This is a genomic window from Actinocrispum sp. NPDC049592 (assembly GCF_040675465.1).
Classification (GTDB): Bacteria; Actinomycetota; Actinomycetes; order Mycobacteriales; family Pseudonocardiaceae; genus Kibdelosporangium.
Genome location: NZ_JBFAPA010000032.1, coordinates 1 through 54326, shown reverse-complemented (window position 1 = coordinate 54326; position 54326 = coordinate 1). Strand labels below are relative to the sequence as shown.

General features: G+C 68.6%; 20 protein-coding genes. 8 read left to right on the top strand and 12 right to left on the bottom strand.

The genetic code is table 11. From position 1 onward, the window contains the following. Positions 1-72 precede the first annotated feature (72 nt). Entirely contained in the window at positions 73-204 is a 132-nt protein-coding gene (locus AB0J95_RS49920; protein WP_364773679.1) for a hypothetical protein, read from the bottom strand. After that, positions 201-26351: a type I polyketide synthase gene (locus AB0J95_RS49915; protein ID WP_364773678.1), complete on the bottom strand. Its 26151-nt coding sequence runs from the start codon at positions 26349-26351 to the stop codon at positions 201-203. The genes AB0J95_RS49920 and AB0J95_RS49915 overlap by 4 nt, the downstream gene beginning before the upstream one ends. Positions 26352-26661: 310 nt before the next feature. On the opposite strand from AB0J95_RS49915, the gene AB0J95_RS49910 reads away from it, so the two are divergent. Beyond that, positions 26662-27972 (top strand): nucleotide disphospho-sugar-binding domain-containing protein, encoded by a 1311-nt coding sequence (locus AB0J95_RS49910; protein WP_364773676.1) that lies wholly within the window; start codon positions 26662-26664, stop codon positions 27970-27972. Here the strand turns inward: AB0J95_RS49910 and AB0J95_RS49905 are convergent. Continuing rightward, positions 27969-28565 carry a LuxR C-terminal-related transcriptional regulator gene (locus AB0J95_RS49905; protein ID WP_364773674.1) on the bottom strand — a complete coding sequence of 199 codons (597 nt, stop codon included), beginning with the start codon at positions 28563-28565 and terminating at the stop codon, positions 27969-27971. The genes AB0J95_RS49910 and AB0J95_RS49905 overlap by 4 nt on opposite strands. A 138-nt stretch (positions 28566-28703) precedes the next feature. Here AB0J95_RS49905 and AB0J95_RS49900 point away from each other — a divergent pair, with 138 nt between their 5' ends. Then, positions 28704-30131, top strand: coding sequence for a carboxyl transferase domain-containing protein (locus AB0J95_RS49900; RefSeq protein ID WP_364773673.1), 1428 nt, complete (start codon positions 28704-28706; stop codon positions 30129-30131). 9 nt (positions 30132-30140) lie between these two features. Then, positions 30141-30893: an alpha/beta fold hydrolase gene (locus tag AB0J95_RS49895; protein ID WP_364773672.1), complete on the top strand. Its 753-nt coding sequence runs from the start codon at positions 30141-30143 to the stop codon at positions 30891-30893. Between the two features lie 314 nt (positions 30894-31207). Here the strand turns inward: AB0J95_RS49895 and asnB are convergent, their stop codons facing one another. The 6 genes from asnB to AB0J95_RS49865 form a co-directional block, all read right to left on the bottom strand. Next, positions 31208-33055, bottom strand: a complete 1848-nt coding sequence (asnB, locus tag AB0J95_RS49890; protein WP_364773670.1) for an asparagine synthase (glutamine-hydrolyzing) — start codon at positions 33053-33055, stop codon at positions 31208-31210. 10 nt (positions 33056-33065) lie between these two features. Then, positions 33066-34097: a GDP-mannose 4,6-dehydratase gene (locus tag AB0J95_RS49885; RefSeq protein ID WP_364773668.1), complete on the bottom strand. Its 1032-nt coding sequence runs from the start codon at positions 34095-34097 to the stop codon at positions 33066-33068. Between the two features lie 20 nt (positions 34098-34117). Further along, positions 34118-35629: an efflux RND transporter permease subunit gene (locus tag AB0J95_RS49880; RefSeq protein WP_364773667.1), complete on the bottom strand. Its 1512-nt coding sequence runs from the start codon at positions 35627-35629 to the stop codon at positions 34118-34120. A gap of 30 nt (positions 35630-35659) precedes the next feature. Next, positions 35660-36370: a helix-turn-helix transcriptional regulator gene (locus AB0J95_RS49875; protein WP_364773666.1), complete on the bottom strand. Its 711-nt coding sequence runs from the start codon at positions 36368-36370 to the stop codon at positions 35660-35662. Positions 36371-36631: 261 nt separating this feature from the next. Beyond that, positions 36632-37393 carry a VC0807 family protein gene (locus AB0J95_RS49870; protein ID WP_364773665.1) on the bottom strand — a complete coding sequence of 254 codons (762 nt, stop codon included), beginning with the start codon at positions 37391-37393 and terminating at the stop codon, positions 36632-36634. A 75-nt stretch (positions 37394-37468) separates the two neighbouring features. Continuing rightward, entirely contained in the window at positions 37469-39439 is a 1971-nt protein-coding gene (locus tag AB0J95_RS49865) for an ABC transporter ATP-binding protein (RefSeq protein WP_364773664.1), read from the bottom strand. A 221-nt stretch (positions 39440-39660) separates the two neighbouring features. Between AB0J95_RS49865 and AB0J95_RS49860 the strand changes: the two genes are divergently transcribed. The 5 genes from AB0J95_RS49860 (at position 39661) to AB0J95_RS49840 (ending at position 45375) form a co-directional block, all read left to right on the top strand. Then, entirely contained in the window at positions 39661-40905 is a 1245-nt protein-coding gene (locus AB0J95_RS49860; protein ID WP_364773663.1) for a serine/threonine protein kinase, read from the top strand. Between the two features lie 117 nt (positions 40906-41022). After that, entirely contained in the window at positions 41023-42243 is a 1221-nt protein-coding gene (locus AB0J95_RS49855) for an extracellular solute-binding protein (RefSeq protein ID WP_364773661.1), read from the top strand. Continuing rightward, positions 42244-43152 carry a sugar ABC transporter permease gene (locus AB0J95_RS49850; protein WP_364773659.1) on the top strand — a complete coding sequence of 303 codons (909 nt, stop codon included), beginning with the start codon at positions 42244-42246 and terminating at the stop codon, positions 43150-43152. Beyond that, positions 43149-44120 (top strand): carbohydrate ABC transporter permease, encoded by a 972-nt coding sequence (locus AB0J95_RS49845; protein ID WP_364773657.1) that lies wholly within the window; start codon positions 43149-43151, stop codon positions 44118-44120. The genes AB0J95_RS49850 and AB0J95_RS49845 overlap by 4 nt, the downstream gene beginning before the upstream one ends. Then, positions 44011-45375, top strand: a complete 1365-nt coding sequence (locus AB0J95_RS49840; protein WP_364773681.1) for a GH1 family beta-glucosidase — start codon at positions 44011-44013, stop codon at positions 45373-45375. Before AB0J95_RS49845 ends, AB0J95_RS49840 begins: the two co-directional genes overlap by 110 nt. Positions 45376-45380: 5 nt before the next feature. On the opposite strand, the gene AB0J95_RS49835 is transcribed toward AB0J95_RS49840, so the two are convergent. From AB0J95_RS49835 to AB0J95_RS49825, 3 genes are all read right to left on the bottom strand, one after another. Next, positions 45381-49109 (bottom strand): BTAD domain-containing putative transcriptional regulator, encoded by a 3729-nt coding sequence (locus AB0J95_RS49835; RefSeq protein WP_364773656.1) that lies wholly within the window; start codon positions 49107-49109, stop codon positions 45381-45383. A gap of 119 nt (positions 49110-49228) precedes the next feature. Continuing rightward, complete coding sequence (locus AB0J95_RS49830) at positions 49229-52513, bottom strand: BTAD domain-containing putative transcriptional regulator (protein WP_364773654.1); 3285 nt, start codon at positions 52511-52513, stop codon at positions 49229-49231. A 1205-nt stretch (positions 52514-53718) separates the two neighbouring features. After that, positions 53719-54326 (bottom strand): DUF222 domain-containing protein (locus AB0J95_RS49825; RefSeq protein WP_364773653.1); only part of this gene is annotated, 608 nt, incomplete at its 5' end.

Here is a 54326-nt window from a genome sequence, read left to right as displayed (position 1 = left end):
CCTCACTGTCCTCAGCCAGCAGCCGTACCGCGAGCTTCCTTCCCTTGTGGGCGTTGAGGCCCATGATGGTGTTCATCGTTGTGCCTCTCCTTCCCAGGGGTGTGGGGGTGGGAACTGCGGTACGAACACCTCGGTGCCGAGGGCGCTGATGGATCTCAGCAACTCGCCGGCCAGCAGGGTCCAGCCTGTCTCCTCGTTGTTCATCGGAGTTCACCTTCCAAAGCGGCCTGGACCAGGTCGTCCAGGGCCATCTCATCGACCGAGTCGACCGGGGTGGTGACTTGGTCGTCGGTGGCGGCGGTCCGCAGCCGGCTGGCGAGGTGCAGCAACGGCTCGAGGACGCCGATTTCGCGGAGTTGTCCAATGGAGACGGATGCGAGCAGGTTCCGCAGCGCGGCTTGGTCGATCTCGGTGTCCACAGCGGACGCGGCCGGGACGAGACGGGAGCGAACATGCTCGGCGAGCGAGGAGGGGGTGGGGTGGTCGAAGATCAACGTCGAGGGCAGCTTCAACCCCGTGGCGGCGTTGAGTGTGTTCCGCAGCTCGATCGCGGCCAGGGAGTCGAACCCGAGATCCTTGAACGACGTGGCCGCGTCGACCACACCGGGAAGCCCGAGCACCGAAGCGGAGGTCGACCGGATCAGCTCCAGGATCCGGGTGAACTGCTCCGCCTCGGACAGCTCCAGCAGCTCGGACCGCATCGACGAGTCCGGCTGTGCCGCGATGAGTTCCGTGTACCGCGGCAGGTCGCTCAGCAGCGGGCTCGGCCGGCCCGTGGCGGTGAAGGCCCGCACGAACTGCGCCTGATCGATATCCGCGATCACCGCGGTCGCATCCGAACCCATGACCACTCGCCGAAGCACAGTCAACGCCAGCGCCGGATCCATGGCCCCAACTCCGCTACCGGCACTGTCCACACCGGCCGCCATGCCATCACCGGCCCAAGCGCCCCAGGCAATCGAGGTCGCCGCAAGCCCGGAAGCCCGCCGCTGCTCGGCCAACGCGTCCAGAACCGAGTTCGCAGCCGCGTAGTTGGCCTGACCGGCATTCCCAACCGCACCAGAAGCCGACGAGAACAACGCGAACACCGACAGATCCAGCGACCGCGTCAACGAGTCGAGCACCAGAGCCGAAGTCACCTTCGACCGGTACACCTCAGCAAACCGTTCAGGCGTAAGCGAACCGATCATGCCGTCATCCAGAACACCGGCAGTATGAACAACACCAGTCAACGGATACTCAGCAGGAATCGAATCCAACAGAGCAGCCATGGCATCAGCGTCAGCAGCGTCGCAAGCCGCGACGGTCACCCTGGTATTCAAGGAAGCCACCAACTCCGCCACCCCTGGCGCATCCATCCCCCGCCGACTCACCAGCAACAAGTGCTCAGCACCAGCCGAAGCCAGAGCCGAAGCAACCTGACTGCCCAACGCACCAGTACCACCAGTGATCAACACCGTGCCAGTCGGCGTCCACTCCTCAACAGGCAGCGACTGCGGATGAGTCAGACGACGCCCAAAGACCCCGTCAGCCCGAATCGCGACCTGATCCTCCGACGACGCCGAAGACAACACACCGGCCAGCAACCCAAGCACCCGGTCGTCAACAGACGAAGGCACGTCGACCAAACCGCCCCATCGCTCGGGGTACTCCAGAGCGGCGACCCGCCCCACACCCCAAACCCCCGCCTGCAGAGGATCGTCGGAAGACTGGGTCACGCACCACAGCGGAGCCTCCACACCGGACAGAGCCTGGATCAACGAAGCGACCTCACCAGGGTCGGTCAGCAACGACACAACCCCAGCCACATCCGAGTAAGACCCGATCTCCGAAACCGAGACCGGAGTCATCCCAGCAGTAACCGAAGTCATCCACGACGAGACATCCGAAGGAAGCACCGCCAGCCACGAGCCTTCCAGCGTCGACGGCGACACATCAACGCGCTTCCAGTCCGCCCGGTAGTGCCACCGATCCGTAGTGGACCTCTCCGTCTCCGGCCAGAACCGCGCGTGCTGGAACGCGTAGGTCGGCAGATCCACCTGACGGGCACCCGTCGTGGCGTAGAACTTCTTCCAGTCCACCCGCTCACCAAGAACGTGCAACCGCGCCAACGAGGTCATCAGGGTGAGTTCCTCGTCCCGTCCAGAGCGCAAGGCAGGCAGCAGCACGGCGTCCGTCTGGTCGCCGAGCGTCTCCGCCGCCATCCCGGTCAGGACACCGTCGGGACCGATCTCGACGAAGGTCGTCACGCCCTGCTCAGCCAAGGCCTCGACGCCGTCCGAGAACCGCACGGCCTGTCGAATGTGAGTCACCCAGTAGTCGGGCGAACACACCTGCGCGGCCGTGGCCAGTCCACCGGACACATTGGACACGAAGGGCAGCCGAGGCGCCTGGTAAGTGACCGAACGAGCCACCTGGGCGAAGTCCTCGAGGATCGGGTCCATCAGCGGCGAGTGGAACGCGTGCGAGACCCGCAGCCGCTTGGTCTTCTCAAATTGTGCCGCCACAGCCAAAACGGCCTCTTCCTCACCGGCGATCACGACCGACCGCGGACCATTGACGGCCGCGATGGACATCCCATTGGTGAGCAACGGAACCACTTCATCCTCAGTGGCCTGAACCGCGACCATCGCACCACCAGTGGGCAACGCCTGCATCATGCCGCCGCGAGCCGTGACCAGCCGGCAGGCGTCCGCCAGCGAGAACACCCCAGCGACATGCGCCGCAGCAATCTCACCGACAGAGTGCCCAGCCAGGTAATCCGGCCGCACACCCCACGACTCCACCAACCGGAACAGCGCCACCTCGATAGCGAACAAGGCAGGCTGCGTGAACCCGGTCTGGTTCAACGCTTCCGCGTCCTCGCCCCACATGACGTCCCGCAGAGCCGGGTCAAGCTCGGCCAGAACCGCATCGAGAGCGGAGGCGAAGGCAGGGTATCGCGAGTACAACTCCCGGCCCATCCCGAGCCGCTGCGCGCCCTGGCCGGCGAACAGGAAGGCCAGCTTGCCCGACCGTCCCTCGACCAGCTGCGGCGCGCACGACTCGAGTGCCGCGATCACGGACTCCCGGTCGACGCCGACCACAGCGGCCCGGTGTTCGAAGTTCGACCTCTTGGTAGCCGCCGTGAACCCAGCGTCCACAAGTGACACCGAGGGGTTGACCCGCAGGAACGCGGCCAGCCGCGATGCCTGCGCCTTAGCCGCCTCGGGAGTCCGGCCGGACACCACAACCGGAGCCACCATGTCGGCGGCGGCGGAAGCCGGGATCGCCGGTGGCTGCTCGATGATCATGTGCGCGTTGGTCCCGCTGGCGCCGAAGGAGGAGATACCGGCCCGGCGCGGCCGGCCGGTCTCCGGCCACAGCGTGGTCTCGGCGAGCAGCGAGACCGACCCGGCGGTCCAGTCCACGTGCGTCGTCGGCTCCTCGACGAACAACGTCTTCGGCAACACACCGTGCCGCATGGCCATGACCATCTTGATCACACCCGCCACACCGGCGGCGGACTGGGTGTGCCCGATGTTGGACTTCAGCGAACCCAGCAGAAGCGGAGTCTCGCGGTCCTTGCCATAGGTCGCGATCAGCGCCTGTGCTTCGATCGGGTCACCCAGCGGCGTCCCAGTGCCGTGCGCCTCGACCGCGTCAACGTCCCTTGTGGACAATCCGGCCGAAGCCAGCGCCCGGCGGATCACCCGCTTCTGCGAGGGACCGTTCGGCGCGGTCAGGCCGTTGGAGGCGCCGTCCTGGTTGATCGCCGAACCCCGCACCACGGCAAGGATCTGGTGACCGTTGCGCTCGGCGTCGGACAACCGCTCCAAGACGACCACACCGACACCCTCAGACCACCCGGTCCCGTTCGCGTCCTCGGAGAACGCCTTGCACCGGCCATCCGGCGACAGCGCGCCCATCTCGCCGAACTCGACGAACCCGGTCGCCGTCGACATCACCGTGACACCACCGGCGAGAGCCAGCGAGCACTCTCCCGCCCGCAGAGCCTGCGCGGCCAAGTGCATGGCCACGAGCGAAGAGGAGCACGCAGTGTCCACGGTGACCGCTGGCCCCTCAAGGCCGAACGAGTAGGACACCCGGCCGGACAACAGGTTTCCGGCCTGAGCTGTCAGAACGTGACCGCGGGTCTCGGCGGGCGGCCGGTAGTCCCCAGTGGCGCCACCGATGAACACGCCCGAGTCGGTGCCGCGCAAAGCCCGCGGGTCGATGCCGGACCGCTCCAGGCTCTCCCACGCGACCTCCATCACGAGCCGCTGCTGCGGGTCCATCACGATCGCCTCCCGCGGCGAGATCGTGAAGAAGCCGGGGTCGAAGTCGGCCACGTTCTCCAGGAAGCCGCCGCGCGAGGTGCCATTGTGGTTGAGGGTGGCCAGGTCCCAGCCGCGGTCGGCCGGGAACCCGCTGGTCGCATCTACTCCGTCGACCGCGACCCGCCACAGGTCCTCGGGCGACAGCACGCCGCCCGGGTACCGGCAGGCCATGCCGACGATCACGATCGGGTCGTCGGCCACCGCCATCGGCACCGCCGTGACCTCGTCCTCGGCCCCGCCGAGCAGCTCGGTCTCCAGGAACCGCGCCAACGCCAAGGGGTTCGGGTGGTCGAAGGCCAAAGTCGTAGGCAGCGTCAGGCCGGTCGACGAACCAAGCCGGTCCCGCAGCTCGACCGCGGTCAGCGAGTCGAAGCCCAGGTCGGAGAACGCCCGGTCGGCCGCGACGTCGGCGGCGCCGGAGTGTCCCAGGACCGCCGCGACCTGCGTCCGGACCAGGTCGGTCAGCTCGACCGACCGGTACTCCTCCGGCAGTTCGAGCAACTTCGCGCGCAGCTCGCTGGTCTCAGCCGGGGCTTGGTCGCCGCCCCACGCGATGTCGGCCAGCAGCGGGCTCGGCCGGGCGGCGGTGAACGCGGGCCCGAACCGCTCCCACATCACGTCCGCGACCGTGACAACGGCATCGTCACCCGTCACGACCTGGGCGAACGCGGCCAGCGCCGGTTCCGGCCGGAGCAGCGGCAGCCCGCTGGCGAGCAGGTGCTGTGCCTCGGATTCCTCGACACCCGACTCGGCCCAGGCGCCGAATGCAACCAGGGCCGCGGGTTTGCCGTCCGCCCGGCGCTGCCGGACGATCGTCGCCAGCCGCGTTTCCGCCGCGGCCTCGACGGCCCGGCCGCGAACCCCGAACGTGCCGGCGATCGAGGTGCAGACCACCAATAGCTGAGAGTCCAGCAACTCGCTCAGCATCTGCGTGCTCTCCACCTGTCCGTGGCAGTGGATCACCGCGGTCACGGTGTCCATCGCGGGCAGTTCGTCGCAGGAGTCGCAGGTCAGGACCTGGTCGGCGGTCTCGGCCGCCCACCGGGCGATGTGCTCGCCGACGCCGGTGGCTCCCACCACCAGAACGGTTCCGGTGGGCTGCCAGGGGTTCGAACCGGTCGGAGCCGGGGTCAGCCGGAGGCCAAAGGCCCCGTTGGCCCGGATCGCGACCTGGTCCTCCCGGCGGCCGGCAAGCACACCGGCGAACCGGATCAGCGCCCGGTCGTCGATCTCCAGCGGCAGGTCGATCAGCCCACCCCAGAGTTCGGGGTACTCCAGGGCGGCTACCCGTCCGAAGCCCCAGACACCCGCCTGGGCAAGGTCACCCCTCTCGTCCGGGGTGACCGCGACGGCGCCACGGGTGATGCACCACAGTGGAGCGTTGATCCCGGCAGCGACCATGGCGTCCAACACCATCCGGCTGTCCTCGCCGACCAGCGACAGGATGCCTTCGACGTTCTCGGCCTCGGTCAACAGGTCCAGTTCGGACAGATCGAGCCGGACTGTGCCGTCCCAGATGTCCCCGGTGTGACCGGCCGGGACGATCTGCAGCCAAGTACCGCGGAGTTCACCGGGCGGCACGCTGAGCTGCTTCCAGTCGGTCCGGTAGTACCAGCTGTCCGGAGTGGACTTGACGACGATCTCCGGCCAGAACCTGCGCCGCTGGAACGCGTACGTCGGCAGTTGCACCCGACGGGCGCCGGTCCCGGCGAAGAACGTCTCCCAGTCCACCGAGAGGCCGGCCGCGGCAATCCGGGCCAGGGCACCGATCACGGCCACTTCCTCGCCACGGTCCTTGCGCAGCAGCGGAATGGTCTGCGCGTCGACAATGCCACGGGTCATCGCCGACAGCACGCCGTCCGGCCCGAGCTCGACGAAGGTGCTGACACCCAGTCCGTCCAGAGCCGTAACGCCGTCAGCGAACCGCACGGTCTCCCGGACATTGCGAACCCAGTACTCCGCACTGGTCACCGGGGCGTCAGTAGCCACAGTGGACACAAACTGGATCGCCGGTTCGTTGAGCGTCAGCGATGAGACGACAGCCCGGAATTCGTCCAGCATCGGGTCCATCAGCGGCGAGTGGAACGCGTGCGACACCCGCAGTCGCTTCATCTTGTCGAACCTGCCGGCCACCGCCAGGACGGCGTCCTCTTCACCAGCGATGACCACCGACTGCGGGCCATTCACCGCCGCGATGCCCACCCGCTCGTTCAGCAGCGGCCGGACCTCGTCCTCGGTCGCGACCAGCGAGACCATCGCCCCACCGGCAGGCAGCGCCTGCATCAGACAGGCACGGGCGTTGACCAGCTTGCGCGCGTCTTCCAGCGAGAGCACCCCGGCCACGTGCGCCGCGGCGACCTCACCGATCGAGTGTCCGGCAACGGCAGCGGGCTTGATCCCCCACGATTCCAGCAACCGGAACATGGCGACTTCCACCGCGAACAGCGCGGGCTGCGTGAACCCGGTCTGGTTCAACGCCTCCGCGTCCTCGCCCCACATGACCTCGCGGACCTCAGGGTCGACCGCCGCATCGAAGGCCGCCGCGAAGACCGGGAAGCACGAGTACAGCTCGCAGCCCATACCCAGCCGCTGCGAGCCCTGACCGGCGAACAGGAACGCCGTTTTGCCACCAGCGACCGAGATGCCAACCTCGGCAACACCGTCCGGAGTGGACACCAGAGATGCCCGGTGCTCCAGCAGCGCGCGCCCCGTCGCCAGCGTATAGGCGACGTCCACGGCGTCCGCGTCCGCCGACTTGATCCGTTCCACCTGCACCCGAAGTGCCTCGGGAGTCTTGGCGGAGACGACCAGCGGCAGAACCTCCGGCGCGGTCCGGGGCTCCAGGGCGACAGGTTCGGGCTGTTCGATGATCACGTGCGCGTTGGTGCCGCCGACGCCGAAGGCCGAGATCCCGGCCCGGCGCGGACGACCGGTCTCCGGCCAGGCCACCTCGTCGGCGACCAGCGAGATCGTCCCGGCCGTCCAGTCCACATGGGACGTTGGCTCCGTGACGTGCAGCGTGCGTGGCACGAGCCCGTGCTGCATGGCGAGCGTCATCTTCATCAGGCCCGCCATGCCAGCCGCGGCCTGCGTGTGGCCGAAGTTGGACTTGACCGAGCCGATGAGCAACGGGATCTCACGGTTCTGGCCGTAGGTGGCCATCAGCGCCTGGGCTTCGATCGGGTCACCCAGCGTCGTCCCGGTGCCGTGCGCCTCGATGACGTCGACGTCCAGAGTGGACAAACCGGCGTCCGCGAGCGCGGACCGGATCACACGCTGTTGTGAAGGCCCGTTCGGGGCGGTGATGCCGTTCGAGGCACCGTCGGAGTTGACCGCCGAGCCCCGGACGATCGCCAGGATCTGGTGACCGTTGCGCTGAGCGTCGGAAAGCCTTTCCAGGACCAGGATCCCGGCGCCCTCGGACCAGGCCGTGCCGTCCGCGGACTCCGAGAACGGCTTGCACCGGCCGTCGGCGGCCAGCCCGCCCTGCGCGCTGAACTCGACGAACGCCGCCGGGCTGGACATCACCGACACACCACCGGCCAACGCCAGCGAGCACTCACCGTTGCGGAGTGCCTGCGAGGCAAGGTGCAGGGCGACCAGCGAAGCCGAGCAGGCAGTGTCAACAGTCATCGCGGGACCTTCGAGGCCCAGGGTGTACGACAGCCGGCCGGACATGATGCTCGCGGTGTTGCCGGTGGCCACGTGACCGAGCACGTCCGCGCCGGAGCCGAGCAGGACACTGGTGTAGTCCTGGCCGTTGGTGCCGACGAAGACTCCGGAGTCGCTGCCCCGCAACGAGGCCGGGTCGATCCCGGCCCGCTCCAGGGCCTCCCATGTGGTCTCCAGCAGCAGGCGCTGCTGCGGGTCCATGGCGAGGGCCTCACGCGGGGAGATGCCGAAGAACTCCGCGTCGAACTCGGTGGCCTCGTGCAGGAACCCACCTTCCACAGTGGACGACTTCGCACCACCGAAGGACGTGTCGAGGTCCCAGCCGCGGTCCGACGGGAACTGCGTGATCCCGTCCCGTCCGTCCGCAAGCAACTGCCACAGCTCGTCGGGAGTAGTCACACCACCCGGGAAACGGCAGCTCATGCCGACGATCACGATCGGATCGCCGGTCCGCTCCCGGATCACCTGGACGACCGTGGTCTGCGCCGAACCGTTCAGCTCGGTGAGCAGGAAGTCGTTCAGCACCCGCGGAGTCGGGTAGTCGAAGATCAGGGTGGACGGCAGGTTCAGACCAGTCGCCGTGTTGAGGCCGTTGCGGAGTTCGACGCTGGTCAGCGAGTCGAAGCCGAGATCCTTGAACGCACGGTCCGGGTCGACGCTGCCGGCCCGCCCGAGCACGATGCCGACCTGCGTGCACAGCAGGTTCAACAGGTACTCGGCCCGCTCCCCCGCCGGAACGGCCAGGAGCTGATCCCGCACGCCGCCGGTCTTGGGCTCGTCGAGCACTCGCCGGACCTCCGGCAGGTCGCGGACGAACGGGTTCGGCCGGGCGGAAGCGAAGACCGGCACCCAGCGGGTGAAGTCGATGTCCGCCACGGTCACCGCGGTCTCGTCACGCTCGATGGCCTGGCGCAGCGCCACGATGGCCCGCTCCGGAGGCATCGCCGTGTACCCGCCGCGCCGGACCCGGTCCTCAATGGTCTGGTCGACCATCCCGCCACCGGCCCACGGACCCCACGCGACCGAGGTCGCCACGAGGCCCTGAGCACGCCGGAACGAAGCCAGAGCGTCGAGGTAGGCGTTGGCGGCGGCGTAGCTGGCTTGTCCAGCCGAGCCGAAGGTGCTGGCAGTGGCGGAGAACAGGACGAACGCGGCCAGGTCCTTGTCCCGGGTCAGCTCGTGCAGGTGCTTGGCGGCGACCATCTTCGACCGCACGACCTGGGCGAACTTGGCCGGTGTCAACGAGTCGACCACGCCGTCCTCGACCACCCCGGCCGCGTGGAACACCGCTGTGAGATCCGGAATGCCGTCGATCACGGCGGCCAGAGCGTCCCGATCCGAGACGTCACAGGCCACAGCCCGAACACGGTCGCCCAACTCGGCCTGGAGTTCAGCCACACCAGGAGAGTCGGGGCCGCGGCGGCTGACCAGCAGGATCTGGTCGGCATCGGCGACCATCCGGGCCACGTGAGCGCCGAGAGCACCGGTACCACCGGTGATCAGCACCGTGCCCGTCGGCGTGTACGGCTTGGCGGGCTTGGACTTGGCGCGTTCCAATCGCCGTCCGTACACACCGGACTCACGGATGGTGACCTCATCCTCCTTGCCTCCCAGGACCGCGGCGAGCCGCTGGATGACGGCCGAGTCGATGGTTTCCGGCAGGTCGACGGCACCGCCCCAGCGGTCCGGCTGTTCGAGGGCGACCACCCGGCCGAGGCCCCAGATCGCCGCCTGCCCCGGGTTGGCCGTCTCGTACGCCTGAGTGACACTCCAAAGTGGAGCGCTGACTCCGGCGTCGTTGAGGGCCTGGATCAGCGTGCTCGTCATCGCCAGCCCGGCCGGGACGCCCGGCAGCTCGGGCAGCGAGTCCTCCAGCAGGCCGACCAGCGACAGCACGCCGTCGAGCTGCCCCAGTTCGGACAGCTGAGCGGCGAGAGCATCCCGGTCGGTCCCGTCGATCTCGATCCGGGCGTCGATCCCCAGCTCCGACAGCCACTCCTGGGTGGGCAGGCCGGAAGGTGTGACAGCGAGCCAGGTCCCGGTCAGCGATCCGCCGACCGTGATCGGCCGCCAGACCGGCTGGTAGATCCAGGAGTCGACGGACGGCGTGCCGATCTCCGGCCAGAACCGCTGCCGCTGGAAGGCATAGGTCGGCAGGTCCACACGTTTGGCGTTGGTACCGGCGAAGAACGCTCGCCAGTCGACCGTGACTCCGCGGGTGTGCACGGAGGCCAGGGCCGTCAGCAGGGTCCTTTCCTCGTCACGCTCGCGGCGGAGAGCAGGCACCACGGCCGCGTCGCTCTCGCGGGCCATCGCGGTGAGCACACCGTCCGGTCCCAGCTCGAGGAACGTGCTGGCCCCAGCGGCTTTCAGCGCGGCGAGGCCGTCGGTGAACCGGACTGCTTCGCGAACGTGTCGCACCCAGTACTCGGGCGTCCGCAGCTCGTCGGCCTCGATGGCACCGGTCAGCGTCGAGACAACGGTGATCTCCGGAGCCTGGAGCGAAAGCCCAGTCACAACCGCCCGGAAGTCTTCGACCATCGGGTCCATCAGCGGCGAGTGGAACGCGTGCGACACAGTCAGCCGGCGGGTCTTCTCGAAGCGAGAAGCGACTGCCAGCACCTCGGCCTCGTCGCCCGAGATGACCACCGACTGCGGTCCGTTGATCGCCGCGATGCCCACATTGGCGCTCAGGAGCGGCAGAACCTCGGCTTCGGTGGCCCGCAAGGACACCATCGCGCCACCGGCGGGCAGGGCCTGCATCAACCGGCCGCGCGCGGCGACCAACGTGCAGGCGTCCTCCAGCGAGAACACCCCGGCCACGTGAGCCGCGGCGATCTCGCCGATGGAGTGCCCGGCCACGAAGTCCGGCCGCACCCCCCACGATTCCAGCAGGCGGAACAACGCGACCTCGATGGCGAACAAAGCCGGTTGCGTGTAGGCCGTTTGGTCTAGCAGCTCGGAATCTACGCCGAACATCACGTCCCGCAACGGCCGATCAAGCGCGGCGTCGAACCGGGCCAGGATCGCGTCCAAGGCCTCAGCGAACGCCGGGAACCGCTCGTACAGCTCGCGTCCCATGCCCAGCCGCTGCGAACCCTGTCCAGTAAACAGGAATGCCAGCTGACCAGGGGAAACAGCGCCTGTGACCAAGCCGGTGGTGGGCGAATCCTCAGTGAGAGCCAGCAAAGCGAGCAGCAACTCGTCACGGTCAGCCGTGACAACGGCGGCCCGGTGGTCGAGGGCCGCGCGGCTCGTGGCCAGCGAGAACGCCAGATCGGTGAGGTGATTGCCATCCAGCGCGGTGATCAGCTGCTTCGCCTGGACCCGCAGCGCTTCCGGTGTCTTACCGGACAAAACCACCGGAACCAGCGAGGTCCCGGTCGCCCCTACCGGCTCGTCGGCTTCCGGCGCCTGCTCGATGACGACGTGCGCGTTGGTCCCGCTCAGGCCGAACGAGGAGATCCCCGCGCGACGCGGACGGCCTGTCGACGGCCACTCCGTCGGGGACGTCACCAGCTCGATGGCGCCGGAGTTCCAGTCCACATGCGACGATGGCGAGTCGACATGCAGGGTGTGCGGCACCAGCCTGTGCTGCATGGCCAACACCATCTTGATCACACCGGCCGCGCCCGAGGCCATCTGTGTGTGGCCGATGTTCGACTTCACCGAACCCAGCAGCAGCGGCCGTTCCCGGTCCTGCCCATAGGTCGCGAGCAGGGCCTGGGCCTCGATCGGGTCGCCCAGGGCGGTTCCGGTGCCGTGCCCCTCGACCGCGTCGATCTCAGCGGCGGACAGCTTGGCGTTGGCCAGTGCCTGGCGGATGACTCGTTGCTGCGCTGGGCCATTCGGAGCAGTCAGGCCGTTGGAGGCACCGTCGGAGTTGATCGCCGTTCCGCGAATCACAGCCAGCACAGGGTGTCCGTTGCGCTGGGCGTCGGACAGGCGCTCGACCAGCAGCAGGCCAACACCTTCGGCGAGGCTCATTCCGTCCGCGCCGTCGGCGTAAGCCTTGCAGCGGCCGTCGACAGCCATAGCACGTTGACGGCTGAAGCCCACGAACGCGTCAGGAGTGGCCATCAGCGCAACGCCACCGGCCAGCGCGAGCGAGCTTTCCCCGCTGCGCACGGACTGGCAGGCCAGGTGCAGTGCGACCAAAGAGGACGAACAGGCCGTGTCCAAGGTGACCGCGGGGCCTTCGAGTCCGAACAGGTACGCGACCCGGCCGGACATGATGCTCGCGATCGTGCCGGTCACCGCGTGACCGTCGGTACCGTCCATTGTGTACGCGTTGTAGTCCTGGTAGCTGGCACCGATGAACGTGCCGGTGCGGGACCCACGCATAGCCGACGGGTCGATTCCGGCCCGTTCGAAGGCCTCCCAGGCGGTTTCCAGCACGAGCCGCTGCTGCGGGTCCATCGCGAGGGCTTCCCGCGGGGAGATCCCGAAGAAGTCGGGATCGAACCCGGCCACATTCTCGACGAACCCGCCGTTGGTCGAGTAGGTCTTGCCGGAGACGTCCGGATCGGCTTCGTAGAGCCCCGCCGCGTCCCAGCCACGGTCGCCGGGGAACCCGGAGATGGCGTCCCGGCCCTCCAGCATCAGCTCCCAGAGCTGCTCCGGTGAGGTCACGCCGCCCGGGTACCGGCAGCTCATCGCCACGATCGCGATCGGCTCGTCATCGGCGACCGCCGCTTGGGCAACGACATCGCCGGACCCGCCGCCGGCGATCTGCGTGCGCAGGAACTCGGCCAGCACCAACGGGTTCGGGTAGTCGAAGACCATCGTGGCGGGCAGAGACAGCCCGGTGGCCTGAGCGAGCCGGTTGCGCAGGTCGACCGCGGTGAGCGAGTCGAACCCTGCGTCGCGGAACGCCCGCCGGCCGGGCAGGGCGTCGGCGGAGCCGAACCCGAGGACGGTCGCGGCCTGTCCACGGACCAGGTCGAGCAGGGCCCGCTCTTGCTCCGGCCGGGACAGGCCGCGGATCTTGGTGAGGAACTCGCTGTCGCCGGACGGAGTCTCAGTCCGGTCGATTTCGGCGATCTCATCGAACAAAGTGGTCGGACGGCCGGTGGTGAACACCGGATAGTAACGGTTCCAGTCGAAGTCGGCGAGCGCGAGCACCGGCTCGTCACCCGCGATCGCACGGCCGAGGGCAGTCAGCGCGAGGCCGGGTTCCATGAACTTCAAGCCACTGCGCAGGATCTGCTGCGGGTCGATCCGGCCGAGCTTCTGGTCGTCGGCCCAGATGCCCCACGAGATGGCGGTCGCCTTCAGCCCGCGCGAGCGGCGGTTCTCAGCGAGCGCGGCCAGATAGGCGTTACCGGCGGCATAGGCGGCGTGCTCTCCGGCACCCCACATGCCGACCACTGAGGAGAACAGGACGAACGCGTCCAGCTCCTCGTTGTCCAGCAGGGCATCCAGGTTCTGCGCGCCGACCACCTTGGCGTTGATCACCCTGGCGAAGTTGTCCAAAGTGGTCTCGGCCAGGGACTGCAGTTCAATCACCGCAGCGGTGTGCAGGACCGTGCGGATGGTGTGACCGTCGGCCTTGAGCTGGGCCAGCATGTCCGCGACCGCATCCCGGTCAGCGATGTCACAGGCGACGACCGTCGCAGTCGTGCCTTGCTCGGCCAGTTCGGTGACCAGTTCCGCCGCGCCCGGAGCTGCCATACCGCGGCGGCTGACCAGCACGATCTGCTGAGCGCCTTGTCCGGCAACCCATCGGGCCACGTGCGGGCCGAGTGTGCCGGTGCCGCCAGTGATCAACGTTGTGCCGCGCGGGGTCCAGGCCGACTGGGCGCTTGCGGGAGCGTGCACCACGCGCCGGGCAAGGGCGCCCGACGACCGGATCGCGAGTTGGTCCTCCGAACCGGCACCCGTGAGCACACCGGCCAGGCGGCGGGCGGCGGCTTCATCGATGGCCTCGGGCAGGTCGACCACGCCACCCCAACGCTGTGCGTGCTCCAGGGCGGCCGCCCAGCCCGCGCCCATCACCTGAGCCTGCACCGGGTTGGTCACCGTGTCGGATCGCCCTGTTGAGACGGCGCCACGCGTGACGCTCCACAGTGGAGCACCAATCTCGGCGTCACCCAAAGCCTGAATGAGGGTGACGGTCAAGGCCAGCCCCTGCGCCAGGGCCGGATGGTCGGTGCTGGGCTCCTCGGCGAAGGCCAGGGTCGAGACGATTCCGGTGACATCGCTGAGGTCCGCCAGTTCGGCGGCCACGGCGTCGCGGTCGGTACTGGTGAGCACGATCTGCCGGACCTCAGCGCCCTGTGTCTCCAGAGCGGCTATGACATCCAGATCGTCCGCGTTTTGCGGGGATACGACAAGCCAGGTGCCTGTGAGCGTCGTGGTGGACAGGGTGGTGAGCGGGCGCCAGGTGACCTTGTACCGCCAGGAGTCCACAGTGGAAAGGTCACGGCGGTTGCGACGCCATGAGGACAGCGCGGGCAGGACCACGGCGAGCGAGTCGGGGTCGATGGCGAGGCTGCTGCTGAGCGAGTCGAGGTCGCCCTGCTCGATCGCGGTCCAGAACTCGGCGTCGGCCGGGTCGGCATCGGCGGCCTGCTGCTGGCGCGGCACCCAGAACTTGTCGTGCTGGAAGGCGTACGTGGGCAGGTCGACCCGCCGGCGGCTGGCCAGCGGCCAGTCCACCTCCACGCCACGGACATACAGTTCGGCCAGCGAGGTGACGAACCGCTTCAGGTCACCCTTGTCGCGCCGCAAAGTACCCGTGACAACCGCCGTCGTGGCGGTGTCGTCAACGATCTCCTGAACGCCGACGGTGAGCACCGGATGCGGGCTGACCTCGACGAACACCCGGTGCTGCCGGTCGATCAGCTCACGGATGGCCGGCTCGAACCCGACCCGCTGACGCAGGTTGCGGTACCAGTATCCGGCGTCCATTTCGGACCCGTCGATCCACTCGCCGGTCACGGTGGACAGGAACGGAACGTCGGCGTGCCGGGGCTGGATGCCCGCCAGAGTGCTGAGCAGCTCGTCCTGCAGGAGTTCGACGTGCGCGGAATGTGAGGCGTAGTCCACCTTGATCCGCTTGGCCCGCACGCCTTCGGCTTTGAGCTGCTCACGAAGTTCGCCCAGGGCATCGGGATCACCGGCGACGACGATCAGCCGAGGCCCGTTGACCGCGGCGATCGAGAGACGGGAGTCCAGCCGGGGCTCGACCTCGGCGGCGGACAGCGCCACCGACATCATGCCGCCGAGCCCGGAGAGCGTCCGCGCGATGGCCTGGCTGCGCTGAACCACGACCCGGGCACCGTCCTGAAGTGACAGTGCGCCGGAGACGACCGCGGCCGCGATCTCGCCTTGCGAGTGGCCGACGACCGCGTCCGGCTGCACGCCGTGCGCTCGCCAGACCTCGGCCAGGGACACCATCATCGCCCACGACGCGGGCTGCACGACATCGACCCGGTCCAGATCCTTGCCATCGCGCAGAACGTCCAGCAGCGACCAGTCGGTGTAGGGCGCCAGGGCAGCCGCGCACTCGTTGATGCGCTCGGCGAACACCGGGTGCTCGTCCAGCAGCTGGGCACCCATGCCCACCCACTGAGCACCCTGACCGGGAAACACGAACACCGTCTTGCCGTCGACGTCCGCGACACCCTCGACCACGCTGCCGGTGGAGCCGCTGTCCGCCAACGCTTGCGTTCCGGTGAGAAGGTCCTCTCCAGAGCCGACAACGACAGCGCGGTGGTCGAAGGCCGAACGCGAGGACACCAGCGAGAAGGCGATGTCGTCGGCGCTCTGGTCGACCACGAACGGCGCCAGCCGAGCCGCCTGGCCGCGGACGGCTGCCGGAGACTTGCCAGACAGCACCCAGGGGATGATGCTCGCAGAGCCTGTGGGCTCACTGATGGGCGTTTGAGGGGCTTGTTCGAGCACGGCGTGTGCGTTGGTGCCGCTGATACCGAACGAGGACACCGCTGCCCGGCGCGGCTGTCCGGTCTCCGGCCACGGCGTGGCCTCGGTCAGCAGCTCGATCGCGCCTGAAGTCCAGTCCACACGGGACGATGGTGTACCGGCGTGCAGGGTCTGCGGCAGTGTTCCGTGCTGCATGGCCATGACCATCTTGATGATGCTGGCAACACCGGCCGCGGACTGGGTGTGGCCGATGTTGGACTTGATCGAGCCCAGCAGCAGCGGCCGTTCCCGTTCCTGTCCATAGGTCGCCATCAGCGCTTGGGCCTCGATCGGGTCGCCCAGGGACGTTCCGGTGCCATGCGCCTCGATGACATCGACGTCCGCAGTGGACAGTTGTGCGCTCGCAAGCGCTTGCCGGATCACGCGTTGCTGCGATGGACCGTTCGGCGCGGTGAGACCGTTGGAGGCGCCATCGGAGTTCACGGCCGTGCCGCGGACGACCGCGAGGATCGGGTGCCCGTTGCGTTGCGCGTCCGACAGCCGCTCGACGAGCAGCAGACCCACACCTTCGGACAGGGTCATGCCGTCGGCGTCGTCTGAGAAAGCCTTGCAGCGGCCGTCCTTCGACAACCCGCGCTGACGGCTGAAAGCGACGAACGGGTCCGGCGTCGCCATGATCGTCGCGCCACCGGCCAGGGCCAGCGAGCTTTCGCCGTTGCGCAGCGACTGGCAGGCCAGATGCAGAGCGACCAAAGAGGACGAACAGGCCGTGTCCACGGTCACTGCGGGACCTTCGAGCCCGAGAACGTAGGCAAGGCGTCCGGAGAGGACACTCGGGATGGTTCCGGTGATCAGATGCCCCTCGGAGCCGTCGGCGGCTTCGGAGCCGTAGATCTGGTAGCTGGAACCGACAAACGTGCCGGTCCGCGAACCGCGCAAACCAGCGGGGTCGAGACCGGCCCGCTCGAAGGCCTCCCACGCGGTCTCCAGCAGCAAGCGCTGCTGCGGGTCCATGGTCAGCGCTTCGCGCGGCGAGATCCCGAAGAAGCCCGGGTCGAACTCGGCCGCCTCGGCGACGAACCCGCCCTGCGTCGAGTAGGTCTTGCCAGCCTGGTCGGGATCCGGGTCGTAGAGGTTCGCGATGTCCCAGCCGCGGTCGGCCGGGAACTCACCGATCGCGTCGACACCGTTGATCACCAGGTCCCACAGGTGTTCCGGCGACTGCACGCCGCCCGGGAACCGGCAGCCGATGCCGATGATCGCGATCGGCTCGTTCAACGCGGCTTCCGTAACCACGTCGACCTCGGCCAGAGCGCCGCCAACGAGCTGGGTGCGCAGGTGCTCCGCGAGGGTCGCCGGGGTCGGGTAGTCGAAGACCATCGTGGTCGGCAGCGACGCCAGTCCGGTCACGGCGACCAAACGCTTGCGCAGCTCCACCGCGGCAAGGGAATCGAAGCCCATATCGCGGAATGGTCGTTGCGCACCAACGGAGTCGGCCGCCGCGTGACCGAGGACGGTCGCTGCCTCGGTGCGGATCAGGTCGATCAGGGCTCGAGTCTGGTCCTTTTCGGACAGATCGCGCAAGCGTGCCACGAGGACCGCATCGGCCGTGGTGTTGCTCTGCTGCTTCACATCGGGCAGCTCGGCGAACAGGGCGTTCGGCCGGGCGGCGGTGAAGATCGGGTGGAACCTCGGCCAGTCGACATCGGCGACGGTGATCACCGCGTCCGGCCGCAGGACTGCCTGCCGCAGTTCCTTCATGGCCAGCTCTGGCGCCATCATACCGAGGCCACGGCGCTGCAGGTGCTCGCTCATTACATCGCTGGTGGCCATCCCGGCCTCGGCCCACGGGCCCCACGCGATCGAAGTGGCCTTCAGCCCGCGGGAACGGCGGTTCTCGGCAAGCGCGTCGAGGAACGCGTTGCCTGCGGCGTAAGCGCTCTGGCCGCCACTCCCCCACACACCCGCGATTGACGAGAACAGCACGAACAGGTCGACGTCACCGACGAGTGCGTCGAGGTTCGCGGCACCGGCAGCCTTGGCGGCCAGCACCGACTCGAAGTCCTCGATCGACATCTGGTCCAGACCTGCGCCCGCTTGCCCGACACCGGCCGCGTGCACAACGCCGGTGAGGTCCGGGATAGTGTCCAGCACCGCGGCGAGGGCCTCGCGGGAAGCCACGTCGCAGGCCACGATGTCGACCTGGGCGCCGGTCTGCTCCAGTTCGGTCTTCAGGTCGGCCGCACCAGGGGCATCCGGGCCGCGACGGCTGGTCAGGACGAGCCGCGAGGCCCCAGCCGAGGCCAACCAGCGCGCAACCTCGGCGCCCAGACCGCCCGTACCGCCGGTGATCAGCACCGAACCGCGAGCCGTGAACTCGTCGGCAGCGTCCGAAGCCATGCAGTAGCGCGAGAGCCGACGGGCGAAGACGCCGTCCGGCCGGACCGCGACCTGGTCCTCGGCCCCGCCGAGCACCGAGAGCAGCAGCGCCGGGTTGTCGGCGGGAACGTCGATCAGGCCGCCCCACCGCTGCGGCTGCTCCAGGGCGACGACCCGGCCGAGGCCCCACACCTGCGCCTGAGCCGGATCTTCGGTGATCCCATGGGTGACGGCCCAGACCGGCGCCTCCACCTCGAGGTCGCCCAAGGCCTGAACCAATGCGGCTGTCACCAGGACGTTGTTCGCCGAGATGACGCCGGTGATGTCTGCGGTGTCGCCCAACTGCGACGCGATGGCTGCGCGGTCGGTGCAGGTCGGCTCAACGATGACCGTCCGAACGTCGGCACCGGCCTCGCTCAACGACGTCGCAAGGGTGTTGTCTGGTGCGACCACGAGCCAGGTACCGTCGGCCGGGCCCGTGGTCTGGACCGGCTCCCAGGTGACCCGGTAGCGCCATGAGTCGATCAGCGCCCGCTCCGGGTCGACATGCTCGGCCGCCCAGTAGAACTGGCGCTGGAAGGCGTAAGTGGGCAAGTCGACCACGTGAGCACCGGCATAGAACGCCTTCCAGTCCACCGAAACGCCGTGAATGTGCAGCTGTGCCAGCGCGCTCGCCGCGGTCAGCTCTTCGGGCTGGGTCTTGCGCAGCACCGAGATCGTGGTGAACTCGCCGATCTCGTCGACCAGCGAGGACAACGCGCCGTCAGGCCCCAGTTCCAAGACCGTCCGGACGCCATGCCCGGCCAGTTCCGTAACGGCGTCAGCAAAGCGGACCGACTCACGAACGTGCCGGACCCAGTATTCGGCCGTGGTGATCAGCGACTCGGTGGCGGCGGTCGTGATCATCGGGATGCGTGGCTCGCTGAAGGTCACGTCCGCGATGGCGGCGCCGAACTCCTCCAGCATCGGCTCCATCAACGGCGAGTGGAACGCGTGCGAGACGTTGAGCCGCTTGATCTTCTCGAACTGCTCGGCGATCGCGAGCACTTCGGCCTCGTCACCGGCGATGACCACTGAGTGGGGGCCGTTGACCGCGGCGATGCCGACCTTCTCCGTCAACAGTGGACGGACGTCGTCCTCGGTCGCCCGGATCGAGACCATCGCGCCGACATGCGGCAGGGCCTGCATCAGCCGGGCCCGCTCGGACACCAGCTTGCAGGCGTCCGGCAGGGTGAGGATTCCCGCCACGTGCGCGGCGGCGATCTCGCCGATCGAGTGGCCGACAAGGTAGTCGGGCTGCACGCCCCACGACTCCAGCAGCCGGAACTGCGCCACCTGCAGAGCGAACAGCGCGGGCTGGATGAAGACGGTCTCGCTCAGCACCTCTTCGCTGGTGCCCCACATGACCTCGCGGAACACGGCGTCGAACTCGGCGTGCACGGCGTCGAACGCCTCGGCGAACACCGGGAACCGCTCGTACAGCTCCCGGCCCATGCCGAGCCGCTGCCCACCCTGCCCGGCGAACACGAACGCCGTTTTGCCACCAGCGACCTCGCCCGAGTACACACCGGGTGCGGAAGCACCACGCGCCAAGCACTTCAGCGCGTCCGCAATGGCCTCGCGGTCGGCTGCGACCACGGCTGCGCGGTGATCAAAGGAGGCACGCGCGGTGGCGAGCGAGAAGCCGATGTCGGTCAGGCTCTGGTCCATGCTGTCCACATGACACGCCAGCCGCTCAGCCTGGGCCCGCAGCGCCTGCTCGGTCTTACCCGACAGCACCAGCGGAGTCAGGCCCAGCTCTGGGGTCTCAGGCGTGTCAACATCAGCGGGCGCTTCCAGAATCAGGTGCGCGTTGGTACCGCCGATACCGAACGACGACACACCAGCGCGGCGCGGACGACCGGTCTCCGGCCACGTGACAGCCTCAGTGGCCAGCGACAGCGTGCCCTCGGACCAGTCCACATGGGACGAAGGCTGGTCGACGTGCAGGGTCTTGGGCACGAGCCCGTGCCGCATCGCCATGACCATCTTGATCACACCGGCGACACCGGCTGCCGCCTGGGTATGGCCGATGTTGGACTTGACCGAGCCGAGCAGCAGCGGTTCTTCGCGGTCCCGGCCGTAGGTGGCCAGCAGCGCCTGAGCCTCGATCGGGTCGCCGAGAGTGGTGCCGGTGCCGTGCGCCTCGATCACATCGACGTCCGAAGTGGACAGACCGGCGGCCGAGAGGGCCTGGCGGATCACGCGTTGCTGCGACGGGCCGTTCGGGGCGTTCAGGCCGTTGGAGGCACCGTCGGAGTTGATCGCCGAACCACGCAGGACCGCCAGGATCTTGTGGCCGTTGCGGATCGCATCGGACTGGCGTTCCAGCACCAGCATGCCGACGCCCTCGGCCCAGCCAACCCCGTCCGCGGCCTCGGCGAACGGCTTGGACCGGCCGTCCGGGGCGAGCCCGCGCTGCCGGGAGAACTCGATGAAGGCGTAAGGAGTCGACAGCACTGTGGCGCCGCCGGCCAGGGCCAGCGAGCATTCGCCGTTGCGCAGCGCCTGGGCGGCGAGGTGCATGGCGACCAAAGAGGACGAACAAGCCGTGTCGATGGTGACGGCCGGGCCCTCGAAGCCAAAGGTGTAGGCCACCCGGCCGGAGGCGACGCTGCCGGAGGTTCCGTTGCCGCGGTAGCCCTCGAACTCGTCGCCGGTGACCAACATGGCGTAGTCGTTGTACATCAGGCCCGCGAACACACCGGTCTGGCTGCCGCGCAACGAGTTCGGGTCGATCCCGGCCCGCTCCACAGCCTCCCAGGTGGCCTCCAGCAGCAGCCGGTGCTGGGCGTCGGTCGCCTGGGCGTCCCGCGGGGACATACCGAAGAAGTCGGCGTCGAACTCGGGAGCGTCGTGCACGAACCCGCCGGCGCGCGTGTACGAGGTGCCGATGTGCTCCGGATCGGCGTTGTAGATGTCCGAAGCCCAGCCGCGGTTGGCCGGGAACCCGGACACCGCATCGGTTCCGGACGCGACCAGCTCCCACAGGTCCTCGGGCGAGGTTACCCCGCCGGGGTACCGGCAGCTCATGCCGACGATGACGATCGGGTCGCCGGACACCGCGGCCGACGCGATCGGGGTGACCGTCTCCGCGGCCGTGCCGAGCAGCTCGGTGAGCACGTATTCGGCGATCGCGGCGGGGGTCGGGTAGTCGAACACGGCCGTCGCGGGCAGCCGGAGCCCGGTGGCCTCACCGAGGCGGTTGCGCAGCTCGACGGCGGTCAACGAGGTGAAACCCAGCTCCTGGAAGGCGCGCCTGGGTTCGATGGCGTCCGCGCTGCCGTGGCCGAGAACATGCGCGACCTCCGTGCGCACGATGCCCAGCAGGACTTCCAGCTGCTCCGCGGCCACGAGCTGGGTGAGGCGATCGACCAGGGTGACCGCGGTTGCCGAGCGGACAGCTGTCCGGCGGGAGCGGGTGCGGATCAGGCCGCGCAGCAGGTGCGGGATCTCGCCGCGGGACCGCAGCTGCGGCAGGTCCAGCCGAACCGGGACAACGGTGGACTGGCCGGTGTCCATGGCCGCGTCGAACAGCGCCAGCCCGTCCTCGGGCAGCAGCGGCGGCGTGCCCATCCGGGTCAGCCGCTGGACATCCGCGTCGGACAGCGTCCCGGCCATCCCGGAGACCCAAGGGCCCCAGGCCAGCGACGTGGCAGGGAGGCCATGGGCGCGCCGGTGCTCGGCGAGGGCGTCGAGGAAAGCGTTTGCCGCGGCGTAGTTGGCCTGGCCGGGCGTGCCATAGGTGCCGGCCAGCGAGGAGAAGACCACGAAGGCCGACAGGTGCTGGGTCAGCTCGTGCAGGTTCCAGGCGGCATCCACCTTGGGCTTGAGCACGGCGGACAGTTGTCCGGGGGTCAGCGAGTCGATCATGCCGTCGTCCAGGACACCGGCCGAGTGCACGACCGCCGAGACCGGCGTCGACGCGAGCAGGTCCGCGAGTGCGTCCCAGTCCGCGACGTCACACGCCACGACCTGGGCGTTCGCACCGAGTTCGGCCAGCGAGGCCACGAGCTCGGCCGCACCGGGCGCCTCCGGGCCGCGACGGCTGGTCAGCACCAGGTCGCGCACGCCGTGCTCGGTGACAAGGTGCTTGGCGACCAGGGCTCCCAGGCCACCGGTGCCACCGGTGATCAGGACCGTGCCGTCCCAGGTGAACGGCTCGTGGGAGGTCACGCGGGCCAGGCGACCGGCCCGTACCTCGCCGTCCCGGATCACCAGCTGTGGCTCGCCGGAAGCGACCGCACCAGCGAGAACAGCCCGCGAGGCCTCGACGTCATCGGTGTCCACCAGCACGAACCGGCCCGGCTGCTCGGCCTGCGCCGACCGCACCAGACCCCACACCGCCGCTGCGGCCAGGTCCGTACCGTCGACGGCGCCCTGGGTGACGAAGACCTGCGGACGGTCGTCCGTCCATTCCTGGATGCGGGCCAGGACGGCCGCGGTGGCCGAGTGAGTCGCCTCGACGACCGGCCCGTCGGTGATCACCGGCTCGAACACGGCATCGGTGGTGTCGTCGAGGGCCACACTGAGCGGTGTCCACTCCAGACGGAACAGGTCGCGGTTGGCCGCCGCGCTCAACTGGTCCGCCGACAACGCCCGCACCGACAGCGATTCCACCAACACGACCGGCGAACCGGCGGCGTCGACCACGGCCAGCGAAACCGAAGCCGACCCGGTGGGCGACAACCGCACCCGGACCGAACCGGCACCGGTGGCGTGCAGGGAAACGCCTTCCCACGCGAACGGGACTCCACCCTCGCCCTGCTCCAGCAGCGAAGCGCCGTGCAGAACCGAGTCCAACAAAGCGGGGTGGATGCCGAAAGCGCCCGGTTCCTCGACTGACACCTCGGCATAGACGTCCTCGCCGAGCCGCCAGGCGGCGGTCATGCCTTGGAACAGCGGGCCATACGAGAAGCCAGCGTCCCTGCGGCGACCGTAGAACCCTTCCAGGTCAATGGCAGTGGCGCCCCTGGGTGGCCACTGCGTGGTGTCGAAGCCGGTAACGGGCGCACCAGAGGTCAGCACACCGGTGGCGTGCCGGGTCCAGGCCTGCTCGATGGCCACGTCCGGCCGCGAAGAGACGGTGACTGACCGGCGACCGAGATCGTCAGCCGCGCCAACGTGAACCTGCAGCTGGATCGCGCCCTGCTCGGGCAGGACCAGCGGGGCGTCCAGCAGCAACTCGTCGACCCGGTCGCAGCCGACCTGGTCGGCCGCCCGGATCGTGAGCTCCACGAAGGCGGCCCCCGGCACCATGACTTGACCGTGAACCGTGTGCTCGGCCAGCCATGGGTGTGACTTCAGCGAAAGCCGCCCAGTCAGCAGAACGCCGTTCGCGTCGGCCAGTTCGACCGCAGCGCCTAGCAACGGATGGTCCGCAGTGGACAGACCGGCAGCCCGGACATCGGCGTTGTTCGTGCGAGCCGGGGGCCAGAACCGCTCGTGCTGGAAGACATACGTGGGTAGATCCACCCGCCGGGCGCCGCCCGCGAAGAAAGCCTTCCAGTCCGGCGTGACACCGTTGACATGCAACTGAGTCAGCGCGGTCACGCTGGCGATCTCTTCGCCCGCGCCGGAACGCAGGACAGGCACCAGAGTGCCCGAGTAGGTCTCGCCGGCCATGGCCGACAGCACGCCGTCCGGGCCGATCTCGACACAAGCGGTGACGCCGTCGAGCTTCGCGATGGCATCGGCGAACCGGACCGCCTGGCGGACCTGACGCACCCAGTACTCCGGGCTCGTCATCGGTTCCGAGGTGTCTACTGTAGACACGATCTCAAGAGACGGATCCGCGAACATCAGTTCCGACACCACAGCACGGAACTCGTCGAGCATCGGGTCCATCAACGGCGTGTGGAACGCGTGCGACACGCGCAACCGTTTGGCCTTCTCGAACTGCGCCGCCACAGCGGCAACGGCGTCCTCGTCACCGCCGATGACCACCGACCGTGACCCGTTCACTGCCGCGATAGCAACACCATCGGTCAGCAACGGGAGAACTTCCTCTTCGGTCGCACGCAACGAGACCATCGCGCCACCGGAAGGAAGCGCTTGCATCAAGCGACCACGAGCCGACACAAGCTTGCAAGCATCGGCAAGCGAGAGAATCCCAGCGATGTGCGCGGCCGCGATCTCGCCGACCGAGTGTCCAACCAGGACATCCGGCTTGATCCCCCACGACTCCACCAGCCGGTAGAGCGCGACCTCCAGCGCGAACAGCGCCGGTTGCGTGAACCCGGTCTGGTCCAACGCGTTCGCGTCCTCGCCCCACATGACATCGCGGACCTTGGAACCCAGCTCGGCCAGCACGGCGTCGAATGCCGAGGCGAACACCGGGAACCGCGAGTACAGCTCTCGCCCCATACTGAGCCGCTGCGAACCCTGCCCGGCGAACAGGAACGCCTTCTTCTGCTTGGGCGCCGCCACGCCCTGCTGCAGCCCAGGCACGGACTCCCCCGCAGCCAGCGCGGTCAAGAACGCGACGACCTCGTCCCGCGAGCTGGACACGAAAGCCGCTCGCCGCGGAAAGGCCGCCCGTGAGGTCGCGAGCGAGTACGCCACATCTGCCAGAGGCGAGTCGAGGCGCTCCAGCAGCCGGGATGCCTGCGCCCGCAGAGCTTCCGGCGTCCGAGCGGACACCAGCCAGGGCAGTTCGGCCGGAGCCGCACCGACCTCGACCTCTTCGGCCGCCGGGGCCTGCTCGACGATCAGGTGGGCGTTCGTGCCGCTGATGCCGAACGACGAAATGCCCGCTCGACGCGGTTCCCCGGTCTCAGGCCATGGGGTGTTCTCGGTCAGCAGGTCGACCTTGCCAGCGGACCAGTCCACATGGGACGAACGAGTCTCGGCGTTCAAAGTCTTGGGCAGCATGCCGTGACGCATCGCCATGATCATCTTGATCACGCCGGCGACACCGGCGGCGGCCTGGGTGTGCCCGATGTTGGACTTGATCGACCCCAGTTTCAGCGGGCGCGTCCGGTCCTGGCCGTAGGTGGCCAGCAATGCCTGCGCCTCAACGGGATCACCGAGCGTGGTGCCGGTTCCGTGGGCTTCGACGGCATCGATCTGGTCCGCGGTCAGGCGGCCGTTGGTCAGCGCTTCGCGGATGACGCGCTGCTGGGACGGGCCGTTCGGCGCGGTGAGGCCGTTCGAGGCGCCGTCCTGGTTGATGGCCGAACCGCGCACCACCGCGAGGATCTCGTGGCCGTTGCGGATCGCGTCCGGCAGGAGCTCCAGCAGGACCATGCCGACGCCCTCGGCCCAGCCGGTGCCGTCCGCGGAGTCCGAAAAGGACTTGCAGCGCCCGTCCGAGGCGAGGCCGCCCTGCTTGCTGAACTCGATGAACAGGTCGGGGCTGGACATGACGGTGACGCCACCGGCCAGCGCCAGCGACGACTCGCCGGTGCGCAGCGACTGGATCGCCCAGTGCATAGCAACCAACGACGACGAGCACGCAGTGTCCACAGTGACCGCTGGGCCGACGAAGCCCAACTGGTACGCCAGCCGGCCGGACATGATGCTGTCCGCCCGCCCGGTGAGCAGGAACCCCTCCGCCCCTTCGGCTTGCTTGGCGTCGTAGTCCTGGGCCATCGCGCCGACGAACACGCCGGTGCGCGAGCCGCGCAGCGAGGCCGGGTCGATTCCGGCCTGCTCCAGGGTTTCCCAGGTCACCTCGAGCACGAGCCGCTGCTGCGGGTCCATCGCCATCGCCTCGCGCGGCGAGATCCCGAAGAACTCGGCGTCGAAGTCGGCGGCCTCGTGCAGGAAACCACCGCTGGCGGTGGCCGACGAGTTGGTCTTGGCCGGGTCGAGCAGGTTCTCCAGATCCCAGCCGCGGTCGGCCGGGAACGGGGTGATCCCGTCACCGCCGGACGCGACCAGGCGCCACAGGCCCTCCGGGCTCGCGACACCCCCGGGGTAGCGGCAGGCCATGCCGACGATCGCGATCGGCTGCTGACTCTGCTCCTCCAGATCCCGGACGCGCTGGCGCGTGCGGCGCAGGTCCGCCGTCGCCAGCTTGAGGTAGTCGCGGAGCTTCTGCTCATTGTCCATTTCGTATCAACCCATCTGAAGCACCCAGCGAGACAAACGCCCACGCCCGACCCGGATCGCGGTGCCGGCACGGCGGCTTTTCCCGGAGATCAGTCTGCTGATCCACTGGTTAGTCGAATCGTTAGTAGGGGCGGTGAAACGGCTGCACCAACCGGCTACCCCAGTCGTCCACCCCGGTTCACGTACCTGATCGCCAAGCCATTCCCGGCGCTCGAAGGAGCCGACAGAAGAGGCGTTGTGGCAGGCCAGGCGCACTCCATATCTTCGGTTCACCGCTTAAACCTGATGCGCCCACGTGAGGGAGAGCAGCATGAAGATCTTGGCGACGAGCGCCCCGAGCGAGGAACATCTGTACCCGATGCTGCCGACGCTCTGGGCATTGCGAAATGCCGGCCACGACGTGCTCGTCGCGCTTCCGGCCCAGCTCGCGAAAATAACCGCGGCGACCGGGTTGCCCGCGACCCGAGTCTCCGACGACATCACCATCTGCTTCGGCAGCAGGTCCGGGCAGGACGCCACGGTCGGTGACCTGGTCGGCCACATCGTCGGCCACTACGTGCCGGTGACCGAGCAGACGGTCGACCGCACGGTGGCCATCGCCGAGGTGTGGCAGCCGGATCTGGTGGTGTGCAGTGACTTCGAGTACTCCGGCCCGATCGCGGCGGCCGCCATCGGCGTGCCGACCGTCCTACATGGACGAGGGATGCTGCCGCACCCGGCCATCGCCGCGCCGGTCGCGGAGGCGCTGCTTCCGTTGCACCGCAAGTGGGGCCTGCACGACGGCGCGCCGGATCACTGGAAGATCATCGACAACTGCCCGCCGAGCCTGCAGTGGACGACTCCGCCGACGAACGCCATCGCCGGCCGGTACGTCACCTTCCACAGCCCTGGGGAGCTGCCCTCGTGGATCTTCGACGAGCCGGAGGCGCCGCGGGTCCTGGTGACCATGAGCAACGAGCCGCTCGTGGAGGACCGGGCCAAGCTGCTGCGCCGGATCATGCAGGCCTTGCTGCCACTGGACATCGAGGCGATCGTCGCCACCGGTGACAAGCTGGAGCTCGACCGGCTGACCGAGCTGCCCCGGCGGACTCGTATCACGCACGGGCTTCCGTTGTCGCACCTGGTTCCGACCTGCTCGGTGGTGATCAACGACGGTGCCGCCAGCAGTGTGATGGCCGCGGCCATCGACGGCGTGCCGCAGCTCGGCCTGCCGCAAGTGTCCGGGCAGTACCAGCACGCCGACCGGATCGCCGAGATCGGTGCGGGGATCGCGATCGACCCCGAGCAGGCCACGGTGCCGGCCATCTCGGACGCGACCAGCACCCTGCTCAGCGAGCTGGGTCAGCGGGCGATCGCCCGGCGGCTGCAGGTGGAGAACGGCGGTCAGCCCCGGCTCGACGAGGTCGTGCAGGTGCTGGAGCGGGCGATGGCCAGCCAGGGCCGGCCCGCGTACAGCCCCGGCCGTGGCCGGCACCGCAATCCCCGGCTGGCGCTGGACGTGCCGACCATGCGGGTACCGCAGGCCAAGCGTGGCCAGCAGCCGTCGGCGGAGCAGTCGGCACCCGGCCGTCACTCCATCGGCGGCAACGTGTTCACGACCAACAGGCAGCAAGGAGCCTAAGTGGACACGGGGTTGCCCACACCGTCGCGGAGCGCCTTGGCAACGGCGACCGTGCGGTTGGGGCAGTCCATTTTGGACAATATGTTCGCCACGAGCCGTTTGGCCCCGTGTTCGGAGATGGTCAGCCTGCGCGCGATCTGCTTGTTGCTCAGGCCTTCGACCATCAGGACGAGCGCCTCGTGCTCACGTGGGGTGAGCCGGGGCCTCGGCGTCAGGGTGAGCAGGTCACGGGCCAGGCCGGCGGACATGGGGAGGTCGCCGGCCGCGATGCGCATCAGGGCGTCACGCAGCGCGACACCGTTGAGGTCGCCCAAAGTCAGGAACCCGGCACCGCGGATCCCGGACAGCCGAGACATTCTGGACAGCTCGGCGGCCTCTCTCTCGTCCACCAGCACGAGAATGCGGGTGCCCTGTTCCTCCGCCAGCCGAAGCCGGCGCACAGACTCGTCATCGGACTCGGCCAGCAGCACGATGACGACTTCCACATCCGGCACCGCCGCGGCGATCTCGGCCTCATGCGCCTGCAGCATCCGCTCGATGCCGAACCGCACGACGTCATTGCCGATCGCCACGACCACGTTCATCCCACTCATGGCACGGATGATCCAGCCCGTGGTCTCGCAATTCCCTCAGTCTGTGCACGGAAAGCCCAGCACGGCGGTAACACTGGGCGTTTCCGCACATCAGGTCGGCTTTCCTGGCCGCACAGGAGCAGACCTTCGAGGTGAGCAATGACCCAAGCAGCAGTGGCCGTCGCCGAGCCGGCGGCCCCGGAGCCGGACTACCGGGATCCGATGCACCGGATGTCGCAGCTGCTCGACCCTGGCACGGTCGAGCCGATCCACCTGCGCCCCGGGCTCGGGGTGGCGGTGGCCCGCGGCCGGATCAACGGCTCCGGCGTGATCGTGTACTGCACCGACGGCAGCACCAAGGGCGGGGCGATCGGGGTGGACGAGTGTCCGCTGATCGTCGAGGCCATCGACATCGCCGTGCGGGAACGGTGCCCGGTGATCGGGGTGTGGCACTCCGGCGGCGCCAAGCTCGCCGAGGGCGTCGAGGCCATGCACGGCATCGGACAGATGTTCGCCGCCATGGTCCGCGCATCCGGCCAGATCCTCCAGCTGTCGGTGGTGCTGGGCCCGGCCGCCGGTGGCGCCGCGTACGGGCCCGCGCTGACCGACCTGGTCATCATGTCCGACCAGGGCCGGGTGTTCGTGACCGGGCCGGATGTCGTGCGCACGGTCACCGGTGAGGAGATCGACATGGCCGGCCTCGGCGGGCCGGAGGCGCACGGACGCAAGTCCGGCGTCGTGCACATCACCACCGACTCCGAGACGGCGGCGTACTCCCAGGCCCGGGAGGTGGTGACGCTGTTCACCAAGCCGGGCCTGTACAACCTGGACAGTCTCACGTCCTCTTTGGATCTACGTGACCTGCTGCCGGAGTCGCCCAAGCGGGCCTACGATGTGCGGCCGCTGGTCAGGGAGATCGTCGACCGGGACTCGTTCATCGAGCTGCAGCCCAAGTGGGCGGCCAACATCGTGATCGGCCTCGGCCGGCTCGGTGGGCGCACGGTGGGTGTGATCGCCAACAACCCGTTGCGCAAGGGCGGCTGCCTGGACTCGCTGTCCGCGGAGAAGGCGTCTCGATTCGTGCGGATGTGCGATGAGTTCGGCGTTCCATTGGTCGTTGTGGTCGATGTTCCCGGGTATTTGCCCGGTGTCGGACAGGAATGGGACGGCGTTGTCCGGCGTGGGGCCAAGTTGCTGCACGCGTTCGCCGACGCGGCGGTTCCCCGGATCACTTTGGTGACCCGGAAGTCTTATGGTGGCGCGTACATCGCCATGAACTCGCGGGCACTGGGCGCTACTTCCGTGGTGGCTTGGCCGGATGCCGAGGTGGCCGTGATGGGCGCCAAGGCCGCGGTGGGGATCCTGCACCGCAAGAAGCTGGCCGCCGTCGCCTCCGACTCGGAGCGCGAAGCCTTGCTGGCCCAGTTGGTCGCCGAGCACGAGGTCATCGCGGGCGGTGTCGGCCGCGCCATGAGCATCGGCGTCGTCGACGAGGTCATCGAGCCCTCGCAGACCCGGCGCCGGATCGGTGAGATCCTCGCGTCCGCCCCGGCCGGCCGCGGCCACCACCGCAACATCCCCCTGTAGGAGCCTCCCGTGACCACAACCGTTACCTCGCCGTGGATCCGGCGTTACCACCCGGCCCCCACCGCCGCGGTCCGGCTGGTCTGCCTGCCGCACGCGGGCGGTTCGGCCAGCTACTTCCACCCCGTGTCGGCCCGGTTCTCCCCGCAGACCGAGGTCATCGCGCTGCAGTACCCCGGCCGCCAGGACCGCCGCCACGAACGCACGATCACCGACATGCACACCCTCGCCGACCAGGTCACGGCCGAGCTCCTCGCGCTGGACCCCAAACCCACGGTGTTCTTCGGCCACAGCATGGGCGCGGTGCTCGGTTTCGAGACCATCAAACGCCTCGAAGACGGCGGCGCGACCGGCCCCTACACCCTGATCGCCTCCGGCCGCCGCGGCCCCTCGACCCACCGCGACGAGCAGGTCCACGACCAGACCGACGACTTCCTGATCAAGGAGATCAAGAAGCTCAACGGCACCAGCTCAACCCTCCTGGCCGACGACGAGATCCTCCGCATGGCCCTGCCCTCGCTGCGCGGCGACTACGAAGCGATCGAGACCTACACCTGCCCCGCCGACCGGAAGATCAACGCCCCCATCACCGTCCTCACCGGCGACAACGACCCCAAGACCACAGTGGACGAAGCCACGGTCTGGCAGCACCACACCACCGCCACATACCGCATCAAGGTCTTCCCCGGCGGCCACTTCTTCCTCCAGGAACACCCCACCGACATCAACAACGAGATCGTGAAGGAGGTCCTATCCCTCAGATAAACCTTGTCCACAACCAGAAAGCCCGGTGAGCCACCCCTCACCGGGCTTTCTCACGCCCGGCGACGGGGCGGCGGTCACGCGGATCTCTCGGCGAAGCGATGGATGGGAACGCGAGGTTCGGTGAGGAAGGCGGGCGCCAGGGCGCAGAGGTGGTGGCGGCCAGCGCTTCGGGTGGGAGTGGGCTTCGGGTGGGGGTGGGAGTGGGGGCGCTCTTCTTTTGGCGCGCAGCGCACCACAGTCCGGCTTCGTGTCCTTCTCCCCTCTGGGTGGCGCTGCCTGTCCGGCGAGGACAACGACCCAGCCGAATCATGGGTCTAGGAAAGCGCCAACTGGGGTCGATAGAGGTCAAAGAAGTGGTACAACTCCACGACCTGATCCAGAATCGCCCGTGTGGTGTAAGACACCGCAGCGGGGTCCTGCTCGACAGCGAAGCGCACCCACCCCGGCGAGACCAGCTCGAACAGGGCATTGCCGTTGTCCACCAAAGCCTCCTTCGCCTGCAGCTGAAGACTGCCGACGTACGCAGGATCCTGAATGGACGGATAGGCACTCTTTTCGCGGGCGTGGACGGATGGCGGGATCACGTCCCGAACCGCCGCTCGCAACAGGCTCTTGGGCCGCCCATCGGAGGTCTTCATCGCCCAAGGAACGTTGTAGACGTACTCCACCAGTCTGTGATCACAGAACGGCACCCGAACCTCAAGCCCCACCGACATGGACATCCGGTCCTTGCGGTCCAGCAACAACCGCACCAGCCGAGTCATGTTCAAATAGGACATCGTGCGTGTCTGCCGCTCAATGGTGTCCGCGTCGTCCAGGTGCTCAACGCCGGCCACGGCGAGGTCGTACTGATCCACCAGGTACTGCCCGATGTCGAGCACCGCGTTGAGGGATGGGTGCGTCAGAGGCGGGCCCTCGACGTTCCGCCCCGGCCGCTCATGGTTGCGCAACATCCACGGAAAAACCCGCTTGCCGAGCAACTTTTCGTTGTGAAACCACGTATACCCACCAAAAACCTCGTCCGCGGCGTCACCGGACAAAGCAACAGTGGTCTCGCCGCGGATCGCCTGGAACAGCAGGTACAGCGACCCATCGAGGTCACCGAAACAGCTGGGCATGTCCCGGGCGGTGATGGTCTTCCGCCGCAGCTCCGGATCGTTCAGCAACGCAGGCGACAACACGATATCCCGATGCTCAGAGCCCGCAAAGCGCGCGACATCCGCGATGTAGGGCGCATCGAGATCCACCCGGAGGGCATCCGGCTTGAAATGCTCCGCCTGCCCCGCGAAGTCCACCGCGAAGGTCCGCGGCCGATCCCCATCATCCCGCACCAGCGACGCAAGACCCGTGAGAGCACTGGAGTCCAGCCCACCGGACAACAGAAGACCCTGCGGCACATCGGCAACGAGCTGCCGCCGGATGATATCCGCCAACAGATCCCGCGTCCACGCCACGGTGGTGGGGTAGTCGTCGACGTGCTCCGCGGTCTCCAGCTGCCAGTACGTGTGGGTACGGAGGCCATCCTCGGTGACCGTCACGATCGTGCCCGGTTCGACCTCGTACATGCCCTTCCACAGCGCCCATCCCGGCCGCTTGACCGGCGCCATCAGCTCGCGCACGCCGTCCGCGTCGATCACCTTGGGCACCAACGGATTCGCCAGGATGGCCTTGGGCTCCGAGCCGAACAGGACACCGTCGGCGGTCGGGTAGAAGTACAGCGGCTTGACGCCCATCCGGTCCCGGATCAGCAGCAACCGGGACTCCCGGCCGTCCCAGATCGCCATGGCGGTCATGCCGTTGAGGCGATCCGCGATCGACGCGCCCCACTCCAGGTAGCCCCGCAGCACCACCTCGGTGTCGCTGGAGGTCCGGAACACGTGCCCGCGCTCGGTCAAAGTCCTTCGCAGCTCGCGGAAGTTGTACGTCTCTCCGGTGTAGACGATGACGACCGGCCCGCCGGGTGTGGAGACCATCATCGGCTGAACCCCACCCGCGAGGTCCACGATGGACAGACGGCAGTGGCCCAACCCGGCGTCACCGCAGATCCACGTCCCGGTGTCGTCCGGGCCGCGCAACGCCATGGTCGCGGTCATCGCCTCGATCGTGGGGCGCTGAGTGGTCAGGTCGGTCCCGAACGCCACCCAGCCAGCGATCCCGCACACATCCGCCCCCTCACCAGCTGGTGGACAGGAGCATTTCCTCGTACTGCCGCTCCCGTGAGACGTTCCTGAGGTCCGAGTCCACCATCATCCGCATGAGGTCGGGGAAGTCGATGGTCGGCTCCCAGCCGAGCGCCTTGCGGGCGGAACGGGAGTCCGCGCACAGCGTCTCCACCTCGGCCGGACGCACCAACGCGGGGTCGACCACGACGTAGTCCTCCCAGTTGAGGTCCACGTGGTCGAACGCGATCCTTGCCGCGTCACGGATCGAGTGCATCTGGCCGGTGCCGATGACGTAGTCGCCGCCCTGCTCCTGCTGCAGCATCAGGTGCATCGCGCGCACGTAGTCGCCGGCGAAACCCCAGTCGCGCACGGCGTCCAGGTTGCCCAGCCGCAGCTGGTCCTGGTGGCCCAGTTTGATCCGGGCGACCGCGAGCGAGATCTTGCGGGTGACGAACTCGGCGCCGCGGCGCGGCGACTCGTGGTTGAACAGGATCCCCGAGACACCAAAAAGACCGTAGGACTCGCGATAGTTCTGGGTGATGTAGTGCCCGTATGCCTTGGCCACGCCGTAAGGGCTGCGCGGGTGGAACATCGTGGTCTCGCGCTGCGGGGTCTCGGCGACCTTGCCGAACATCTCCGACGAGGAGGCCTGGTAGAACCGCATCCCGCTGTTGTGCGTGATGCCCGAGATGGACAGCCCGCTGACCATCCGGATCGCCTCCAGCATGCGCAGCACGCCCATGCCGTTGACCTCGGTGACCAGTTCCGGCTGCTGCCAGGACATCGGCACGAACGAGATGGCGCCCAGGTTGTAGACCTCGTCCGGCTGGATCTTGTCCACAGCGGACACCAGGCTGGACTGGTCCATCAGGTCGCCGTCGACGAAGTTCACCTCCGACAGCTGCCGCGACACCCACCAGCGGCGGGGGTTGGCCTGGCCGCGGATCAGGCCCCACACCTGGTAGCCCTGAGCGATCAGGTGCTCGGCGAGGTAAGAGCCGTCCTGACCGGTGATCCCGGTGATCAGCGCTCGCTTGGACATCGGGTACTCCTTCTCATCCTTTATCCGTGTGAGCGCCGTGACGCGGGCAGCGCCATCGGGACGGACCGCACATCCAGATCCCGCTCAGGCCAGTGGACAACGGCGGCGGGACGCCGCCGGGCACGCCGGCGTCGGACGCGCCTTTTCAGCGTCTCGGCCGATGTGTACAAAGTGGGCACCAGCACGAGCGTGAAGACCGTCGAGCTGACCAGCCCGCCGATCACCGCCAGCGCCAGTGGAGTGCTGATGAAGCCGTCCCCGGACTGCCCGAGGGCCGCCGGGAGCAACGCGCAGATGGTCGCCATCACGGTCAGCAGGACCGGCTGCAACCGCCGGCTGCCCGCCTCGACCGCCGCCGCGCGGATTCCCATGCCACGCCCGCGGTACTGGTTGATCAGGTCCAGCAGCACGATCGCGGTGCTGATCCCGATCCCGGCAGGCAGCAACAGTCCGGCCACAGTGGACAGACTCAGCGGCGCGCCGGTGAGCACCAGTGCCCCGGCCGCGCCCGTTGCCGCGAAAGGCAGTGACACCAACGCGATCAGCGGCTGGACGAGGCTGTCCAGCCCGGCGACCATGATCGCGAACAGCAGTATGAGAGCCGCCAGCGCCAGCATTCCCAGATCCGCCAGGCGATCACGACCGGAAGAGGGGGCGGCGGCACGCGCACCGGCACCGGCCCGCACTCGCGGCGCGTCCACGACAGGATCGGAAAACGCTGACACGCCGGTCATTTTGTCCGAACCCGGGGCCTGGCGTGAGGGCCCGGAGATCAACGCTGGTGCTTTCCCCACAACTTCGAGTGGCGCTGAAACATCGTCCAGGCCGTCGGTCCGCACGCGGGCCAGCAGGAAACCGGTTGCGGCCAACACACCCACGGCGACGGCCATCGTGACGAGCCGGTGGCGGGTGGCGAACCGGAGCACCGGCGCGGTCCGGCCGGGCGCGGCCGGCTGCTTGCGGGACTTGAGGAACCAGTACGCCAGGGCCGGCACAACGGTGAGCGACAACACCAGCGATGCGGCCACCGCGACCACCACAGTGATCGCGAACGGCCGGAGCACCCCGCCGAAGACAAGGAACGGCAGGAACACGGCGGCGGTGGCACATCCGGAGGCGAGCACCGCCCGGGTGGCTTCCCCGGCGCCGTCCTGAACCGCTTGCCTGGCACTAACTCCAGTGGCCAGCCGGCGGGTGATGCCTTCCAGCACGAGCAGTGAGTCGGCGGTGAGCCGCCCGACCACGATCCCGAGGGCACCCAACGTCGGCACCGTCAGGGAAAGACCGGTGGCGTGCAACACGCCGAGCGTGATGGCCAGCGACAACGCCATTGTCACCGCTGTGACCACAGTGGACCATAGAGACAACGTGAAGAGCAGGATGGCCAGGACGGCGAGGCCAAGGCCGAGGCCGGCCTCCTGGGCCCGGCCGCCGGCCGCCTGGACCGCCGGCAGGCACGCCACGGCGAGGGCGGCGACACCCAGCCCGATCAGGCTTCGGCCGGTGAGACTGAGTCTGGTCAGTGCGGACATGGCTGTGGTCGGTGTAGGCGGGCAGCGGGCTCACGCGGACTCGGCGGCGGCGTCCTTGACGTACTCCGGCAGGATCTTGGGAGGCCACGAGCCGACCTCGAAGATCCCCATCGAGTAGGCCTTGGAGATCAGCGCGGCCCGGTTGGAGACCTTGAGCTTCCGCAGCAGCGCGGCCACGTGGTACTCCACCCCGCCGCGGCTGAGGTAGAGGTGCGCCGCCAGCTGCGGGGTGGTCACCCCGGCCGCCACGCCCTCCAGGATCCTGGCGTCCATCTTGGTCAGCAGCTTGCTGCGCCGGGCGAGGCCCTTGCTGACCTGCTCGCCGCTTTCCGGGCGCACCAGCACCATCACGCCGTCGACCTGGCCGCCGTCGCCGTGGACCGCCAGACCGGTGAGCTCCGCGGTGAAGGCGGCGTTGCCGGGCCGCAGGGCCACGATCCGGTCGGTGAACCGGGCGCGCTGGCCGTAGACCAGCCGGGACAACTGCTGGGTGATCTTCTCGCGGACGCTCGGGTGCAGCAGGTCGCCGAACTCGCGGCCGTGCACCTCACGGGGCGAGCGGCCGAACTGGCGGCAGAAGTCGCTGTTGGCCTCCACCACGCGGCTGGAGTGGTCGAAGTGCGCCACGCACAGGCCGGAGCGCTCGAAGAACGAGTTGAAGGCGTTCGGGTTGCCGTCGAAGCGACGGGACTGCGAGGGCACCTGTGCGCCTGGGGCGACGGTGGCAAGGTCCACGCTCATTTGCATTCCTCCGCGACGTACACGAGGGCGGCACCGACTCCCCTGCCCTCAACCTCTGGTGGAACAAAGCTTGGCCTAGCCCACTTCATGGCCTCACCACAGAACCTTCACGGCGTATAGAGCCGTATGAAGGAAACACCTAGTCCGATCGAGACTGGCATTTTCACGGCGTGTCGCCGTCTCTACACCATCTTCACCACTATTAGCGGAACCCCCTCGCGGACGGTGTCCACGAGGGGGTTTCCCGCATACTCCAGGTAATCACTCAGCGGTGGCGGTACGCGGCTTGAGCTGGTGGAAGTACGTGTACATTCCCACCGGTTCCGGCCGGTCCTGTTCGGGCAGGAAACCCCGGCCTTTCCGGAAATGCCTGCGCAGATACCAGCTCTGCCAGAACTGCAGGAAAACCACGATGTCGAGCGCCATGATGCCCAGCAGCAACGGAGCGAGGTCGACCGGTGCCAGAAACGCTATGCCCAGCCGGACGGCGCCGGTCAGCAGGCACAGACCGGCCCACACCTTGGTCGAGTAGACCCACGGTTTGCGGAACCAGGAGTCACTCGTGAACCACCAGTCCCACTCCCGGGTCCGCAGCCGCTCGCGCGCCGGAGTGTTGTCCAGCAGCGAGCGAATCAGCAGGTAGACCAGGGGACGACCGGCCACGAGCGAAACCAGGCAGGCCAGCGCGATGCCCAGCGACACCCACCCGTCCATGGACAGCAGCAGCCGGGCGCTGCCGTCCAGCACCGACGCCGTGTTCGACGCGGCCACAATGGCCAGGACGAACAGTTCGAATGCGTCGATCCGCCTGCCGCGGACGATCCGGTAGGCGAAATACACCACCGCGGGCACCGATGTCAGCACCAGTGCGGTGATCTGCGGGACACCGAACGCACGCAGTGCGTAGTACCCCGCGACCGGAATCACCACATCGATCACGATCTTCGCGATCATCGGCAGGTAGGTCAGCTTCTCCGGTTCGATGTCGACGGCCGGGACATTTGCCTCTGTCGAGGTCGGCATTCACTTCACCTCTCCCTCGCGCGCCTCGCATGTGGTGCGAAATAGAGACGCCGATCGGGTCGTAGACAACCGCCGTCAGTAACGGCGGCGGGACGGCGCGAGCTCGCGCGTCGGGACGTGCATCCACTGCTCCTCCGCGACCCGCGACTGCTGCGAGCGGCGTCGCATGGGGAACCAGCTGAAGCCCGTGTAGCCGCCGGCCATGGAGGCGTACACCGAACCGGACATACGGGAGTACTCACGCTCGGACATCCGGGCGGGAACGGGCTCCGGCTCGGGCTGTTCGGGCTGGGTGGGACCGATGCGCAGGGCCGCGATCAGGTCTCGGTAGAGCTCGTCGCGGGCCAGCAGCTCGTTGTGCGTGCCGGCCGCGCGGGCGGCACCCTTCTCCATGACGACGATCAGGTCGGCGTCGATGACCGTGGACAGCCGGTGCGCGATGGTGACCACCGCACCGGACTGGCCGGCCGCCTTGATGCAGTCCTGCACCGCCGACTCGGTGATGCCGTCGAGCTGGGCGGTGGCCTCGTCGAGCAGCAGGATCTGCGGCCGCGCGACCAGCGCGCGGGCCAGGGCGATGCGCTGGCGCTCGCCACCGGACATGGTGGTCGCGGTCAGGTCGGTGTCCAGCGCGTTCTGGATCGACTCGAACTTCGGCGCCAGCCGGACCTTGCGCAGCGCCTCCCAGATGTCGCCGTCCGAGGCGTCCTGGCGGAAGTAGGAGAGGTTGTAGCGCAGGCTGCCGGGCAGCAGCGGGGTCTCCTGCTCCACGTAGACGATCTTGCCGCGCAGCTGGTCGAGCGACCACTGGGTGGTGGACACGCCCTCCAGGCGCACCTCGCCTGCGCTGATGTCCATGAACCGCAGCAGCAGCGTGAAGATCGTGGTCTTGCCGGCGCCGGACGGGCCGACGATCGCGGTGTGCCCGTAGCGAGGGATGCGCAGGTTCAGGTTCTGGATGACCGGCGGCTTGGCCGGGTCGTAGGTCGCCGTGACGCCCTGGAACTCCGCGACGAACTGGTTGTTGCTCGGCGGCACCGTGATGGCGTTCGGCGAGTCGTGCTCGGTCTCCAGCGTGTCGATCTCGGCGATCCGGGCGGCGGCGGCCAGGCCGACCTGCAGCTCGGCCACCGAGGCGATGGTCTGCATCACCGGGTCGACCAGCTGCAGCGCGTAGAGCAGGAACGCCACCAGGGTGGCCACCGTGATCAGGCCGTCGGAGATCTGCCACGCGCCGATGGCCAGCACGATCATGATGGCCAGCTGTGAACCCGCTCCGGCGATCACCGCCGACATGGTCTGGATCACCGACGCCTTGATGCCCTGGTTCGCGGCCTCCTGGGCCTCGCCGAGCACCCGCTCGCCCTCACGGCCCTCCGAACGGCTCGCCTTCACCGTCTTGATCGCGCGCAGGACGCTGTCCAGCGTGCCGCCCAGCCGGCCGATCGCGTCCTGCGTGCGCTCGTTCGCGCGCGCGAGACCGGGCATCAGCAGCGAGACGATCAGGAAGATCACCGCGATGCTGCCCACCGTGATCAGCAGCAGCATCGGCGCGAGCACCAGCATCAGCACGATCGAGCCGATCAGCATGATCAGCGACTTGGTCAGCTGGACGATGCTGTTGGCCGTCGCCCGGCGCAGCAGCGTCGAGTCGGAGGTCACCCGGGCGACCAGCTCGCCGCCGGGGTGTTTGGACAGCGCCGTGGTCTTGGCGCGCAGCAACTTGTAGACCATGTTGGCACGGGCCGAGTACACGACCCGCTCACCGAGGCGGCCGAGCAGCACGCCCTGGCCGAAGCCGAGCAGCGCGGCCGCGGCGACCAGCACCACGATCGGCAGCAGGACATCCATGATCGGCTGGTTCTTACCGAGGTTGTCGAGCACCTGGCGGATGCTCATGGGCAGGGCGAGACCGGCGGCCGCGGCGCCGATCCCGAAAACCAGGCCCAGCGCAAGCGTTTTCTTATGCGGGCCGACGAACGACAACAACATCTTCAGGCTCTTGGGCCGCTCTGGCTCGGCCTCTGGCACTGCGGCTGCAGGCATGGACATAACGCTCCCCTAGGGCCACACGTGATTTCCTGGCGGCCAGTCTGACCCGCCGACGGCATTCATCTCCTGGCTGAAATATCAGTCGGACCGAGGTATGACCGCACGTCAGCGGCGCTCTTCCAGGGAATCACCTGGTTTGCCGGCACGGGTGGAATCCCTACACCGTGACCATTTCCGGGGTTTTCACCAGTGCCGCCGCGGATAGCTTCCCAGGCATGGAAGCCACCCAATTCCAGCACGGCGAAGGCGTGCGCCCGGCGCCGCTGCCGGACTGCCGGCGGCCCGGTTGCTCAGGCCGCATGCTCGACCACATCTGCGTCGTCTGCGGCGCGAGCGACAAACCCGGCGCGACACCGCCGGGCGACTGGCTCACCCAGGAGCCGGTCACCGCGCAGAGCGCGGCGCCCAGCCACCTGGAGATGGCCGCGCCGACCGCGTGGATCCGGCCGCCCGCGCCGCAGCCGCGCAAACCGGCCGGGCCGACGCTGGGCGCGGGCCTGGTGGACGTGCCGGTGATGCCCTACCGCGACCCGACCGCCGCGATCATGCGGAACCCGATGGTGGCCGAGGAGGCCCGGTTCTGCGTGGGGTGCTTCTCCCCGGTCGGCCGCAGCGACGGCCGCAGGCCCGGCGACGCCGAGGGCCGGTGCTTCCAGTGCGGCACGCCCTTCTCGTTCGTTCCCAAGCTGCAGACCGGTGACGTGGTCGGCGCGGTCTACGAGGTGATGGGCTGCCTGAGCTACGGCGGCCAGGGCTGGATCCACCTGGCCAAGGACCACCGCCGGGGCGAGTGGGTGGTGCTCAAGGGCATGATCCACACCGGCAACCCGGAGGCGCTGGCCGCGGCCATGGCCGAGCAGCAGTTCCTGCGCGAGGTCGACCACCCGAACGTCGTGAAGATCCACGACTTCGTCTGGCACGAGCGGGCCAAGACCAACTTCCTGGTGATGGAGTACCTGGGCGGCCCGACCCTGCGGGACATCGCGCTGAACCACTACAACCAGACCCGCCGCGCGCTGCCCGACGAGCAGGTCATCGCCTACGGCCTGGAGATCCTGTCGGCCTTCGGCTACCTGCACAGCGTCGGACTGCTCTACTGCGACCTCAAGCCGAGCAACGTGCTGCAGGTGCGCGACCAGGTGAAGCTGATCGACCTCGGCGGCATGCGCCGGATCGGCGACAACAAGAGCCCGCTGATCCACACCGCCGGGTTCGCCGCGCCCGAGCTGGGCTCGTACGGTCCGTCGATCGCGTCGGACCTGTATGCCGTCGGGCGCACGATGGCGGCGCTGTCGACCGACTTCGAGAGCCGCAGCGCGGCCGACATGAACTTCACGCATACTCCCAGCCTGTCGCCCTACCACCGCGTCCTGGAGTGGGCCACCCACCCCGACCCGGCACATCGGCCCAGGTCAGCCGAGGTGATGGCGCACCACCTGAAGAAGTGCCTCACGCAGTAGAGAATTCATGAAGAGCCTGGTTGCAGGCTCGAACCCACCAGAGGGTCTCCTAGGAGGGTTCGAGCTTTGGCAAGGCATGGATTCACACTGCTAGCCATCGCGGCCACTGTCACCTCGATGATCGCGGGGTGCGGCAGCTCGACCGCGCAGGATGGCAAGACCAAGATCACCGTGGCCACGTTCGGGGAGTTCGGCTACGAGAAACTGTTCGCGGACTACCAGGCGGCGCACCCGGACATCCAGATCGAGAGCCGGGTCGCCGAGTTCGACGCACACCACAAGAGCTTCATCACCCAGCTGGCCACCGGCCGGGGCGCCGCGGACATCGTCGCGGTGGAGGAGCAGTACCTGCCGCAGTTCCGGCAGTCGACCGACAAGTTCGCCAACCTGGCCGACTTCGGCGCGCTGCGGCTGAAGGACCAGTGGACGCCGTGGAAGTGGGAGCAGGGCGTCACCGACGGCGGCAAGTTCGTCATGGGTCTCGGCACGGACATGGGCGGCCTGGCCATGTGCTACCGCCGGGACCTGTTCGAGAAGGCCAAGCTGCCCACCAACCGCGATGAGGTCGCCAAGCTCTGGCCGACCTGGGAGGACTTCGCGAAGGTGGCCGACAGGTTCGGCAAGGCCAAGACCGGCGCCAAGTTCACCGACTCGGCGGGCACCGTCTACGCGGCCATGCTCAACCAGGCCACCGAGAACTACTTCGCGGCCAAGGACGACTCGTTCATCGCCGACCGCAACCCGAACCTGCAGCACGCCTTCTACCTGGCCGGGGGGATCGGGGTGAAGGGGCAGACCGCGGCGGTGGCGACCTACAGCACGCCGTGGACCGTGGGTCTCAAGCAGGGCTCGTTCGCCACGCTGGCCTGCCCGGCCTGGATGCTCGCGCTGATCGAGCAGGCGGCCGGCCCGGAGAACGCGGGCAAGTGGGACGTCACCACGATCCCGAACTCGGGCGGCAACCAGGGCGGTTCGTTCCTGACCATCCCCAAGCAGGGCGCGCACCAGAAGCAGGCCTATGAGCTGGCCAGCTGGCTGACCGCGCCGGAACAGCAGAAACGGCTGTTCAAGGACAAGGGGATCCTGTCCAGCGAACCGGCGGTCTACCACGATCCGGAAGTGCTGCAAACGACCAACCACTATTTCAGTGACGCGCCCATCGGGCAGATCTTCGCCAAGTCCGCGGACTCGCTCACGCCGAATTATCGTGGGCTGCACGATGCCGATGTACGGCCCAACTTCGGCCGGGCACTGGGCCGGATCGAGGAGAAGTCGCAGGGGATCACGGACGCGTTCAGCGAGGCGGTCAAGGACGCCCGCGCAGCCATCATCAAGTAGTTGTCCTCGGACGGAAGGTACGCGCCGGAGTTGCTGGACCGACGACTCACCCCATACCTGTTCATCGCGCCGTTCTTCGTGGTGTTCGCGTTGTTCGGAGTGTTCCCCACGCTGTACACCAGCTGGGTCTCGCTGCACGACTGGCAGCTGATCAACGGGGACCAGGGGTTCGTCGGGCTGGCCAACTACGCGCAGGTGCTGGCCGACCCGAAGTTCTACAACGCGCTGGCCAACACGGTCAGCATCTTCCTCATCGGCGCGATCCCGCAGACCATCCTGGCACTGGGGATCGCGCTGCTGCTGGACCGTCCACTTCGGATGGCGACGGCCTGGCGGGCCGGGATCGTGCTGCCCAACGTGGTGTCGGTGGCGGCCGTGGCGCTGGTGTTCGCACAGCTCTACGGCCGGGACTACGGGGTGGTGAACTGGGTTCTGGGCCTGGTGGGCATCGATCCGGTGTCCTGGCAGGCCCACACCTGGTCCTCGCACCTGGCCGTCGCCTCGATGGTGGCCTGGCGGTGGACCGGGTACAACGCGTTGATCTACCTCGCGGCGATGCAGGCCGTGCCTGCCGAGCTCTACGAGGCCGCCGCCGTGGACGGTGCGTCCCGGTGGCGGTCGTTCTGGTCGGTGACCCTGCCGGGCATCCGGCCGACGCTGCTGTTCACCGTGGTGGCCTCGACCATCAACGGGCTGCAGCTGTTCACCGAGCCGCAGCTGTTCGGCAACACCAACGTCGGCGGCAACGACCGCCAGTTCCAGACCGTCACGATGTACTTGTACGAGAAGGGGTTCACCGGGCTCGACGCCGGTTACGCGGCGGCGATCTCCTGGGTCATGTCGATGATCTGCGTCCTGTTCGCGCTGGTGAACGTGCTCATCGCCCGGCGCCTGATCAGAAAGGCATGACCATCCGCACTTCTCCGTCTTCGCTTGTGCGCGGCCGCAGACCGAGGCCGCTGGTCTACGGCGCCCTGATCGCGGTCGTGGCCGGCTCGGTGTTCCCGATGTACTGGTCGTTCGTGGTGTCCACACAGGACAACTCGGCGATCGGGTCGGCGACGCCGGTGCTGCTGCCGGGCGGGCACCTGCTCGAGAACATCGACCGGGTGTTCACCACGGTGGACTTCTGGCTGGCCATGCAGAACTCGCTGATCGTGGCGACGACGGTGTCGGTGTCCAACGTGTTCCTGGCCTCGCTGGCCGGGTTCGCCTTCGCCAAGCTGCGTTTTCCCGGCCGCAACGGGCTTTTCCTGTTCGTGATGGCCACCGTGATGATCCCCGCGCAGCTGGGCATCATCCCGTTGTACCTGGTGGTGGACCGTCTCGGTTGGTACGGCCGGCTGGAGGCGGTGATCGTGCCCGGGCTGGTGAGCGCGTTCAGCGTGTTCTGGATGCGCCAGGCGGCCCATGAGTCCATTCCGGACGATCTGGTGGACGCCGCCCGGCTGGACGGTGCCCCGATCGCCAGGATCTACTGGCATGTCGCGCTGCCCGCCTTGCGCCCGCATGCCGCCGTACTGGCCATGCTGACCTTCATGGCCTCGTGGAACGACTACTTCTGGCCGCTGGTGGTGCTGGACCCGAACGAGGCGCCGACCGTGCAGGTCGCCCTGTCGAGGCTGGCCAGTGGCTACTTCACCGACTACACCCTGATGCTCACCGCGGCGACCATCGCCGTCATCCCGGTGATCCTGTTGTTCCTGTTGCTGTCGCGGTACATCATCCGCGGGTTCGTGAAAGGTGTCCCCCATGGCCGAGACTCTGCTGCGCTTCCCGACCCGGTTCCTGTGGGGCGCGGGGACGTCGTCGTACCAGATCGAGGGCGCGGCGGCGGGGCGCGGAGAGTCCATCTGGGACACGTTCTGCGCCGTTGACGGCAACGTGCTCGGCGGGGACGACGGCCGGATCGCCTGCGACCACTACAACCGGTACACCGACGACGTCCGGCTGATGTCCGAGCTGGGCCTTGGCGCGTACCGGTTCTCGGTGTCCTGGCCGCGGGTGATGCCGGACGGCAAGCGGCTGGCGCCCGAGGGCCTGGACTTCTACAGCCGTCTGGTGGACGAGCTGCTGGCGCGCGGGATCGAGCCGTTGCCGACGTTGTTCCACTGGGACCTGCCGCAGGCGCTGGAGGACGAGGGCGGCTGGCGCAGCCGGGACACCGCGGAACGGTTCGCCGAGTACGCGGTGGTCGTGCATGACGCTCTGGGCGACCGGATCCGGCAGTGGACGACTATCAACGAACCGTTCTGTTCGGCGTTCCTGGGCTACGGCAGCGGTGTGCACGCCCCTGGTGTGCGCGAGCCGGGAACCGCGCTTGTGGCAGCACACCACCACCTGCTCGCCCACGGGCGCGCGGTCACGGCGCTGCGGGCACAGGCACGGCCGGACCAGGTTTTCGCGCTGGCGTTGAACTTCGCGCCCGCGCTGGCCGACGGCGGCTCGCCCGCGCATCTGGAGGCGGTCCGCAAGTGGAACGCCATCCACAACCGGTTCTTCCTGGATCCCGTGCTGGGCCGGGGATACGCCGAGGACGTGCTCGCCGACGTGGCCCACCTGGACGCCCTGGAGCCGGCCATCAAGGACGGCGACCTGGAGGTCATCGGCGCGAAGATCGACTGGCTGGGCGTGAACTTCTATGCGCCCACGAGGGTCACGCCGATCGACGACCCGGCCCAGCCCAGCAACGCCCCGCTGCCCGGCCTGCGCGGCATGAACGTGCTGCCCGCGCGAGGTCCGCTGACCGCGTTCGGCTGGGAGCAGACGCCGTCGTCACTGACCGACCTGTTGCAGTGGCTTCATTCGTACTGTGACGGACTTCCGTTGGTGGTGGCCGAGAACGGCGCGTCCTTTGAGGACAAAGTCTCGCCCGACGGCCACGTGCACGACACGCAGCGGACGGCCTACTTCGCCTCGCACATCCGTGCCGTGCACGACGCCATCGAGTCCGGTGTGGACGTCCTCGGCTACGTGGCCTGGTCGCTGCTGGACAACTTCGAGTGGTCCATGGGCTACTCGCAGCGGTTCGGCCTGATCCACGTCGACTTCGACTCGTTGCGCCGCACGGTCAAGGACAGCGCCCGCTTCTACAGTGAAGTGATCTCGCGCAACGCCGTCCCCGCCGGGTAGCTCCGCTACCCGTCCTGGGCCCGCCGGTTCACCTCGTCCGCGATACCGGTCCGCGTCTGGGTGTCGAGCTTGCCCAGGACACTCGCCACGTGCGTCTGGATGTTGCGCCGCGGCAGCGCCAGCTGACCGGCGATGTGCGGGTTGGAATAGCCGGCCGCGACCAGTGTCGCGACCCGCACCTCCAACGGCGACAACGCCTCCCAGCCGGTGTCCGGCCGTTCCGCCGCGGCCTGAACGGATCTGGTGATGCCCAGCGAGCCGAGGCGGTCCTCGGCCCGGCTGATGTCCCAGCGGGCGGACAGGTCCGCGTAGATCTCGACGGCCTCGTTCAACGTGGTGGACGCCCGGTCGGTGTGCCCCGCCGTGCCGAGCAGGACCGCCGCGTCCTCCAACGCCTCGGCCAGCTCCATCCGCCTGCGCACCTTGCGGTAGTGCGCAGCCGCGCGTAAGACTCGTGCGGAGTCGTTCTCCAGCAGGCCATGCGCCCACTCGGCGGCGGCGAACGCCCGCGCGGGCTGCTTTTCCCGTTCGGCCTCGCCCACGCACACGCGTAACGCCGCGGTCGCCAGGTCCCGGTCCCCCGCCGACAGCGCCAGCCGGACGAACCTCGGCAACCACTGGTGCCGCAGCAGCATCTGCGCGTACGTGGGGTTGAGCAACGGTTTCAACGCGTCCAGCGCCTGGTCCACGTCGCCCCTGCGCTCGGCCACGATCGAGTTCGCGGCCAAGAGGAAGTCGAAGCTGTCCCGTTCCGAGCCGGTCGCCGGGGCGAACCCCTCGGCCTGGTCCAGGTGCGCCGCGGCCTGGCTCTCCTCGTCGCGGCGGGCGGCGATCAGCGCCGCGACCCCGTGCAGCAGAAGCATCGCCGCACCGGGTTCACGAAGGCCGTAGAACGTGATCGCGGGCCCGTCCTCGGTCACCGTGTCCAGCTCGACGAGAGCATCGTCCCACTGCCCGGTCCAGTAGTGGTGCACGGCCGCGGAAACCTGAAGGCCCACCGGCAAAGCATAGGTCGCGGCCACCTCGCGCGCGGTGGTCAGCGCGTGGCCCGCCTCGGCCAGCCGATCGAGGTTCTGCAGGGTGAACATCCGGTTGTCGAGCAGGTCCAGGTGCATGCCGGCCAGGTCGGCCCGGCCCCGCACGGCCGCGATCGCATCGTCCACATGCGACAGTGCCGCGCTGTGGTCCCGGTAGACCGACTTCACCAGCCACAACGTCTGCAACGCGTGCGCGGTCAGGTACGGGTCGCCGTCGGTGTCCGCCAACGCGGTGAGAGCGTTGCGCTCCATGGCTTCCAGGTCGTCCAGACCACCACGGCGGAAGTTGGCGAGCAGCTGCTTGTGCCGGATCCGCCAGATCTCCGGCACGCCCGGGTCCTCCGACCAGCGCTCGATCACGTCGATCGCGGCCCGCTGCCTGCCCTTGCGGAACAGCATCGCGGCGAGCATCTCCCGGACCGCGGCCGCGCGGACCGGGTCGGTGACCTCCTCGAGCGCCTGGCGCGCCAGGGCTTCGGGTTTGCGCTCCAACCGGAACAGCACGGTGACCAGGCCGGCGATCAGGACCTCGCGATGCGGGTCGTCGCGGTCCACGCGTTCCACCGCCCGCTCAAGCAGATCCACCGCGATCAGCGGGGCGCGGTTGGACAACGCGCTGTGGTGCGTGGAAAGCCACTCGATCACCCAGGGCGCGGTGGCCGAGGGCGCCGCCGACAGCTGCTCGGCCACCCGCTGGACCGGCGCGCCCGCGTCCGCCATCGCCTTGGCGGCCTGCAGGTGCAGCTTGTCCTTGTCGGTGTCCGCGAGCCGCTCGTAGAACACTTGGTGCACCAGCGAATGCCGGAACACCATGTACTCGTCCGCCTCGATCAGCACGTTGGCGGCGACCGCCTCCTCGAACGCGGGGAACAGGTCGACCGGCCGCTGGTCCATCACAGTGGCGACATCGGCGACGGCGAACCGGATACCCAGCAAAGCCGCGCAGCTCAACACATCGCGCGTCCCCGGGGACAGGCACTCGAGGCGGCCGTCCACCGCGTCCACAAGGGACTCCGGGGCGACGAAGTCGATGGTGTCGTCCACGTCGCAGCCGCCATTGACCGGCCGGATGGCCTGGCCCTCGACCAGCGCCTGGACGATCTCCCTGACGTAGAACGGGTTCCCGGCCGCGCGGGCGACGAGGCTGCGCAGCCGCGGCCCGGGCTCGGTGCCCACCATCGCGCGCACAAGGGTCTTGGTGTCGGTGGCGGGCAACGGGCGCAACGGGATGAACACACCGTCGCCGACGTCCGCCCTGTGCCGCAACCGTTCCAGCTCGTTGTGGTCGGCCACCGGGCGGCACGCGGCGACCAGCAGCAGCGGGAGCTGGCGGGTGGCCGCGGTCAGCCGCCGCCACACCTGCAGGCTCACGTTGTCCGCCCACTGCAGGTCATCCACGACCAGCACCAGCGGCGCCCGCACACACAGCTCGTCGACCAGGGCCAGCAGGTTGTCCACCGCCGCCAGGATCGGGTCGGTCTGCGCCCAGGCCCACCCGGCCGGCTCGGGCCCGGCCAGCTCGGTGGCCAGCACGGCCCGGCGCGGGTCGGCCGCGTTCGGCGCGATCCCCAGGCAGTCCTTGAGAACCTGCAAGGGAACCCGCGAGCTCATCTCGTGGCAGGTGCCCCAGCCGACCTGACAGCCGCGGGCACTGGCGTCGGCCAGCGCGACCGCGAGCAGGTCCGTCTTGCCGATGCCCGGCTCACCCTCGATCCACACCACCCGCCCGCGCCCGTCGACCACGTCGGTCACCAGGTCGCGCAACTGCTCGACCTCGGCAGCCCGGCCGACGAACAGGCCCGCCGCGTCCTGCTCGACCGCGCGCTGCGCGTGCACCGGGACAACGGACACCAGTGCGGCCGCTTCGGGTTCCTGCTGCTCGGGCTCGGCGGGTGCCTCGGCAGTGTCCACAAGGTCCAGTGCGGGGTCGAACGCCAGCACCTGCTCGTGCAGGCGGCGCAACGGCTCGCCCGGTTCCACGCCGAGCTCCTCGATCAGCGCGACCCGCGCCTCGCGGAACACCTCCAGCGCGTCGGCGTGCCGCCCGCTGCGGTACAGCGCCAGCATCAGCAGCTCGCGGAACGACTCCCGGACCGGGTGCTCGCGGACCAGGCTCGCCAGCTCCGCGCACAGCTCCCGGTGCTCCCCCAGCGCCAGCATCGCCGCGGCCCGCCACTCGATCGCGGTCAGCCGCGCGTGCGCGAGCCGTTCGCGTTCCGCCTCCGCCCACGGACCGGGCACCCCGGACAACGCGTCGCCGTGCCACAAAGCCAAAGCCGCGTCCAGCGCCTCGACCACCGCCGTGTGGTCGCCCTGGCTCGCGCTCTTCACCGCGTCCTCGCAGAACCGCTCGAAGACCAGCGTGTCCAACGTGGACGGATCAACCCGGACCGCGTACCCGGTGTTGTCCGACATCAGCAGGCTGACCGTGGACCGGCCGGAGCGGGCCGGGTCCAGCGCCCGGCGCAGGCCGGAGATGTAGGTGTGCAGGTTGCCCTCGACGCTGGCCGGCCGGTGGTCGCCCCAGACCGCGGCGATCAGCTCCGCGCGGGTGATCGACCGGCCCGCACGGGCGGCCAGCACGGCGAAGACGGCCCGCTGGCGCGGTGGTCCGAGGGTGATCTCCGCTGAGTTTCGCCACGCCCGCAAGGGGCCGAGCAGTTCGACCCGGAGTGCGGCGCTGGCTTGCGGTGACATGGTGGCGGCCCCAAGTATCCGATTCGGCGAGTGAGCGGTCATGTGTCCGCGGTTACAGACGCATCAAACCTACGAATCGTTGCCGTACCGTCAATTTTTCGTGGCAGAAAGTGGACATGTCAGTTCTCAGCCGCGCGAGCGAGGGCCGGCAGGCACGCCGCCTGGGTGATCAGGGCAGGCTGGTCTGCCCCGGAGGGCACCATGGTCGCCCGGCGCACCCCGAAGGGCCGCATTCGCGCCTCGGCGCGGCGAACGTCCCATCCGGCACCCATTTGCGTGTACGTCACCAGGGCCGTCCGCAGCGCGCTCCTGGCCTCGTCCAACCGGCCGTGCTTGGCCAGCAGGGCGGCCGCGTCCTCCAGCGTCCGGGCAAGTTGCAGAACGCGGTCAGTCGTCCGGTAGTAGGCCGCGGCGGCGAGGATCCGGTCCGGGTTCTCGGTCACCAGGCCCTGGCAGTGCGCGGCGACCGCCTGCGACTCCCCATGGGACACCCCGTCCTCGACGACCTGGACGGCGTGCATGGCGTGGATCGCGCGTTCGCGGTCACCTGTCCGCATCGCGAGCCGCGCCAGGTGCGGCAGCCACTGGTGGCGCATGGACGAGGGGTAGTGCGGGTCGAGGATCGGCGTGAGCGCGTCCAGCGCGTGCTCCGGCCGTCCCTCCTGTTCGGCCAGCAAAGCCGTTGCGGCCATGAGGAAACCGGCCGCGTCCGGGTCGAAGTCGGCGGTCGAGCTCTGCGGGAACGAGTGCTCGGTCGCGGCCCGCAGGTATCCCCTGGCGTTGTCGACATCGCCGCGGTGACCGGAGATCGTCGCCGCGAGACCGTTGACCAGCAGCACCGCGCCGGGCGCGCGCAACATGTACGACGAGGTCTCCGGGCAGCCGCGCAGCACCGTGCGGACCTCCTCGGCCGCCTCGGACCACCGGCCGACCCAGTAGCAGTGCACCGCACCGGCCAGGTGGATCTCGCCCGGGATCGCCCGCGCGGGCGCCATCCGGCGGGCCACCGCGAGCGACGCGGACATGTCGTCCGCGAACAGCCCGTCGTCCAGCAGCTTCGGCGCGGACAGCACCGGCATGCTGGTCTCGCCGCGGTCCAGCCGTTCCCGCAGCCGTATGTGCCTGGTGCGCCAGATGTCCGACACCGAGCCGTCCGCCAGCGTCCGGCGGACCTCCTCGGCGGCCTCCATCCGGTGGCCCCGGCGGTACTGCAGATAGGCGAGGATCCAGCGCATCTCGGCCGCGCACTGGCTGTCCGCGGTCCGGGCCAGCACCAGGCGGGCCTCGGTGGACGGTTCCTGGCCGAGCCAGAACAGCAAGCGGGCCAAGGTGATCGTCAGCGTCTCGCGCACGGCGGGCGTCATGGTCCCCTGCGCGACCGCGTGCCGCAGCAGATCCACTGCCACGTAAGGGGAATCGGTGGCGATCTGGCCGATGTTCCTGGTCAGCCACTCGCTCACCCAGGTGTCCACCGGCACCTTCGCGGCGGTCAGCTGCTCGGCGACCCGGCTGGCCGGGGCGCCGCCGTTGGCCAGCGACTCGGCCAGCTGGCGGTGCAGCGCGACCCGCATACTCGCCGGGGTCTTCTGGTAAAGCACTTGGCCCACAATGGGATGGCGGAACGACAGCCACTCGCCGGACTCCACCAGGAAGCCCGCGGTGAGCGCCTCGTCCACGGCGTCGGCCAGCTCGGCCACCGGCCGGTTCACCGCCGAGGCCAGGTCGCTCAGCGTGAACTCGCGGCCCAGCAGCGCCGCCCAGCGCAGCGCTTCCCTTGTCGGGCAGGACAAGAAGGTCAGGTGGTCGGCGATCCGGACACTCACCGACGGCGGCACGTGCCGGCCGACGTTCTCGGCCGGGTAGGCCTCGGCGCCGTCGACGATGATCTGCCCGCCCGCGACCAGCTTCTCGATCAGTTCCTTGATGTACAACGGGTTGCCGGCCGCCTGCGCGGCCAGCTGGGTCAGCTCGCGCCCGGGCGGGGCACCGGCGATGTGCTCGACCAGGCGCCGGACGGCCTTCTCCGCCAACGGTCCCACCGGCAGCACGAGATCGCCGCGCACGGCCAGGTCCAGCTTGACCTGCTCCAGGTCCTCGCGCTGCGGTAACGGGCGGCACGCGCCGACCAGCAGCAGCGGCAGCTCGTCGGTCAGCCGGATCAGGTGGCGCCAGACCTTCAACGTGGTGGCGTCGGCCCACTGCAGGTCGTCGGCGATCAGCACGACGGGCCGCTTCGCGCACATCTGGCGCACCAGCGGCACGATCTCGGCGGCCGTGTCGTCCGCGAACCGGGCTCCGGCGCAGTTGAGCAGATCGGTGACGAACGGCAGCGAGGGATGCGGGCCGAGTTCGTCCGCCGCGCCCCAGGCGATCAGGTACCGGGCGCCGGGCAGCGTGCCGAACACCTCGGCCAGCAGAGCGGACTTGCCGATGCCGGCCTCGCCGTGCACCAGTACAGCTGTACCGCGTCCGTCGGACAGGCTGGAGACCGCGGTGCGCAGCTTGCCGAGCATGTCCTCGCGGCCGGCGAACCGGTCGGCGCGCACGGGACGGTAGCGCGGCGCGTGGCTCTCGGGCGCGACGCGCAGGTTCATCGGGATGGTCGGCTGGTCCGCGGCCGGCGCCGCGTTCGGGCCGTTCTGCAGGATCTGCCCGTGCAGCTTGGTCAGCGCCGGGCTGGGTTCGGTGCCGGAGGCCTGGATCAGCTTCTCGCGCAGGTCGGCGAACACGGCGAGGGCCTCGTTGGTGCGGCCGGACTCGTGCAGCGCGCGCATCAGCAACCCGCGCAGCGTTTCGCGCAGCGGGTGTTCCTGGGTCAGCTGCGACAGGTCGGCGATGACCTGGGTGTGCCGGCGCGCGGCCAGGCCGATCTCGGCGCGCTGCTCGACGGCGGCCAGCCGCAGCTCGCCGAGCCGGGTGCGCTGCGCCTCGGCGAAGCCGCCGGTCAGCCCGGACAGCGCCTCGCCATGCCAGAGCTCCAGCGCCTCGTCCAGCGAGGTCAGCGCGGTGGTCAGCGAGCCGCTGGTGGAGGAGCGCTGGGCGTCCGCGCGCAGGGCGTCGAAGCGGTAGACGTCGACACAGCTGTGCGGCACGCGCAGCGAGTAGCCGGAGCCGACCGACTCCAGCAGGCCGTGGCCGGAGCGGCCGGACCGCTTGCCGCCCAGCGCCTGGCGCAGGCTGGAGACATAGGTGTAGATGCTGCCGTTGGCACTCGCCGGCGGGCGGTCGCCCCAGAGCGCGTCGACGAGCTCCTCGCGGGAGACGACGCTGCCCGGGGATAACGCCAGCAGGGCCAGCACGGTACGGCGGTGCGCGGACCCCAGCTCCAGCTCGGCCTGGTCGCGCCACCCCGTGACCTGGCCCAGAAGCTGGAGCCGGAGTACCGCGGTGTCGTTCGGAGTCATCTCATGTCCCCTCCTTGAGACGTGGCGGTCCGGCGACTTCGCGACCCGACAAGCAAGGCACGGGCCGCACTAGTCGGTTACACGGAATACGTGCAGGGTGACCGAGCGGTCTTTGCGGACGCGAACGGCCGTTTTCCGGAACCTTCACCACTCTCAACATGCAATGCCCATCCATCCTGACGACCGGGTCGTTCACGCCGTTTGCGCTGACGGACATGAAGAAGATTCGGTTCTCACCCGATTCACTTCCCATGCCCGAAACACCGTTCCCGACCTCGGCGGTATCGACCGAAAGGCGCAGACCAATCGACCGACTGTCCATGACGGATACACCCAAATGGACCAGACGAGCCGCACGATACCGGATGGATCCGGGCGATGGGAGTACTTCTTCACCCACGTCCGAATTCCCCGGCGAGCGCGACTAAACCTTTGTATCAGTGGGGAAAGCCATCAGCCGAACGAGACACGTGTGCCGGTCGCCGGGACGCTGGGTGATCAATTGCGTGAACAAAGGACAGCCTCACCGCCGCTGTCCAGCAACGATTCACTTGGCAATCGATAGCAATCAGACAGCGACAGCCCGTAGCGGTGGCATAAACCTGCCATGTATGCACATGCACGCATGGTCAATCACGGGATGATCAGCGCACATCAGGGCGTTTGTGCCGACCAGCTGCGGTTCTTTCCACGGTGACGGAGCGCAATTGTCAAAACGGGCAACCACAGACTGTCAATAAGGGAACCTACCGCATTCCGCGCAGACCCAGAACACGAAACTTTTCCACAACCACCCGCAGATGACCCCCGGGCAAGAACAAAGTGAACAGAAGCCTTTCGGGCACCCTACCCTGCCCACCCCCACTCCCCCACCCTGACGACAAGACAGAACGCCACAACCTCTTAACCAGAGCTTCACCCCACCAGCCCGCATCCCCACAGCAGCAACAAGATCGGGTGGTTGCCCGAATTTCCCCGGAGCGCGGCGTCGGTGCCCGACGGCCGGTGGGCGCTCCGCAGGGCTGAGCTGTGCTCGACTCCGGTCGTAACGGGGAGCGTTGGGATGGTCGTAACTGAACTTGGGGCCTATGGGTGTGGCGAGGGCAGGGTCGGGGTGGGTCTATGGGCACTTGATGGGTTGGGGCGCCTCGCCCAGCGCCTACTTCGAGCACACCGGTAGCCCAGGGATGGCGAGGTCCCTGGGGTCAGGCGGCGGTGGGGACGGGTCTTCGGGCGGAGTTGATTCTGGGGGTTCGGCTGGGGTCGATGTACGCGGGCGGGATGAACTGCGGGATGCGCTCGATCATCTGGATGGTCCAGTCGCTGCGGTGCACTAGTCGGTGGTGGTGTGGGCAGAGCAGGACGAGGTTGTCGATTTTGGTGGGGCCGTGGTTGCGCCAGTGGATGATGTGGTGGCCGTCGCAGGCACTGGCGGGTACTCCGCAACTGGGGAAGGCGCAGCCACCATCCCGGAGGATCAAGGCGCGGCGGATGTGGGCGGGGACGGTGTACGAACTGACACCGATGTCCAGGGGCTCAGACTTGCTGCCCAGCACGGCCGGGAACACGTGGCTGTCGCACGCGATGCGGCGGGCTTCCCGTGCGGTGAGGTAGGTGTCCGGGCCGACAAGGATGCGGTCATCGAGGTCCTTGAGCAGATCGTCATAGGAGATCGTGATGGCCACAGGGGTGCGCAGACCGTTCTTCGTGGGCTTGGCAGGGCACTGGGCGGCCATCCGCAAGGTCTCCACGAACGCATCAGCGGTGCGCTCAGCCTGACTCCGGTCGTCGGCACAGTCGGTGGGACGCTGCT

What these genes read in the sequence shown, in the direction of transcription:
- AB0J95_RS49920 (WP_364773679.1), bottom strand. Translation starts at nt 204, where the DNA reads ATGAACAACGAGGAGACAGGCTGGACCCTGCTGGCCGGCGAGTTGCTG.
- AB0J95_RS49915 (WP_364773678.1), bottom strand. Translation starts at nt 26,351, where the DNA reads ATGGACAATGAGCAGAAGCTCCGCGACTACCTCAAGCTGGCGACGGCG.
- AB0J95_RS49910 (WP_364773676.1), top strand. Translation starts at nt 26,662, where the DNA reads ATGAAGATCTTGGCGACGAGCGCCCCGAGCGAGGAACATCTGTACCCG.
- AB0J95_RS49905 (WP_364773674.1), bottom strand. Translation starts at nt 28,565, where the DNA reads ATGAGTGGGATGAACGTGGTCGTGGCGATCGGCAATGACGTCGTGCGG.
- AB0J95_RS49900 (WP_364773673.1), top strand. Translation starts at nt 28,704, where the DNA reads ATGACCCAAGCAGCAGTGGCCGTCGCCGAGCCGGCGGCCCCGGAGCCG.
- AB0J95_RS49885 (WP_364773668.1), bottom strand. Translation starts at nt 34,097, where the DNA reads ATGTCCAAGCGAGCGCTGATCACCGGGATCACCGGTCAGGACGGCTCT.
- AB0J95_RS49880 (WP_364773667.1), bottom strand. Translation starts at nt 35,629, where the DNA reads ATGTCCGCACTGACCAGACTCAGTCTCACCGGCCGAAGCCTGATCGGG.
- AB0J95_RS49875 (WP_364773666.1), bottom strand. Translation starts at nt 36,370, where the DNA reads ATGAGCGTGGACCTTGCCACCGTCGCCCCAGGCGCACAGGTGCCCTCG.
- AB0J95_RS49870 (WP_364773665.1), bottom strand. Translation starts at nt 37,393, where the DNA reads ATGCCGACCTCGACAGAGGCAAATGTCCCGGCCGTCGACATCGAACCG.
- AB0J95_RS49865 (WP_364773664.1), bottom strand. Translation starts at nt 39,439, where the DNA reads ATGCCTGCAGCCGCAGTGCCAGAGGCCGAGCCAGAGCGGCCCAAGAGC.
- AB0J95_RS49860 (WP_364773663.1), top strand. Translation starts at nt 39,661, where the DNA reads ATGGAAGCCACCCAATTCCAGCACGGCGAAGGCGTGCGCCCGGCGCCG.
- AB0J95_RS49855 (WP_364773661.1), top strand. Translation starts at nt 41,023, where the DNA reads ATGATCGCGGGGTGCGGCAGCTCGACCGCGCAGGATGGCAAGACCAAG.
- AB0J95_RS49845 (WP_364773657.1), top strand. Translation starts at nt 43,149, where the DNA reads ATGACCATCCGCACTTCTCCGTCTTCGCTTGTGCGCGGCCGCAGACCG.
- AB0J95_RS49835 (WP_364773656.1), bottom strand. Translation starts at nt 49,109, where the DNA reads ATGTCACCGCAAGCCAGCGCCGCACTCCGGGTCGAACTGCTCGGCCCC.
- AB0J95_RS49830 (WP_364773654.1), bottom strand. Translation starts at nt 52,513, where the DNA reads ATGACTCCGAACGACACCGCGGTACTCCGGCTCCAGCTTCTGGGCCAG.